Here is a 57671-nt window from a genome sequence, read left to right on the forward strand (position 1 = left end):
CCAGTTTGGTTGGCCAATGGGCCCAGCTTATTTACTGGACGTGGTAGGTATTGATACCGCTCATCATGCTCAAGATGTTATGGCGGAAGGGTTTCCTCAACGCATGGCCAAACAAAGCAAAGATGCTATAAGTGCATTGTTCGAGGCAAATAAATATGGTCAAAAAAATGGTAGCGGTTTTTATTCCTACTCTATAGATAACAAAGGCAAGCCTAGAAAATCATTCTCAGCAGATGTACTCACTCTTCTACAACCCGTTTGTGCGAAAACACACTCGTTTGATGATGACGTTATTATTCAAAGAATGATGATTCCTATGATTAACGAGGTAGTACTTTGCTTACAAGAAGGCATCATTGCCTCACCACAAGAAGCCGATATGGCATTAGTTTACGGGCTCGGTTTTCCTCCGTTCCGTGGAGGGGTATTTCGTTATTTAGATAATTTTGGAATAAAAAATTATGTTGCAGTAGCGGCTCAATATAGCGCATTAGGCCCTCTTTACCAGGTACCTCAAATGCTACTAGATATGGCTGAAAACAATGACACCTTCTATCAAGCACAGCAAGTCAGTTCACTCTAATCACTTTTGGAAAAGGAATCTAATAATGAATAATGTTGTTATTGTTGATTGTCTTCGTACACCAATGGGCCGTTCCAAAGGTGGCGCTTTTCGTCATGTGAGAGCCGAAGATATGTCTGCTCACCTAATGAAAGGAATTCTTGCTCGTAACCCTTCTGTTGAGCCGAATCAAATAGAAGATATTTATTGGGGCTGTGTTCAACAAACCTTAGAACAAGGTTTTAATATTGCTCGCAATGCGGCTTTGCTTGCCAATCTTCCGAAACAAATTGGTGCTGTGACGGTAAATCGTTTATGTGGTTCATCCATGCAAGCACTTCATGATGCCTCGCGAGCCATTATGGTGGGCGATGCACAAATATGCTTAATTGGTGGTGTAGAACATATGGGACATGTACCGATGAGCCACGGTGTCGATTTTCATCCTGGTTTAGCAAAAAATGTAGCAAAAGCAGCAGGTATGATGGGTCTGACTGCCGAGATGCTAGCTAAATTACACGGTATAACTCGTCAACAACAGGATGAGTTTGCCGCTCGCTCACATGCTAGGGCGCACGCTGCTACTATCGAGGGGCGCTTTAAAAATGAAATTCTTGCAACAGAAGGTCACACCGATGACGGTTCATTGATTAAATTAGATTACGACGAAGTTATTCGTCCAGAAACAACCGAACAAGGTCTGTCTCAACTGCGACCAGTTTTTGACCCGGTTAACGGCACAGTAACCGCAGGTACATCATCAGCTTTATCTGATGGCGCATCAGCAATGTTAATTATGAGTGAAAATAAAGCCAAACAGCTCGGCTTACCGATTCGTGCTCGTATACGTTCGATGGCCGTTTCTGGCTGTGATCCTTCTATAATGGGTTATGGGCCCGTTCCTGCCACGCAAAAAGCGCTACAACGAGCTGGCCTCTCAGTACAAGATATGGATGTAATTGAACTCAATGAAGCTTTTGCCGCACAGTCACTCCCTTGCGTAAAAGATTTAGGTTTAGTAGAAGTGATGGATGAAAAAATCAACCTCAATGGTGGAGCTATCGCTCTTGGTCATCCATTAGGTTGTTCTGGTTCTCGAATTTCCACCACACTAATAAACCTTATGGAAGCGAAAGACGCTCAATTTGGCTTAGCCACAATGTGCATAGGGCTAGGGCAAGGAATAGCAACGATATTTGAAAGAGTTGATTAACCTATTATTAATAAACACGATTTATCATAATGGCTAAACCTTAGTTTATTAATATCGTGTTTATTAAATATTAGTTTAAAAAGACTTCTACAAAACAGAGCGATCTTCATTACTCTGTTTTATCACTGCCTTAACCTATTCATTTTCGTCTTACTACAAGAGTTGTAAAGCCATGCGATAGAACAAAGTACTAATTTGAGTAATCCTTTACCTTATAACATGCAAATTATGCATAATAAAAATGACAAACTTTCATTTTTTTCATTAGTTGGATAACGATACAATTCGTGCCATGATTTAATCGTTAAAATTTATGACTTTCTGCTAATTCCTTACGGAGATGACCATGTTCAATGCTTTAGTTCTAAACCAAGAAGAAAAACGCACGCTCGCAGCAATTGAGCAAATTGATGAAACGCAACTTCCAGAAGGAGAAGTGTTAGTTGCCGTTAATTATTCGTCACTCAACTACAAAGATGGTTTAGCCATTACAGGTAAAGGCAAGATCATCCGCAACTTCCCAATGGTTCCTGGCATTGATATGGCTGGTAAGGTGATCAGTTCCGACGATGCTCGCTATAAAGAAGGCGATGACGTTGTCCTTACTGGTTGGGGTGTTGGTGAGAACCATTGGGGTGGTATGGCAGAGAAAGCTAAATTGAAAGCAGATTGGCTAGTTCCTCTACCAAAAGGACTGGATAGCAAGCAAGCTATGATGGTTGGCACCGCCGGTTTTACTGCAATGCTTTGTGTTCAAGCTCTTCTTGATGCAGATGTAAAACCTACAGACGGTGAAGTACTAGTCACGGGTGCTAGTGGCGGCGTTGGTTCCTTAGCTGTTACGCTACTTGCTCAGTTAGGTTATAAAGTAGCAGCAGTAACGGGTCGAGTCGAAAAAAATGGCCCATTACTTGAACAATTAGGCGCTAGTCGAATTATTGATCGATCAGAATTTGAACAACCAGCTCGCCCACTAGAAAAACAGATTTGGGCAGGGGCAGTTGACACAGTAGGAAGTAAAATACTCGCCAAAGTACTCGCACAAATGGATTATAATAGTGCTGTCGCTGCATGTGGCTTAGCAGGAGGCTTTGACCTACCAACAACAGTAATGCCATTTATACTACGTAATGTGCGTCTGCAAGGTGTAGATTCTGTTTCATGTCCATTAGAAAAACGCATTGCAGCTTGGGAGAAACTATCTGAATTACTGCCAACCAGCTACTTTGAGCAAGCGTGTACTGAAATAGATTTAAATGAGGCTATCCAATACGCAGAAGATATTACTAATGGGCAAGTTACCGGACGTGTAGTCATTAAGTTATAAATACCAGTTAGTTGTGGATAAAATGTAACTCACGAATAACCATTGTCTACAAGAAATCGCCCTTCAATGAAGTGGACGCAGTTAATAAATTGCGTTCACTTAATCTAGCACTACCCTTCCAAGCCTAAATCTTCTACTCGCTTAGCAATTAACTTACCACACTCTTCTTTTAACAAGTTTCGCAACCATTCTTGCGCCGGTGAGTGTTCACATCGAGGATGCCAAATCATCGAATAATCAAATGGCGTAAATTCGAAAGGCATTGGCTTAATGACTAATTCATGCCTTTCTGCCACTAAATACGCTAAATCTGCAGGCACAGTGATTATAAGAGGAATTGTGTCTATAACGGCTAAAGCCGCTTCTAAATGATAAGCGCGTATAATCGTCTTTCTTTCTGGCTGGTCTTGCAGGGCTTGATCTATTAAGGCTTTGACACCGTCGCTGATAGCAATCATTGCATGTGGATAAGAAAGATAATCTTGTAACGTAAGTTCTTTATTCGCTAACGGATGTATCTTGGATAACATACAAAATACCCCTACTCTGCCAAGAACTTCACTATGTAAAGGTTCGATTGCGCTAGTTGGCCGACAAATAGCTAAATCTGACCCTTGAGTGGTTAACTGATACATCAGTTGTTCGTGCTGTAAAGGTAAAAACTTTAACGAAACATTAGGCGCTTCTTGATAAAGGCGAGGCAACGCAAAAGGTAAAATGGTTTGCATAGCATAGTCGGTGGTTGCAATAGAAAAAGATTGCACGCAACTCTTGGGGTTAAATTCTTTGTCGGAAAGAAGGGAACGAAGAGACTCTAACGGTTCTCCTAACGCCTTATCAATTTCTAACGCTTTTTCTGTTGGGAGAAGTTGCTGTCCTTGACGAGTAAATAACGGATCGTTTAACAATGATCTCAATCGACCTAAGACTCGGCTCATTGCAGATTGACTTAAATTTAACCTAAGCGCGGCTTTGCTAACACTTCGTTCCTCTATTAAAACACGCAGTGCAACGAGCAAATTTAAATCACGGCGATAAATATCTTCCAGTTCCAATTTGCGCAGCCTCAGATAAAAAACGATGCTTTATATTACTACTCAAATAATAAATAACTTAGACAAAATTTTTCTACAGACAAAAAAATCCCGCCTTTCAGCGGGGAAGCCCAAGAAAAATTGGAATAGTACAAACATTACCGGAATAATGTTGCGTATTTGTTAATTAAATGTAACCAACTTTGTTGAGTTTGCCAAGCTTTTATTGAAATTATTTTTCCTCACAGTATGATCAACATTCAAAAATAAACTGAGATAGCGTCAATGATAATCAATACAGCCATAGCTAACCAAACTCTTGAGGCAGAAGGATTAAGGTGTCCAGAACCTGTAATGATGGTCAGAAAAACAATGCGAGCTATGTTAGATGGTGAAGTGCTACTAATAAAAGCAGACGATCCATCCACCACCCGAGATATCCCCAGTTTTTGTCGCTTTATGGATCACCAACTACTCGCTGCTCAAACAGAACAAGTGCCTTATGAGTATTTAATTAAGAAAGGCCTCGAATAAGCCACATTATCTCGTCCTTACTCCGAGTAAAAGTGTAATAAAAATCAATAAAAGTAAGATTTATTATCTAGGTTGGATAAATAAACAAGATTAGCCCTACTCCCGTCGGTAATATGTCGTTATACTTTGACGTTATTTTTCCCTTAAACAGACAGAAGAATCGCGCGAACCTGACTATGCAAAAATACGATATCAAAACCTTTCAAGGTATGATCCTCGCGCTGCAGGATTATTGGGCTACACAAGGTTGTACTATTGTTCAACCTCTAGACATGGAAGTGGGTGCAGGTACTTCTCACCCTATGACGTGCTTAAGAGCACTTGGCCCAGAGCCAATTGCCACTGCTTACGTTCAACCTTCACGCCGTCCAACAGATGGCCGTTATGGTGAAAACCCAAATCGCCTTCAGCATTATTATCAATTCCAAGTAATCATCAAACCATCTCCAGATAATATCCAAGAGCTCTATCTTGGTTCTTTACAAGTATTAGGAATTGACCCATTGGTTCATGATATCCGCTTTGTTGAGGATAACTGGGAGAACCCAACTCTTGGTGCATGGGGTCTTGGCTGGGAAGTATGGCTAAATGGAATGGAAGTAACGCAATTTACTTACTTCCAACAAGTTGGTGGTTTAGAATGTAAACCGGTTACCGGTGAAATCACTTACGGTATTGAACGTCTTGCCATGTATATCCAAGGTGTTGATTCTGTTTATGATCTAGTTTGGGCTGATGGTCCATTGGGTAGAACCACCTACGGTGATATTTTCCATCAAAATGAAGTAGAACAATCGACTTACAACTTTGAACACGCTGACATTGATTTCCTATTCACTTTCTTTGATCAGTGCGAAAAAGAATGTAAAGAACTGCTCGCCTTAGAAACACCACTTTCACTTCCTGCTTACGAGCGCATTTTAAAAGCAGGCCATGCATTTAACTTACTTGACGCACGTAAAGCTATTTCTGTGACAGAACGCCAACGCTATATCCTTCGTATTCGCGACCTAACAAAATCGGTTGCCGAAGCATACTACGCATCTCGTGAAGCGCTAGGCTTCCCAATGTGTAAAAATAAGGATGAGGAGAAATAGTCATGGCTAAGAATTTTCTAATTGAGCTTGGAACAGAAGAACTACCACCAACGCAACTTAAAACATTGGCTGAAGCGTTTGCTTCCAACTTTGAATCAGAGCTTAAAGAGGCATCACTTACCCACCAAGGTATTAAGTGGTATGCAGCTCCTCGCCGGCTCGCTCTAAAAGTAACGGATTTAATCGAAAGTCAACAAGATAAGATTGTTGAAAAACGCGGTCCAGCTATTTCTGTCGCATTTGATGCCGATGGTAACCCAACTAAAGCAGCACAAGGTTGGGCGCGTGGTAATGGTATTACCGTTGAACAAGCCGATCGACTAAAAACAGATAAAGGTGAATGGCTTCTCTTCAAACAAGAAGTTAAAGGGCAAGCTGTACAAGAGTTAGTAGTTGATCTTGCAGCCAAAGCATTAGCTAACCTTCCTATTGCTAAACCAATGCGTTGGGGCGATAAAGAAACACAATTTATTCGCCCAGTTAAAACATTAACCATGCTGTTCGGTGATGAACTTATTCAAGGAGAAATTCTTGGTGTTGCTTCTGCACGAACTATTCGTGGCCATCGTTTTATGGGTGAAGCCGAATTTACCATAGAGAACGCTAACCAGTACCCAGAAATCCTGGAACAACGTGGTAAAGTAATGGCGGATTATGATGCTCGTAAAGCAATAATTCTTGCTGATGCACAAAAAGCAGCCCTTGCTGTCGGTGGGATCGCTGACATAGAAGAAGATCTACTTGAAGAAGTAACTTCATTAGTAGAATGGCCTGTGGTGCTCACGGCATCTTTTGAAGAAGAGTTTCTCAATGTTCCTTCAGAAGCTTTAGTTTATACGATGAAAGGCGACCAAAAATACTTTCCTGTGTATGACAAAGATAACAACCTCCTTCCTAAGTTTATTTTTGTTTCTAACATCGAATCTAAAGATCCGACTCAGGTTATTGAAGGTAATGAAAAAGTAGTTCGTCCTCGTCTTGCTGATGCCGAGTTTTTCTTCAACACTGACCGTAAACGCCCATTGATAGATCGTCTGCCTGAACTTGAAACGGCCATTTTCCAAAAACAACTTGGAACGATAAAAGATAAAACTGATCGTATTACCACCTTGGCTGGTTACATTGCACAAAAGATTGGCGCTGATGTAGATAAATCAACTCGAGCAGCACTATTAGCAAAATGTGACTTAATGACATCAATGGTATTTGAATTTACTGAAACTCAAGGTGTGATGGGTATGCATTATGCTCGCCACGACGGTGAAGCAGAAGAAGTCGCTATCGCATTAAATGAACAATATATGCCTCGTTTTGCTGGTGATACACTACCTAGTTCAGGCATATCATCTGCGGTTGCTATGGCAGATAAGCTAGATACCATCGTCGGTATTTTCGGTATAGGTAAAGCACCAAAAGGTAGTGACCCATTTGCGTTACGCAGAGCATCTTTAGGTGTACTACGTATTATTGTTGAAAATGGTTACAATCTAGATTTAGTCGATCTCATTGCACAATCAAAAGCATCATTTGGCGATAAGTTAACCAATGAAAATGTTGAACAAGATGTGATTGAATTTATGCTTGGCCGTTTTCGTGCTTGGTATCAAGATCAGGGCTTCAGCATAGATATCATTCAAGCGGTACTTGCTCGTCGTCCGACTAAACCAAATGATTTCGATCAACGAGTTAAAGCGGTTTCACACTTCCGTCAATTGGATGCAGCAGAATCATTAGCTGCGGCTAATAAGCGTGTTGGTAATATTCTGGCTAAATTTGATGGCGTGCTGTCAGACGATATCGATCTCTCATTATTAAAAGAAGAGGCTGAAATAGCGCTTGCTCAAACCGTAGAAGTGATGACTGAAGCATTAGAGCCAGCTTATGCGACTGGAGATTACCAAGCAGTATTAAGTAAGCTTGCTGATCTACGCGAACCAGTAGATACCTTCTTTGATTCTGTTATGGTTATGGCTGATGATGAAGCATTAAAGAAAAATCGCTTAACGCTACTCCATAAGCTACGTAACCTATTTTTACAAATCGCAGATATCTCGCTTTTACAAAAATAACGGGGCAATCCCTTTGAACTTAAAGCCCCGTTCATCTGAACGGGGCTTTTTTATAACATACGACTGGCAGGAAAAAATCATGCAGTTTTCTAATTTTGGTGAAAAGTTTAATCGACATTCTGGTATCACTCAACTAATGGCAGATCTTAACCAAGGTCTTCGCACTCCTGGTGCTATTATGCTTGGTGGTGGTAATCCGGCGGCCATTCCAAGTATGCTCGATTATTTTCATCAAGCCAGTAGTGATATGCTCAACAATGGTAAGCTTATTGAAGCCATGTCTAACTACGATGGTCCTAAAGGGCAAGACGCATTTGTTAAAGCTTTAGCCAACCTACTTAGTGATACCTACGGCTGGCCTGTAAGCGAGAAAAATATCTGTTTAACCAATGGTAGCCAAAGCGCGTTTTTTTATCTGTTCAATCTTTTAGCTGGCGTGCAACCTGATGGCTCTAAAAAGAAAATTTTATTACCATTAGCACCTGAGTATATCGGCTATAGCGATTCAGGATTAAGTGATGATCTGTTTGTATCTTATCGACCAGAAATAACCGAGCTCGACAATGGTATGTTTAAATACAATGTTGATTTTGAACAGCTTACCGTTGATGATTCCATCGCAGCAATATGTGCGTCAAGACCAACCAATCCAACAGGAAATGTACTAACTGATGAAGAAGTTGAGAAACTAGACCAATTAGCTCAAGCGAATAACATTCCTTTAATTATTGATAATGCTTACGGAACACCTTTCCCAAATATTATTTTTGAACAAGTAAAACCATTTTGGAATCAAAATACTATTTTATGCATGAGCTTATCTAAACTGGGCTTACCTGGCGTTCGTTGCGGTATCGTGATTGCGAAAGAAGAAGTCGTTCAGGCGATGACAAATATAAATGGTATTATTAGTTTAGCGCCAAGCGGTATAGGTCCTGCCTTAGGTACTCACATGATTGAGTCTGGAGATTTATTACAGCTCAGCCAGATGATCATTAAACCTTTTTATCAACAAAAAGCTCAGCATGCTGTTGAATTGTTGCAACAAGCCATCACTGATCCACGTTTTAAAATACATAAGCCAGAAGGCGCTATATTTTTATGGCTTTGGTTTGATGAATTACCCATTACTTCAAAAGAGCTTTATGAGCGACTTAAAGCCCGAGGCGTATTAATTATCCCTGGTGAATATTTTTTCTTTGGTCAAGATTGTACGGACTGGCCACACACTCGTCAGTGCATACGCATGAATTATGTACAAGATGAAAAAAGTGTACGTGATGGTATTAAAATAATTGCAGAAGAAGTAATGAAAGCTTACCAAGAATAAATTCAACTTAGTTAATGAAAGTATATTTGTAACTTATCTAAAAAGAGCGCCAATAGGCGCTCTAAGTAAGGATACAGTCAATATAAACCTTATTAATTAGTTATTTTCAATAAGGTGATTGCCGTTAATCGCTATTTTACGCGGTTTCATCGCTTCAGGAATTTCGCGTTCTAAGTCCACATGAAGCAAGCCATTTTCCATTGCAGCCCCGATAACTTTGACATAATCCGCCAATTGGAATTTACGCTCAAAGTCTCTCTCGGCGATACCTTGATAAACATATTTTTTATCTTCTTCTGGTTTACGCTCTCCATGAACAATTAACATATTCTCTTTTTGAGTAATATCAATTTGTTGTTCGGTAAAACCAGCGACCGCCATAGTAATTCGATATTTGTTTTCGTCTTGTTGTTCAATATTATAAGGAGGGTAACCGTTTGAAGTATTTTTAGTGGTACCAGCTTCCATTAAATCAAATAGACGATCGAAGCCAATAGCGTTGCGATATAGTGGAGTGAAATCTACAGTTCTCATAATTCTATCCTCTTAATTAAGCAATAGCCTTAAATATCCTAATTTTATAAGGTATTTAAGGTGTTAGATTATGTATTCCTAATGGACATACTTAATCTCATCTTTCTGTTAACTTATTTGCTCTCCAAATTGGACGAGCGATACAAAGACCCTTACGGCATCTTTTCATAACTAGATATATGTCCTATCAAGAGAGTTTCAAGGGAAAAAGCAAAATTTTTTTAATTTCAGCAAAAAAAAACACTGCCAAAGCAGTGTTTTTTATCACTCAAATAAAATTACACATCTAAGTTAGCAACTTTCAATGCATTATCTTCGATAAAGTTACGGCGAGGCTCAACTTGATCACCCATTAAGGTAGTAAATAGTTGATCGGCTCCAACTGCATCATCGATTTTAACTTGCATCATACGACGGGTTTCAGGATCCATGGTTGTTTCCCAAAGTTGATCTGGGTTCATCTCACCTAGACCTTTATAACGTTGTAAGCTCAAACCTCTACGCGATTCTTTTTTCAACCACTCTAAAGCTTGTGCAAAGCTGGTTACTTCTAAAGTACGTTCACCACGCTTAATATAAGCACCGACTTCAATTAACCCTTCTAACGCTTCAGATAAAGACGCCAATTTAGCGTATTCTTTGGTTTCTAATAGATCTAAACCAATCACATATTCATGTGTCACGCCATGTGTACGAATGACTATTTTAGCCAAAGAAACATTCAGTTCTTCGTGTCTTTCTACTTCAAGACTATATTGACTCGCGCCAGTTTCTTTTTCTTTTAGTTGTTCAACTAAACGTTTACCCCACGCTTCAACTTGGCTTGCATCTTGACTCATTTCCACTGTTAGGCGAGGAACATAAACCAATTCATGTACAAGAGCACGAGGATAACGACGAGTCATACGATCAACAAGCTTCATACCAGCATTGTACTGCTGTACTAATTGCTCTAACGATTCACCAACAATGGCGGGGGCGTCTTTGTTAACGTGTAATTCTGCATTATCCAGAGCCAATGAGACTTGGTACTGATCCATCGCATCTTCATCTTTAATGTACTGCTCTTGCTTACCTTTCTTAACTTTATAAAGAGGTGGTTGGGCGATATAAATATAACCGCGCTCAATAAGCTCAGGCATTTGACGGTAGAAGAATGTAAGCAGCAACGTACGAATATGGGAACCATCAACATCGGCATCGGTCATGATAATGATGTTGTGATAACGCAATTTATCTGGATTATATTCGTCACGACCAATACCACAACCAAGAGCCGTAATCAGTGTAGCGACTTCTTGAGAAGAAAGCATTTTATCAAAACGTGCTTTTTCTACGTTAAGGATTTTACCTTTAAGTGGTAATATTGCTTGGTTTTTACGGTTACGCCCCTGCTTGGCTGAACCGCCAGCAGAGTCCCCTTCCACAATATAAAGTTCAGAAAGAGCCGGATCTTTTTCCTGACAATCAGCAAGTTTACCCGGTAGACCTGCGAGATCTAATGCACCTTTACGACGTGTCATTTCTCTTGCTTTACGAGCCGCATCACGAGCACGAGCCGCATCAATGATCTTACCACAAACAATTTTGGCTTCACCTGGGTTCTCAATTAAGAACTCAGACAGTTTTTCACCCATAGCCGATTCCACTGCTGATTTAACTTCAGAAGACACCAACTTATCTTTTGTTTGACTCGAGAACTTAGGATCAGGAACTTTAACCGATACTACCGCAGTCAAACCTTCTCGAGCATCATCACCAGATGTCGCCGTTTTGGCTTTTTTAGAGAAGCCTTCCTTATCCATGAAGCTATTCAGCGTACGAGTTAATGCAGAACGGAAACCAGCTAAATGGGTACCACCATCCTTTTGCGGAATATTGTTGGTATAACAGAAAATATTTTCTTGGTAACCATCATTCCATTGCATTGCTACTTCAACGGTAATGCCGTCTTCACGTTCAAAATCGAAATGAAATACTTTTTGAATAATTGGGGTTTTATTGGTATTTAGATAATCAACAAACGCTTTAGTACCACCTTCATACATGAAGTGGTCCATTTTATTTTCTTCACGCTCATCAATCAGTTTAATTGAAACACCTGAGTTAAGGAACGATAACTCTCGCAAGCGTTTAGCTAAAATTTCGTAGTGAAATTTAACGTTAGTAAATGTTTCTTCACTCGGCCAAAAACGAATCACCGTACCCGTTTTATCTGTATCGCCAGTAACGGCAAGCGGCGATTGAGGCACGCCATGACAATAAGTTTGTTTGTGTTGTTTACCTTGGCGGTAGATAGTTAAATCCACTTGCTTAGATAAGGCGTTAACCACAGAAACACCTACACCATGCAAACCACCTGAAACTTTATAGGAGTTATCATCAAATTTACCACCAGCATGCAATACTGTCATGATAACTTCAGCGGCAGAAACCCCTTCTTCTTCGTGAATTTCTGTCGGAATACCACGACCGTCATCACTAACAGAAACAGAGTTATCCTCATGGATAGTAATGATTATGTCATTACAATGCCCTGCCAACGCTTCATCGATGGAGTTATCAACAACTTCGAAAACCATATGGTGGAGACCGGTACCGTCATCCGTGTCGCCAATGTACATTCCAGGACGCTTACGTACAGCATCCAATCCTTTCAGTACTTTAATACTCGATGAATCGTAATTTTCTGCCATGAGTTACTCTCTATTAGGGCTATCAGCCCGCTTATCAATACACTCTATTTTGCCATGTTCCACATGAAACATCCTGCCATTTTCGTCGTACATTTCTTCGAGTTGGCTGGCGGTAATAGAACTTACAAAAACTTGTGCCCCCGTCTGTTTTAAACACGTTGCTAAACGTGCTCGACGTTGGCTATCTAATTCAGAAGCAAAATCATCTATCAAATAGAGACATTGCTTTCCTGTTACTTGGGTTAAATGTTGACCTTGTGCAACACGTAATGCACATACCATCAATTTTAACTGACCACGTGATAACACATCTTCAACTGGAGTGTTATTCACTTTAATTTTTAAATCTGCTTTATTTGGACCACTAAACGTATATCCAAGCAGCTGATCTCTTTCGAAATTTTTTTCGAGAATGTCAGCGTAAGAAGTATTTTTTTCCCAACCACGATAATACGTCAATTTGATATCAAATTCTGGTAAAAAACCTCGACAAATCGCTTCTGCGGCACATTTTAACTCATCGATATAGGCATTTCGCCATCTATCAATATTTTCAGCAAGTTGAGCTAGTTCTTGATCCCAATAACTCAACTCTTTATAGCTTTTTGCCGATTTCAACAGGGCATTTCTTTGTTTGGCTAAACGCTTTAATCTTCCCCACGCATCATAAAAACTTGATTCAGTGTGGAACACACCCCAATCAATAAACGCTCTACGATGTTTAGGGCCTTCCGTTAATAAGTCAAACCCTTCAGGATGAATCAGTTGCAATGGCAATACTTTTGCCAGTTGTGCAAGCTTTTGTCCTGTTTGACCGCCTATTTTAACTTCTGTTGTACCATCCCGCTGCTTGTTTAAACCAACAGGAAGTTCAAAATTATCTGCATTCCGTAGCTTTCCATGAATAAATAATTCTGACCTATCATTTTGAATCACACGGCCGGTTAACGAGCTCTTAAAAGAACGACCGTGGCCAAGCATGTATATCGCTTCAAGAACGCTAGTTTTCCCGCTACCATTGGGACCAATAATAAAATTGAAGCCTGCCGATAGGTCAATATCACAGGCTTCGATATTCCTAAATTGTCGAACCATTAAACGGGTTAAAGACATCTATTTATCGTTTCAACTATAACCGAATTGGCATAACAACATACATAGCGCTGTCATCGTCGACATTCTCAATTAACGCACTTGCATTTGCATCAGACATAGAAACCCTTACCTTTTCACAACGTAATGTTCCTAACACATCCAAAACATAACTCACGTTAAAACCTATCTCTAAATCTTCGCCTTCGAAGTTAACATCCAATAATTCTTCGGCTTCTTCTTGTTCTGGATTATTAGCCGTAATACGCATTTCACTGCTATATAAATTAACTCTTACTCCACGAAATTTTTCATTGGATAAAATGGCCGCACGAGAAAAAGCTTGTCGAAGTTCATCACAACCTGCTTCTAATGTCTTAGTGGTACTTTGCGGCATAACTCGTCGATAATCAGGAAAGCGACCATCGACCAATTTTGAGGTAAAAATAAAGTTATTTACTTCTGCACGTATATTCGATTTGCCAATTTGCAACGTTACTTCATTTTCTGGTGCATCCAATAAGCGGACTAACTCTTGAACCCCTTTACGTGGAACAATAACCTGTTGTGAATTGAAATCGGCACCAAGAGCAGTTTGAGAGACTGCCATTCTGTGTCCATCGGTGGCAACAGAGCGTAATGTAGAACTGTCAATTTCAAATAACATGCCATTGAGATAATATCTAACATCTTGGTTAGCCATTGAAAATTGAGTTTTTTCTATAAGCTTACGAAGTTCATTTTGTGAAAGTGTAATTTCAACATCACTCTGCCAATCTTCAATATTTGGGAAATCAGCAGCAGGTAAGGTTGCTAATGAAAAACGACTTCGCCCAGAACGAATTTGTAACCGATCGCCATCTAAAACAACAGTAATAATGGCATTATCAGGCAGCCCACGCCAAATATCTAAAAACTTACGCGACGGAACCGTAATACTCCCAGCTTCAAACTCACCTTCAAGTTCAATTCGGGCGACCAGTTCGACTTCTAAATCAGTCGCCGTCATAGATAAGGTATTATTTTCTACTTTTAAAAGTATGTTACCTAAAATTGGTAATGTAGGACGCCCACCTAAAGCTCCTGATACTTGCTGTAATGGCTTTATAAGGTGGTTGCGATCAATAGTAAATTTCATAATGTTCTCTTTTCGACCTACCGTACTATTAAGAAGAAAGCGTTCGAATTAAATTCGAATAATCTTCTTTTATATCATGGCTCTCTTCACGCAATTGTTCTATTTTTCTACAAGCGTGCAATACTGTCGTATGATCACGACCACCAAAAGCATCACCTATTTCTGGCAAGCTATGGTTCGTTAATTCTTTTGCTAGTGCCATTGCTAGCTGACGTGGTCTCGCCACTGAACGTGACCGTCGTTTAGACAATAAATCGGCAACTTTAATTTTATAATATTCTGCTACTGTTTTTTGAATATTATCAATAGTGACGAGCTTCTCTTGTAACGCAAGTAGATCTCTTAACGCTTCACGAACAAAATCAATGGTAATTGGGCGACCGGTAAAATTAGCATTAGCAATAACGCGGTTAAGGGCCCCTTCTAATTCACGCACATTTGAACGTAAACGTTTAGCGATGAAGAATGCCACTTCATCGGCTAAATGAATTTTATGGTCTTCCGCTTTTTTCATTAGTATGGCGACACGAGTTTCTAATTCTGGAGGTTCGATAGCAACGGTTAACCCCCAACCAAAACGTGATTTTAAACGATCTTCTACCCCATGAATCTCTTTAGGGTAACGATCGGATGTCAAAATAATTTGCTGGTTACCTTCTAAAAGCGCATTAAAGGTATGAAAAAACTCTTCTTGGGAACGCTCTTTATTAGCAAAGAACTGAATATCATCAATAAGCAAAGCATCCACGCTACGGTAGTAACGTTTAAATTCTTCAATCGCGTTGTTTTGCAAAGCTTTAACCATATCTTGCACAAAACGCTCAGAATGCATATACACTACTTTTGCATTGGGCTTATTTTCTACAATGGCATTACCAACTGCATGCAATAGGTGTGTTTTACCTAAGCCTGTTCCACCATATAAAAATAATGGATTATAAGCAGCACCTGGATTGCCAGCCACTTGACGAGCCGCGGCTAAACCTAATTGGTTAGATTTACCTTCAACAAAATTATTAAAATTATGCTTATGGTTAACATTAGAACGATGATTAATTTCAACTAATTCAGATTCATCATCCCAAGTTTTATGCACCGATCGGCGAGCTTGAAGCTGTGCTGGTGCAGAAGATTCAGCTGCAACATCGGCTTTTGTTTTTGTAGGAACAGGCGTTGAAGAAGTTGAAGAAATAGACACACGTTTACTACCCACTTCAAATCGAAGGTTGGGTATATCGTTACCACAAAATTCTTTTAGTAGACGATTGATGCTATTTAGATACCTATCGCGTACCCAATCTAAAACAAATCGGTTTGGTGCAAATAGAGTCAGCGTATTATCATCCAATTCAGCTTCGAGCGGCCTTAACCACATACTAAATTCTGTCGCTGATAACTCTTCTTGTAATTGTTGCAGACACTGTAACCATAGCGAAGATGACACTGTTACCCCACGATTATTTTTATGACTTGGAAAAGGACGGCAATTTTACTCCTTGTAGAACAAGATCGCCAGTAAATGATCACTGATCCAGTGAATAAGATCTAAGTTATTCACATTTTTATTTTTTATATACCTAAAAACCACAGGATCTTATAAATAATTGTCTATCTAACTATATATTAAATAAAATATTTTTTAGTTATCCCCACTATTCACAGAGATCAAAATAAAAAACCTAATAATCTTAGTTATTTCTAATAACATCTGGTTATTATGTACATAAGCCTATTTGCCAGTACTATGCATTCTATCAAACATAGAGGATTTAACAGAATGAAACACTGGTTTAGAAACTTATTCACACTTTTAGCACTAGCTACATCTTTCGCTCAAGTATCTTATGCTACGACCGACGTCAAAGTGGGTATGTCAGGGCGCTATTTTCCATTCACTTTTGTAAAACAAGATAAGTTGCAAGGATTTGAAGTGGATTTATGGGATGAAATTGGTCGTAGAAATGACTACAAAGTTGAGTATGTTACTTCAAACTTTTCTGGTCTATTTGGTCTTTTAGAAACCAATAGAATTGATACTATCTCAAACCAAATCACCATTACTGATGTTCGCAAAGCAAAATATCAATTTGCCGACCCTTATGTAATTGATGGTGCACAACTAGCAGTGCGTAAAGGAAGAGATGATATTCAAAGCGTGGACGATTTAGAGGGGAAAACAGTTGCAGTAAACCTTGGCTCTAACTTCGAGCAAATTTTACGTGATTACGATAAAGAAAACAAAATTAACATTAAAACCTACGATACTGGTATCGAGCATGATGTCGCCCTAGGACGTGCTGATGCATTTGTAATGGATAGACTTTCTATCTTAGAAGTAATCAAAAAAACTGGATTACCTTTACAACTTGCAGGTCAACCGTTTGAAACAATAGAAAATGCGTGGCCTTTTGTTAAAAACGAAAAAGGCAACACCCTGAAAGCAGAAGTAAACCAAACATTAAGTGCGATGAGAACAGACGGCACACTTGAAAAAATATCTGTGAAATGGTTCGGTTCAGATATAACTAAAAAATAACAACTAGATAACTAATACTTCCGCGTAGGAAAAGCTAATGCCTTTTGATTTCAATTATATGCTCGAACTTCTACCTATACTGCTTAAGTACTTAGGTACCACAATGGAGATGGCAATATGGGGATTATTTTTCTCTTTAATCCTTTCTATTATTATTGCTAATATTCGGGTTTTTTCCATTCCTGTACTGGATCAATTAAGTCAGCTATACATTAGCTTCTTTCGTGGAACACCTCTGCTTGTGCAGCTGTTTCTACTCTATTATGGATTACCGCAAATATTCCCTATCTTAATAGGTATTGATGCGTTTTCTGCTTCTATTATAGGCTTAACACTGCACTTTTCCGCTTACATGGCAGAAAGCATTCGAGCCGCCATTATTGGTATAGATAGAAGTCAAATGGAAGCAAGTTTATCCGTCGGCATGACAACCAACCAAGCGATGAGAAGAATCATTCTGCCTCAAGCCGCTCGGGTCGCTTTGCCTTCTTTAATGAACTACTTTATCGATATGATCAAATCGACTTCACTTGCTTTTACTTTAGGCGTTGCAGAGATAATGGCCAAAGCACAAATGGAAGCGGCTTCAAGTTTTAAATTTTTTGAAGCGTTTCTTGCTGTCGCTCTTATCTATTGGGTAGTTGTTATTGTCTTAACACGCGTACAAATTTGGGCAGAGTTTAAACTCAATAAGGCGTACCAACGATGATAAAATTAGATAATATTCATAAAAGCTTTGCTGAAACATCCGTACTTTCTGGAATTAGTTTAGAAATTAAGCAAGGCGAAATCATTGTTATTATTGGCGCAAGTGGTACCGGAAAATCCACACTACTTAGATGCATAAATTTTTTAGAAACCGCTGATGTCGGACAAATCACCATTGATAATATTTCTGTTAATGTAGAAAAACAGACTAAAGCAGAAGTATTAGCGCTGCGTAAAAAAACAGCCTTTGTTTTTCAAAACTATGCGCTTTTTGCCCATTTAACGGCAAAACAAAATATAGCAGAAGGATTAATTACGGTTCGAGGATGGAAAAAAGAACAAGCTTATATACGTTCACTACAAATTCTTGACAGCATAGGTTTAGCAGACAAAGCAGAAAGCTACCCTGCGGCTTTATCTGGTGGACAGCAACAAAGAGTCGGTATAGGTAGAGCAATGGCTTTGCAACCTGAACTATTGTTATTCGACGAACCCACTTCCGCCCTCGATCCTGAATGGGTAGGTGAAGTACTCAGTGTAATGAAACAACTCGCCGCTCAACAGCAGACCATGTTAGTTGTGACTCATGAGATGCAGTTTGCTAGAGAAGTAGCAGATAGAGTCATATTCATGGCCGAAGGTAATATCGTTGAACAAGGTTCTCCACAAGATATATTTACTAATCCACAAGATAGTAGATTACAAAAGTTTTTAAAAAATGTCGGGATCCAATAAAGATCCTTGAGCTTTGCTCCACACTACGTATAATCCGTCGACCGGAATAAAATGGTTTTTAAAACCGAACAGTTATTGACTCTTTGATAGTCAGTGATTACAATTCCGCCTCTTTGTTGAGAGGCGTCGGATATATATTCCCACGCCGGGTTTAACAAGAACCTATAAACTACTGATCAGTAAAGGTATAAACATGAAACGCACTTTTCAACCTTCAGTTCTTAAGCGTAAGCGCTCTCACGGTTTCCGTGCTCGCATGGCAACTAAGAACGGTCGTAAAACAATAAATGCACGTCGTGCTAAAGGCCGTGCGCGCCTTTCAAAATAATTCGCGATTATTTTGAATTCGTACGCGTTCTATCGGGAGTTACGTCTGCTAACTCCCGAACATTATAAAAATGTATTCCAGCAAGCACACAGTGCAGGCTCCCCTCATTTCACTATTATTGCTCGTAAAAATACTCTTCCACACCCTCGTCTAGGTTTAGCTGTTCCGAAAAAACAAATTAAAACCGCTGTTGGTCGTAATCGCTTTAAACGTCTAACTAGAGAGAGTTTTCGCCATAAACAACATCAGCTACCCAATAAAGATTTTGTTGTAATAGCAAAAAAGAGTGCTCAAAACCTGAGTAATGAAGAAATGTTTAAATTATTAGATAAGTTATGGCATCGGCTTTCTCGCCCTTCACGTGGGTAGCTATTGGCTTAATTTATATATATAAGTGGGTTATCAGCCCACTTATAGGCCCGCGTTGCCGTTTTACACCAACGTGCTCTACTTATGCGATAGAAGCATTAAAAATGCACGGATTTGTAAAAGGTTGTTGGTTATCTGGCAAACGTCTATTAAAATGCCACCCTTTGAATGAAGGGGGTTTCGACCCCGTTCCACCGAACCAAGATAAAGACAGAGACAAATAACGATGGATTCTCAACGTAATATTCTGCTTATCGCTTTGGCACTGGTTTCTTTTTTGTTGTTTCAACAATGGCAAGTTGAAAAGAACCCACAAGCTCCACAGCAAGTAGAACAAGAACAAAATAACGGTACTCTACCAGCACCATCAATTGCTAATGAGCTTGATCCTACCCCGGGCCAAGGACAATCAGCAAAACTAATTACAGTAACAACTGACGTCTTAACTCTGTCAATTGATACCTTTGGTGGTGATGTTGTTTCTGCGCAATTAAATCAATATGCGAAAGAAGAAGATTCAGAAGAACGATTCGTACTTCTTAAAAATGATGTTGATCATACTTACATTGCACAAAGTGGTTTAGTTGGTCCGCAAGGAATTGATTTAAGTAGTTCCAGTCGTCCAAGCTACTCTACTACAGCTGATTCATTCACTCTGGTGGATGGCCAAGACGAAATTCGTGTACCACTATCATACTCTGCTAATGGTATCGACTACGTTAAGACATTCGTATTGAAACGTGGACATTACGATATCGATGTAACTTACGATATTGATAACCAATCAGGTAATAATGCGACCGTTGGTATGTATGCTCACTTACGTCAAAATGTAATGGATGATGGTGGCAGTTTAACTATGCCAACATATCGTGGTGGCGCATACTCTAGCCAAGATACTCGCTACAAAAAATACAGTTTTGATGATATGCAAGATCGTAATCTTTCTATCAACTTAACAGATGGGCAAGGTTACGCCGCCATGCTTCAGCACTATTTTGCAAGTGCATGGGTACCACGTGAAGCGCCTGGTTCAAACTTGTATACTCGCGTGATTGGTAACTTAGGTGATATTGGTGTTCGTATGCCAAACAAAACCGTAGCGAGTGGTGATAATGTTCAGCTAGAAGCTACCCTTTGGATTGGACCTAAACTACAAAAAGAAATGGCAGCGGTTGCACCAAGTCTTGATCTTGTTGTTGACTATGGCTGGTTGTGGTTTATTGCTAAACCGCTTCATTGGTTACTGTCAATGATTCAAAGTGTTGTGGTTAACTGGGGTCTATCTATTATGATTCTAACTTTCGTTGTTCGTGGTGCCATGTACCCATTAACGAAAGCACAATATACCTCTATGGCTAAAATGCGCATGCTCCAACCTAAGCTTGCAGCTATGCGTGAACGTATTGGTGACGATCGCCAACGTATGAGCCAAGAAATGATGGAATTGTATAAGAAAGAAAAAGTAAACCCACTTGGTGGTTGTTTACCTATTTTCCTACAAATGCCAATATTTATTGCATTGTACTGGTCATTAATGGAATCGGTTGAGCTTCGTCATTCGCCATTTTTCTTATGGATAACGGACCTATCAGCTCAAGACCCATACTACATCCTGCCTATTTTGATGGGTGCAAGTATGTTCATGATCCAAAAAATGAGCCCAACAACCGTTACGGATCCAATGCAGCAGAAGATCATGACATTTATGCCGATTATGTTTACAGGTTTCTTCCTGTTCTTCCCATCAGGCCTTGTTCTTTACTGGTTGGTTTCCAATGTCGTTACGCTTATCCAGCAAACTATTATTTATAAGAATCTGGAAAAGAAAGGCTTACATTCTAAGTGACAGTAAATAAATACTAAGAAAGGCGGCCTAAAGGTCGCCTTTTTAGTTTTAGCTGATTACAATCCATTCGATTACGTCAGTGACAAAATACATTGCTTTCACTGACCTGTTATTTAATGGGGTTGGTATAATCAATTGGGTAATAATAAGATGATTAAAGATACAATTGTCGCTCAAGCGACTGCACCTGGACGTGGTGGTGTTGGTATTATTAGAGTATCAGGGCCTAAAGCATCGGTAGTTGCTGAAGCAATAACAGGTAAACAACTTAAACCCCGATATGCAGAATATATCGCCTTTAAATCAGAGGATGGTACAGAATTAGACCAAGGTATTGCTCTGTATTTCCCTAATCCACACTCATTTACTGGTGAAGATGTATTAGAGCTACAAGGTCATGGTGGCCCTGTGGTTATGGATATGCTAATTAAGCGTATTTTACAAATTGACGATCTTCGTCCTGCACGTCCTGGTGAATTCTCTGAACGTGCATTTATGAACGATAAAATGGATCTTACGCAAGCAGAAGCGATAGCTGATCTTATTGATGCAAGTTCAGAAGAGGCAGCACGTTCCGCTTTACAATCATTACAAGGCCAATTTTCTAACAAAATAAAAACGTTGGTGGATTCATTAATCTATCTGCGAATTTATGTTGAAGCAGCCATAGACTTTCCTGAAGAAGAAATCGATTTTCTTGCAGATGGTAAAGTAAGTACTGACTTACAAAATATTATAGATAACTTAGAAGCGGTAAGAGTAGAAGCGAACCAAGGTTCAATAATGCGTGAAGGCATGAAAGTGGTTATAGCTGGCCGACCAAATGCGGGGAAATCAAGTCTTCTCAATGCACTGTCAGGAAAAGAATCTGCCATAGTTACCGATATTGCAGGCACAACACGCGATGTATTACGAGAGCATATTCATATCGATGGAATGCCAATCCACATCATTGATACAGCAGGCCTTAGAGAGGCTTCTGATGAAGTAGAAAGAATTGGTATTAATCGAGCGTGGGAAGAAATATCTCAAGCCGATCGAGTTTTATTTATGGTCGATGGCACAACCACAGATGCCACCGATCCAAAAGAAATTTGGCCTGACTTTATAGATCGATTACCCAGTAATATAGGAATGACCGTGATCCGCAATAAGGCCGATAAAACAAGTGAAAGTCTTGGTATTTGCCATGTGAACGATCCTACACTTATTCGCTTATCAGCCAAGACTGGTGAAGGGGTCGAGGCTTTAAAAAGCCATTTGAAAGAGTGTATGGGGTTTACCGGAAGTAACGAAGGTGGATTTATGGCCAGAAGACGCCATTTAGAAGCATTAAACAAAGCAGCAGAACACCTTTACATTGGTCAGCAGCAACTAGAAGGTTTCATGGCAGGCGAACTCCTCGCTGAAGAATTAAGGATATCTCAACAATATCTTAATGAAATTACCGGAGAATTTAGTTCTGATGACCTACTAGGAAGAATTTTTTCCTCATTCTGTATCGGTAAATAACCTGAACTCTACTAATTTACAATAATAAACGGTAAGTACTCACTATCATTTTTAACGGTCATAAGCCCTATCTGGGTTAATGACCGTTTTTTTTAAAGCTAGGGGTAAGCAACTCCAATATTAACAGCAGAAATCATTTGTCATTCCTAACTTTGATTTAATCCTGTATTTGAGAGCATATACTTAAAAATAGCATTGAATCATTATTATCTTCATTGAATACTAGCGGATAGAAATATAATAAAAGGAAAATAAGCTAATGATCCACATTATAACCGGCAGCACATTAGGTGGCGCTGAATACGTTGGTGATCACCTGAGTGATATCTTACAAAAAAACGGTATGGGTACAACGATCCACAATAGCCCTACTTTAGAAAGTATTCCAAACAAAGGAACATGGTTAATCGTCACATCGACACATGGATCAGGTGACTATCCTGATAATATCCAACCTTTTATCAACAGCCTATTATCCACGCCCCCTAAAATGAGTGAGGTTAAATACGCAGTTATCGCAATAGGAGATTCTAGCTATGATACCTTTTGTGCGGCGGGTAAACATGCTTTCAATCTATTGGAAGATATAGGCGCGGCCCCAATTACCGACTGTTTTATGATTGATATTTTACAGCAACAGATCCCTGAAGATTCAGCAGAAGAATGGTTAAAAGAACACATGGATCACCTAAAGAATTAATCGGTGCTACAGCATATTATTAGGTTATCCATTATCATTTATTCATTCTTGTGGATAAGTTATCCTCATGTTTAATCAAAATTATTCTTTCACGAAAAAGTTATTTTGTGGATAACTATAGTTAAATCCAGTGATTAAGCTATAGTTATCCAAATAATAACTTTTTTACTCGTGTTCATTTGTTGATAAGTAGCAATTTAGATCCCAGCTAATCCTCGCTTAGATCCAAGCAAGATCACAAGAAGTGATCATACAAAACACCATGATCTTATTGATCATTTTACGCTTACCCACAAGATCATGCTTACTTAATAATAGATCCAATAAAAAGATCTCTATATAGATCCTTATATATATTCATATAAATAACTCAGCTTAAAATAGTGTTAAATAGATTTTCTACTTACAACAAAAAAGGTAGAATAGCGCTCCTTTTTTCATTCATGTTCTAATTAGAAATACCTTAAGGTCATTCCATGCTTTATCACGAAAAATTTGATGTCATTGTAATTGGTGGAGGACACGCTGGAACGGAAGCCGCATTAGCCTCAGCAAGAACAGGTATAAAAACATTATTATTGACCCATAACATTGACACTTTAGGCCAAATGTCTTGTAACCCTGCAATTGGTGGTATAGGTAAGGGACACTTAGTGAAAGAAGTGGACGCCTTAGGTGGAGCAATGGCTCAAGCCATTGATCAAGCTGGAATTCAATTTAGAACACTTAATGCTTCTAAAGGACCTGCTGTAAGAGCAACTAGAGCGCAAGCCGATAGAGCTCTTTATAAAACAGCAATCAAAAATAAATTAGAAAACACTCCCAATTTAACTTTATTTCAACAAGCAGCTGATGATCTAATTGTTGAAAATGATCAAGTGGTGGGAGTGGTTACCCAGATGGGGCTTAAAATCCACGCTAAAGCGGTTGTATTGACCGTTGGTACATTTCTTGGTGGAAAGATCCATATAGGAATGGAAAGCTCTTCAGGAGGTCGTGCAGGCGATCCTCCTTCAATCGCGCTTGCCGATCGATTACGTGAATTACCATTGCGAGTTGATCGTTTAAAAACAGGTACTCCACCTCGTATTGATGTTAATAGTGTCGATCTATCGATATTAGAAGTTCAACATGGTGATAATCCTACTCCTGTATTCTCATTTTTAGGAAATCGAGCCCAACACCCTAGGCAAATACCTTGCTATATCACTCACACCAATGAAAGTACTCACGATGTCATTCGAGCTAATTTAGATCGAAGCCCTATGTATGCAGGTGTTATTGAAGGAATAGGTCCACGTTACTGTCCATCTATTGAAGATAAAGTTATGCGTTTTGCTGATAAAAATAGCCATCAGATTTTTATCGAGCCTGAAGGACTTAACTCAACAGAACTCTACCCTAACGGAATTTCAACCAGTTTACCTTTTGATGTTCAAGTCAAAATAGTTCGATCAATGAAAGGTTTTGAAAACGCTCATATTGTTCGACCAGGTTACGCAATAGAGTATGATTTTTTCGATCCAAGAGATCTTAAACAAACCTATGAAAATAAATTTATCAAAGGTCTTTTCTTTGCTGGTCAAATTAACGGTACAACCGGTTATGAAGAAGCTGCAGCTCAAGGGTTAATGGCTGGATTAAACGCAAGTCTATTTACTCAAGACAAAGAAGGGTGGAATCCACGTCGTGATGAAGCCTATATGGGTGTACTTATTGATGATTTATCAACCATGGGTACAAAAGAACCGTATCGGATGTTTACTTCGCGTGCGGAATACCGCCTATTACTTCGAGAAGATAATGCCGACCTACGTCTTACAGAAAAAGGACGAGAATTAGGCTTAGTTGATGACGAGCGTTGGGCACACTTCAATCAAAAAGTCGACAATTTGGAAAAAGAGCGCCAGCGTTTAAAAGATATATGGGTTAATCCGAATACAGATGGGATAGAGCAACTTAATACCATATTGAAAACACCTTTAGTACGAGAAGCAAGTGGTGAGGATCTACTACGTCGACCGGAAGTTACCTATAAACAACTGACTGAACTTGCACTGTTTGAACCCCCTTTACAAGATGTTCAAGCTGCTGAACAAGTGGAAATCCAAGTTAAATATGAAGGGTATATCCAACGTCAAAAAGACGAAATAGAAAAGTCATCGCGCCATGAAAATACCAAGTTACCTGTTGATCTTGATTATCAACAAGTACAAGGACTTTCTAATGAAGTTGTAGCAAAACTCAATGAAGCGAAGCCTGAATCGATCGGTATTGCATCTCGTATTTCTGGTATTACCCCTGCCGCTGTTTCTATTTTGCTTGTTTATTTAAAAAAGCAAGGTTTGCTCAAAAAAGGGGATGAATAATTGGATTTATTGAAAGAAAGACTAAACGATCTTATTAACAAAACCGATCTTGTTGTTAATACTCAGCAACAAGATCAGCTTGTAGGTTACGTTAAAATGTTAGATAAATGGAATAAGTCTTATAATTTAACCTCTGTTCGTAACCCAAAGGATATGCTAGTTAAACACATTCTTGATAGTATAGTTGTCAGCCCATATTTACATGGTGACCGACTGATTGACGTGGGTACGGGTCCTGGCTTACCTGGAATACCTTTGGCTATTATGAATCCAGATAAAACATTTTTTCTTCTGGATAGTTTAGGCAAGCGTATTCGCTTTATAAAGCAAGTGGTACACGAATTGGGGATAAAAAATGTCATCACAGTTCAAAGTCGAGTTGAAGAATTTCAGCCTGAAGATAAATTTGATACGGTTTTAAGTCGAGCATTTGCGTCTTTGAGTGATATGGTGGAATGGTGTCATCATTTGCCTAAATCAGATACAGGACAATTTCTTGCGTTAAAAGGCATACTTTCTGAAGCTGAGATTGAACAGTTACCAAAGTGGTGTAATGTGATCAACGTCACAACGTTGAATGTTCCTGAGCTAGAAGGTGAGAGACATCTTGTAACCTTAGCCAAGGTGGAAAAGTAGAGAGGTTACAGTGGGAAGAATTATAGCAATTGCTAACCAAAAAGGTGGAGTCGGTAAAACGACGACTTGCGTAAACCTTGCCGCCTCTATGGCCGCAACAAAAAGAAAAGTTTTGGTTATCGATCTCGATCCACAAGGAAATGCCACAATGTCGAGTGGTGTGGACAAATATCAAGTGGATTCGACAGCTTACGATCTTTTAGTCGAAAACGTGCCATTTGAAGATGTGGTTTGTAAATCCACCAGCGGAGGGTTTCATCTTATTGCCGCGAATGGTGATGTTACGGCTGCTGAAATAAAACTTATGGAAGTTTTTGCACGCGAAGTTCGGCTAAAAAATTCATTAGCTTTGGTTCGTGATAACTATGATTTCATCTTTATCGATTGTCCCCCAGCCTTAAATCTACTTACAATCAATGCGATGGCCGCCGCAGATTCGGTATTAGTTCCTATGCAATGTGAGTATTTTGCATTAGAGGGCTTAACTGCTTTAATGGATACCATTAGTAAGTTAGCGGCAGTTGTAAATGAGAATTTGAAAATTGAAGGGTTATTACGGACCATGTTTGATCCACGTAACCGTTTATCAAATGAAGTATCAGATCAACTTAAAAAGCACTTTGGTGACAAGGTCTACAGAACCGTTATTCCTAGAAACGTACGTTTGGCAGAAGCACCAAGTCATGGTCGCCCTGCTATGTACTACGATAAGCACTCTGCTGGCGCAAAAGCTTATTTGGCTCTAGCAGGTGAAATTCTTCGTCGTGAAGAAGTACCCGCATGACAGAAAAACAAAAGGAATAACAATAATGTCTAAACGTGGTTTAGGAATCGGATTAGATGCTTTATTAGCAACCAGTTCTCTTGCAAGAGAAAAAGAGAAAACAGCATCTAGTAGTCAATCAATTTCAGTTGATGGTGATTTAGCTGAACTTCCGATTACAAATTTAAAACCTGGTGTATATCAACCTCGTAAAGATATGTCTCTAGAGGCTCTTGAAGAACTATCTGCATCGATAGAATCTCAAGGAATAATTCAACCAATTGTTGTACGACAAGTTGATAATCAATTTTATGAGATAATCGCTGGTGAAAGACGCTGGCGTGCAGCTAAGCGTGTTGGATTAAAACAAGTTCCGTGTATTATCAAAAACGTAGCTGATAACGCAGCTATTGCTATGTCTCTTATTGAAAATATTCAGCGAGAAGATCTTAACGTAATAGAAGAAGCTCAAGCTTTAGAAAGGCTACAAGACGAATTTGAGCTAACACATCAGCAAGTTGCCGATGTAATAGGAAAATCTAGAACAACGGTAACCAATTTACTTAGACTCAATCAATTAGATGACTCGGTTAAAAAATACGTTGAAAAAAAGCAGCTTGATATGGGGCATGCTCGGGCTCTATTAGTTCTAGATGCAGATAAACAAAGTGATGCCGCAAAAACTATTGCTGATAAAAATTTAACGGTACGTCAGGCTGAGCAGTATGTGAAAAATTTACTGTCGCCGAAAACGGACCAGAACAAAGTAAAAGATGAAGAAGCCTGTGCTATATCAAACAGGCTAAGTCAGAAAATTGGCTCAACAGTGAATTTGACTCGTGGAGCGAATGGAAAATCTAAAATGACCATTACATTTGACGAACCTGAAAAATTAGAACAATTGATCAAATTATTGGAAACCCATTAGTCATTAATTATTTGTTACTAAATATTAAAAACCTAAAGAGTTTGCTAATTTAATCATTTGTTACAAGGTTTATTGTTAAAGTTGTAGGTTTGTAAACAGTTTTGTTATTTAATGACGCGTTTTTATTGCAAATGTAGTTATCGAACGTATAATTTTTTTCGGTTTTTCCAAGCTCATTTATAATGGTTTATTTGGAGTTGGTATAAAGGTATGAATACATGGTAGCTAGGCTAGTTCAACCAGGACGAAGGCTTGCAAAGCGTTTGTTATTGATTCAATCTAGCGTGGTTACATTTGTGGCAGCAGGGATGGCTATGGCCGTAAGTGTTGATTGGGGAGTTTCTGCGTTTATAGGTGGCGGCATTTGTGTGCTTGCTAACGCTGTTTTCGCGCTATTTGCCTTTATGTTTAGTGGAGCTAGAGCTGCGAAAGCAGTAGCGGCTTCATTTTATACAGGCGAAGTACTGAAAGTTCTTATAACGGTTGTTCTTTTCTCTGTAGCTTACATGTATATGCAGGTGGAACTTGTTCCCCTGAAACTAACCTATTTGTTGGCATTAATTATTAATATATTTTTGCCAGCGCTATTCATTAACAAAAAAAAAATAGGATGAGTTATGGCTGCGCCAGGTGAAGCGCTAACAACGGCCGGATATATTGATCACCATTTGACTAACCTATCACTTGCTAATATTTCAGAGCATTTTGATTTGGGTTGGCAAATAACGGAGACCAGTTTCTGGAACGTTAATATCGATAGCCTGTTTTTTTCTGTGTTTACTGGGTTGATATTCCTTGGAATATTCCGTTCGGTAGCAAAGAAAGCAACAGTAGGTGTACCGGGTAAGCTGCAATGTGCTGTAGAAATGGTAATGGAATTTGTCGCCGATAACGTCAAAGAAACATTCCATGGACGCAACCCATTGATAGCGCCTTTAGCACTGACTATCTTTTGTTGGGTATTACTAATGAATATCATGGATTTAATTCCAATTGATTTCTTACCGTATCCAGCAGAACATTGGTTAGGTATCCCTTATTTAAAAGTGGTTCCCTCAGCTGATGTCAATATCACGATGGCTATGGCTCTAGGTGTTTTCTTCTTGATGATTTACTACAGCATCAAGGTGAAAGGTCTAGGCGGGTTTGCTAAAGAATTAGCTTTACATCCATTTAATCATCCAGTGATGATACCGTTTAACTTACTACTTGAAGTTGTTTCGCTACTAGCAAAACCTCTTTCACTTGGTATGCGTTTATTCGGTAACATGTTTGCTGGTGAGGTTGTATTTATTCTTATAGCAGCAATGTTACCGTGGTGGTTACAGTGGTTAGGTGCTCTTCCATGGGCAATTTTCCATATTTTGATTATTTTGATTCAAGCATTTGTATTCATGATGTTGACTATCGTTTATTTGTCGATGGCACATGAAGACTCGGATCATTAAATTAATTTTAATAAAGCTTTTTTTAGGCACATATAAGCCAACAACTATAAATTGGAGATAGTAATGGAAACTTTACTGAGCTTTTCAGCAATCGCCGTAGGTCTGATCGTCGGTCTTGCTTCTCTTGGTACAGCGATTGGTTTCGCAATTCTAGGTGGTAAATTCCTTGAAGGTGCTGCGCGCCAACCAGAGATGGCTCCTATGCTACAAGTTAAGATGTTTATCATCGCGGGTCTACTTGATGCGGTTCCAATGATTGGTATCGTAATTGCACTACTATTCACATTCGCTAACCCATTTGTTGGTCAACTAGGTTAATCAATATAACAAAGTAAGCACTTTGTTGTTGAATAGCATTTTTTCGTTGGTGAACAAAATAGAGGGGTAGCTGTTGTGAATATGAACGCAACTCTGCTAGGTCAAGCAATAGCATTTGCACTGTTTGTGTGGTTCTGCATGAAATATGTATGGCCACCAATTATTGAAGCTATTGAAGAGCGTCAAAATAAAATAGCTGACGGTCTCTCTGCTGCAGAAAGAGCAGCAAAGGACTTGAATCTAGCTCAAGCCAACGCTTCTGAGCAACTAAAAGAAGCGAAGCGCACAGCAACTGAGGTCATTGATTCGGCGAATAAACGTAAAGCTCAAATTATTGATGAAGCTCGTGAGGATGCTCAGGCAGAACGCCAGAAAATCCTTATGCAAGCAGAAGCAGAAATTGAAGCAGAACGTAATCGTGCAAAAGATGATCTGCGCAAACAAGTTGCTACTCTGGCTTTAGCTGGTGCAGAGAAAATCCTAGAGCGCTCTATTGATAAAGATGCGCACAAAGATATTCTTGACAACATTACTGCGAAACTTTAAAGCGAGGGGTGCACATGTCTGAATTGACAACAATAGCACGCCCTTACGCTAAAGCAGCGTTTGACTTTGCGGTTGAAAAAGGGGCACTAGACCAATGGGGTCAAATGCTTACCTTTGCGTCTGAAGTTACAAGGAATGAAGATATAAAAGAGCTACTTAGTGGTTCTGTTTCTGCGGATAAACTCTCAGAGATCTTTATTGCCGTTTGTGGCGAACAGTTTGATGAATTTGGTCAAAACCTAATTAAGGTTATGGCTGAAAATGGCCGATTAATGGCTTTTCCTGATATATGCGATGAGTTTTTAGCTCTTAAACAAGAGTATGAAAAAGAAATGGATGTTGAAATTATTTCAGCGACCGAACTTTCTGAAAAACAACTTGCAGCAATCAGCAGCAAACTTGAGACGCGTTTTGAACGTAAAGTTAACCTGAATTGCAGTGTAGATGAGACCCTACTTGGTGGGGTTGTTATTCGAGCCGGAGACTTAGTCATCGATAACTCAACTCGCGGTCAGTTAGGCCGTTTGAGCGATGCATTGCAGTCTTGATGGGGATTGGAGCATGCAACTTAATTCCACAGAAATAAGCGACTTAATTAAACAACGTATCGAATCTTTCGAAGTTGTAAGTGAAGCTCGTAATGAAGGTACTATCGTATCGGTAAGCGATGGTATTATTCGCATTCATGGTCTAGCTGACGTGATGCAAGGTGAAATGATTGAACTACCGAATGGTCGATATGCACTAGCACTTAACCTTGAGCGAGACTCGGTTGGTGCGGTTGTTATGGGACCATATGCTGACCTTAAGGAAGGCATGAAAGTTACTGGTACTGGTCGTATTCTTGAAGTACCTGTTGGCCCTGAAATGCTTGGTCGTGTTGTAAATACGCTAGGTGAACCTATTGATGGTAAAGGACCAATTGAAGCAAAATTATCTTCTCCTATTGAAGTAATTGCGCCAGGTGTAATTGATCGTAAATCGGTTGATCAACCTGTACAAACTGGTTATAAGTCCGTCGACTCGATGATTCCTATCGGTCGTGGTCAGCGTGAACTTATCATTGGTGACCGCCAGACGGGTAAAACAGCGATGGCAATTGATGCCATTATTAACCAAAGAGATTCTGGTATTTACTCTATCTACGTAGCAATTGGTCAGAAAGCATCGACTATTGCCAACGTAGTACGCAAATTAGAAGAGCATGGCGCACTGGCTAACACTATTGTTGTTGTTGCATCTGCTTCTGAGTCTGCAGCGCTTCAATATTTAGCGCCATATGCAGGTTGTGCGATGGGTGAATACTTCCGTGATCGCGGTGAAGATGCTCTGATTGTTTATGATGATTTATCTAAGCAAGCGGTAGCTTATCGTCAGATCTCTCTACTACTTAAACGTCCACCAGGTCGAGAAGCTTATCCAGGTGATGTTTTCTATCTCCACTCACGTTTACTTGAGCGTGCTGCTCGAGTGAGTGAAGTGTATGTAGAACGTTTCACTAATGGTGAAGTAAAAGGTAAAACAGGTTCTCTAACTGCATTACCTATTATTGAAACTCAAGCCGGTGACGTATCAGCATTCGTACCAACTAACGTAATCTCGATTACAGATGGTCAGATTTTCCTACAGACTGAACTGTTCAGTGCAGGTGTTCGTCCTGCGGTTGACCCAGGTATTTCAGTTTCTCGTGTAGGTGGTTCTGCTCAAACGAAAATTATTAAGAAGCTATCTGGTGGTATTCGTACCGCACTAGCACAGTATCGTGAACTAGCAGCATTTGCTCAGTTCTCATCTGATCTTGATGATGCAACAAAACGACAACTAGACCACGGTCAGAAAGTAACAGAACTAATGAAGCAGAAACAATATGCTCCTATGTCTGTTTTTGATCAGGCTTTAGTTATCTTTGCTGCGGAGCGTGGATATCTACAAGACATCGAGCTGAATAAGCTTGCTGATTTTGAAGATGCGCTACTTTCGTTTGCTCGTAGCCAGTTTAGCGATTTTGTAAAAGAGATCGATACGACGGGTGCATACAATGATGATATCGAAGCACAGCTTAAAAAGCTGGTGGATGACTTCGTCGCAACCCAGACCTGGTAATTGATAATGAGTAGGTGGCCTTAGGGTCACCAATACTAAAGTTATCTAAAGAGAGAGTAATACGATGGCCGGCGCAAAAGAAATTCGTACTAAGATCGGGAGTGTAAAAAGCACTCAAAAGATCACGAAAGCGATGGAAATGGTAGCAGCTTCTAAAATGCGTCGTTCGCAAGACGCAATGGGAGCTTCTCGTCCATATGCTGAAACAATGCGTAAAGTGATCGGTCATTTGGCGAACGGTAACCTAGAGTATAAACATCCATACCTAGAAGAGCGTGAAGCCAAACGTGTTGGTTACATCATTATTTCAACTGACCGCGGCTTGTGTGGCGGCTTAAACATTAACTTGTTTAAGCAAGCTATGATAGATATGCAAGCGTGGAAAGAAAAAAATGCTGATATTGACTTAGCCGTTATCGGTTCAAAAGCAACGGCATTTTTTAACAACAGTGGCGCTAAAGTTGCTGCTCAAGTCTCTGGTCTTGGTGATACTCCAAGTTTGGAAGATTTGATTGGTTCTGTTGGCGTGATGTTGAAGAAGTATGATGAAGGCGAGTTGGATCGCTTATACGTAGTATTTAACAAGTTTGTTAATACTATGGTTCAGGAACCAACGATCGATCAATTATTACCTTTGCCGAAATCAGATAGCGAAGATATGAATCGCACTCATTCATGGGATTATATCTATGAACCTGAGCCTAAACCATTACTAGATGCACTATTGCTTCGCTATGTCGAATCTCAAGTGTATCAAGGCGTGGTAGAGAACCTTGCTTGTGAGCAAGCGGCTCGAATGATTGCGATGAAAGCAGCTACAGATAATGCAAGCGACCTGATTGAAGACTTAGAACTTGTGTATAACAAAGCCCGTCAATCGGCGATAACACAAGAACTGTCTGAAATTGTATCAGGTGCAGCAGCGGTTTAAGCTTAGGTAAAACTAATTAGTTAGAGGATTAACGATGGCTACAGGTAAGATCGTACAGATCATCGGTGCGGTAGTCGACGTAGAGTTCCCACAGGGTGAAGTACCTCGTGTATATGATGCTCTGAATGTTATTGAAGCGAAAGAACGTCTTGTTCTTGAAGTTCAGCAACAGCTTGGCGGTGGCGTTATTCGCGCAATCGTTATGGGCAGCTCTGATGGTTTACGTCGTGGATTAGTAGTAGAGAACACTGGCGCTCCAATCACTGTACCAGTAGGTACAAAAACTCTTGGTCGTATCATGAACGTTTTAGGTGATGCGATTGATGAGTGTGGTGAAATTGGTGCAGAAGAACACTATGCTATTCACCGTGCAGCACCAAGTTATGAAGAACAGTCCAATGTGTCTGAACTTCTTGAGACTGGCGTAAAAGTAATCGACTTAATTTGTCCATTCGCTAAGGGTGGTAAAATTGGTTTGTTTGGTGGTGCTGGTGTAGGTAAGACCGTTAACATGATGGAACTTATCAACAACATCGCACTACAACACTCAGGTCTTTCAGTATTTGCGGGTGTAGGTGAACGTACTCGTGAAGGTAACGATTTCTACTTTGAAATGCAGGAAGCAGGCGTTGTTAACGTTGAAAACCCTGAAGAGTCTAAAGTAGCAATGGTTTATGGCCAAATGAACGAGCCACCAGGAAACCGTCTACGCGTAGCGTTAACTGGTCTAACGATGGCAGAGCGTTTCCGTGATGAAGGCCGTGACGTTCTATTGTTTATTGATAACATTTACCGTTATACCCTAGCGGGAACAGAAGTATCGGCTCTATTAGGTCGTATGCCATCTGCGGTAGGTTATCAGCCAACACTTGCTGAAGAAATGGGTGTTCTACAAGAACGTATTACATCAACTAAAGCGGGTTCAATCACTTCTGTACAGGCTGTATATGTACCAGCGGATGACTTGACTGACCCCTCTCCAGCAACAACGTTTGCCCACTTAGATGCGACGGTAGTACTTAGCCGTAATATCGCAGCTATGGGTCTATACCCAGCTATTGATCCATTGGATTCGTCGTCAAGACAACTTGATCCATTGGTTGTAGGCCAAGAACATTACGACGTAGCTCGTGGTGTTCAGTCTACTCTTCAGCGTTATAAAGAGCTGAAAGATATCATTGCTATTTTGGGTATGGATGAGCTATCTGAAGATGATAAGCTTGTGGTATCTCGTGCACGTAAGATTGAACGTTTCCTAACTCAGCCTTATCACGTAGCAGAAGTATTTACAGGTGACCCAGGTATCTATGTATCTCTTAAAGAGACATTACGTGGATTCAAAGGTCTTCTTGCTGGTGAATACGATGACATTCCAGAGCAAGCGTTTATGTACTGCGGTACTATTGACGATGCTATTGAGAATGCTAAAAAGCTATAAGGCTAAATAGGAGGCTATATGGCAGCAATGACCTTGCACCTTGACGTTGTTAGTGCAGAGAAAGAGATTTTTTCTGGGCTAGTTGAAACGTTTCAGGTGACCGGGAGCGAAGGTGAACTTGGTATTTTCCATGGACACACTCCGCTGCTGACCGCTATTAAGCCTGGTATGGTGCGTATAGTTAAGCAACACGGCCACGAAGAAATAATTTATGTTTCTGGTGGTATTGTTGAAGTTCAGCCTGGTACAGCGACTGTATTGGCTGATACAGCAATTCGTGGTGAAGAACTAGATGCAGCGAAGGCTGAAGAAGCTAAACGTCAAGCTGAAGAGAAAATTAAAAATCAGCATGGTGATATGAACTTCGCGCAAGCGGCTAGTGAACTGGCTAAAGCTATTGCTCAACTTCGAGTAATCGAGTTGACAAAAAATAGACGTTAATCTCTCCTTTTTTATCTAAAAAATGAGAGTATTGCTACTAAAGGCGACCAATTGGTCGCCTTTTTGCTTTTTTAAGCTCGAATATATTTAACACGATTAGATGAAACAGTTAGAATTAACTCTTAAATAATAACAACAAGGCTAATTTTATGAGTTTCAGTGCAGTGATCCTAGCGGCGGGTAAAGGTACTCGTATGTATTCAAACCTACCCAAGGTACTACATACCTTGGCTGGTAAACCCATGGTTAAGCATGTTATTGATACCTGTAACGATTTAGGTGCAAAAAATATCCACCTTGTCTATGGTCACGGTGGTGATCTTATGCAGCAACAATTAAAAACAGAATCAGTAAATTGGGTATTACAAGCAGAGCAGTTGGGCACTGGGCATGCCGTTGATCAAGCCTCAAATAAGTTTGATGACGATGAAAAAGTATTAGTCTTGTACGGAGACGTGCCGCTTATTTCTTCTGAAACACTTGAAAATCTTCTTGATGCTCAACCTAGTAAGGGAATAGGTTTACTTACCGTGCTATTAGATAACCCAATTGGGTATGGTCGGATAGTGCGTGAAAATGGTTCTGTTGTTGCTATTGTGGAACAAAAAGATGCCTCAGAAGAACAACTGCTAATCAAAGAGATTAATACTGGAGTGATGGTAGCGACAGGTAGAGATTTAAAACGTTGGTTATCAGGGTTAAATAATAATAACGCACAAGGTGAATATTATCTTACCGATATTATTGCTGCCGCTCATGCAGAAGGTTGTGCTATTGAAGCGGTTCATCCAGCAAAAGAAGTGGAAGTTGAAGGGGTGAATAATCGGGTACAATTAGCTCGTTTAGAGAGAGCTTATCAACAAATACAAGCCGAAAAATTGTTAGAGCAAGGTGTTATGCTTCGAGATCCTTCTCGTTTCGATTTGCGTGGTCAGCTTCAATGTGGGATGGATGTAGAGATAGACGCCAATGTTATTATCGAAGGCAGTGTAAGTTTAGGTGACAATGTTATTATTGGTGCCGGTTGTGTCCTTAAAGATTGTGAAATCGATGACAACACGCTTGTACGCCCTTATAGTGTGATTGATGGTGCAACAGTAGGAGAAGATTGCACTGTTGGTCCATTTACCCGCTTACGTCCCGGTGCAGAGCTTAGAAATGATGCTCATGTAGGTAATTTTGTTGAAGTGAAAAATGGGCTTATCGGTGAAGGCTCAAAGGCTAACCATCTTACTTATATTGGTGACACGGTTATAGGTAAACGCTCTAATATTGGAGCTGGAACAATCACTTGTAACTATGATGGCGCTAATAAATTCAAGACTATTATTGGTGATGATGTGTTTGTTGGCTCTGATACTCAACTTGTTGCACCTGTTACGGTTGGCAATGGTGCGACTATTGGAGCTGGCACGACAGTAACAAAAAATATTGATGAAGGTGAGTTAGTTATTACTCGTGCGAAAGAGCGCAGAATAGAAAGTTGGCAGCGTCCAGTTAAGATCAAATAACTATTATTTAGCTAATTAATTAGACAAACAGTGGCTAGGTAAAAACGTCCATTGTTTGTCTACAATTAGAGTCATTTTATATTAAGACAAAAAGAACTTATAAGCTGGATTATCCGATTCATCTTTATAAGGATAATCTAACTCATGTAAATGAGCAGTAAAGCGTGCTAAATCTGATTCTTCAAGTTCAAAACCGCACAATACACGACCATAATCAGCACCTTGATTGCGATAGTTAAACAAGCTGATATTCCAATGAGTGCCAAGTGTACTTAAAAATTTAAGTAATGCGCCTGGGTATTCAGGAAATTCAAAACTGTATAATCTCTCTTCAAGGTTTTTGGCTGGTTTTCCGCCAATCATATAACGGATATGCAGTTTAGCCATTTCATCATCCGATAGGTCGATAACAGCGTACCCACCTTGTTTAAGATCGGCAATAATACTGTCTAGCTCTTCTTGACCACTTTGCAAACGAACACCAACAAAAATATTGGCTAGGCTTGCATCATTGTAGCGATAGTTAAACTCGGTAACCGCTCTGCCTCCAATGATTTGACAGAATTTAAAGAATGCGCCAGCTTCTTCCGGAATAGTTACCGCCAGTAATCCTTCACGTTTTTCACCTAATTCACATCTTTCTGATACATAACGTAAACCATGGAAATTCGTGTTGGCGCCGGAAAGAATTGTTCCCAGCTTGTTATTCTTGAGAGCATTCTGTTCAGCGAATTTTTTCAGTCCTGCTAAAGCTAGTGCACCAGATGGTTCGGCTATTGCTCTAGTGTCTTCAAAAATATCTTTAACTGCTGCACAAATTTCATCGCTTGATACCGTTATATGCCCATCAAGATACTGATTGCAAAGCCTAAAGGTTTCATCGCCAATACGTTTAACAGCAACGCCGTCGGCAAACATATTGATCTGGTCAAGTACAACCGGCTCGCCAGCATCTAGTGCGGCTTTCAAGCATGCTGATTCTTCTGGCTCTACGGCTATAACCTTAATATCTGGCATCAACTGTTTCACTAACACAGCTACGCCAGCGGCTAAACCACCACCACCAACAGGGACAAAAATATAATCTAAGTGGCCATTTTGCTGTAGCATTTCCATACCAATGGTACCTTGCCCTGCAATCACCAAAGGGTGATCGAAAGGAGGCACAAAAGTATAGTTATTTACCTCTGCCAGTCTTTCAGCTTCGGCTTTAGCTTCATCAAAGTTACTGCCATGTAATACCACTTGACCACCAAAGCTTTTTACCGCTTCAACTTTGATATCAGGGGTGGTTTTAGGCATAACAATAACGGCTTTAACCGATAATTTTTGGCCAGAAAGTGCAATTCCTTGGGCGTGATTTCCTGCTGAAGCAGCAATGACACCAGCTTGTTTCTGTTCTTCTGTTAGGCTAGAAACCATGTTATACGCACCGCGCAGTTTAAAAGAGTGAACAGGTTGTCTATCCTCTCTTTTTATCTGTACTTGGTTGTTAATTCGTTCCGATAGCCTAGGCATGTCTTGCAGTAAAGTAACGGTCGCCACATCGTATACTGGGGCTCTAAGGATATGGCGCAGATATTCTGCGCCACTCCTTGGAAGAGTCTCTGACGGGTATTCAGTCATTAAAATTAGTCTTCCAACATTGATTTATCTCGTACAGCACCTTTATCTGCGCTGGTTGCCATGCTTGCGTAAGCTTTAAGTGCAAAAGAAACTTCACGAACACGACTTTCTGGTTTCCAACCCAATTTATTTCGTTCAGTTCGTCGAGCTGTTAACTCATCTTCAGATACATCTAAAGTGATTGAACGAGCAGGGATATCGATAGTGATAATATCACCTTGGTTTACAAGACCAATTGTCCCTCCATTGGCTGCTTCTGGAGAAGCATGACCAATCGATAGGCCTGAAGTACCTCCAGAGAATCGACCATCAGTTAATAGAGCACATTCTTTACCTAACCCCATTGATTTAAGGTAAGTGGTTGGATAAAGCATTTCTTGCATTCCTGGTCCACCTTTAGGGCCTTCGTAACGAATAACAACCACATCACCTGCTTGTACTTTTCCACCTAGAATGCCTTCTACTGCATCTTCTTGGCTTTCGAATACGACAGCGGGTCCTTGGAATTTATGATTTTCTTCATCTACACCCGCAGTTTTAACGATACAACCGTCAAGGGCTATATTGCCTCTAAGAACGGCTAATCCCCCTTCTTGGCTGAACGCATTTTCTTTAGTACGAATGCAGCCATCTTTACGATCGTCATCTAGCGTATCCCAGCGACAATTTTGCGAGAACGCTTCTGTCGTGCGTATACCAGCTGGCCCCGCACGGAAAAAGGATTTAATCGCTTCTGATTGGCTTTGCATAATGTCGTATTGAGCTAATTGTTCTTGCATTGTTAAGCCTAATACCGTGTGCGTTTGGTTATTGATCAAGCCCGCTCGGTCGAGTTCACCAAGAATCGCCATTACACCACCGGCTCTATGCACATCTTCCATATGATATTTAGGAGTAGAAGGTGCCACTTTACATAGGTGAGGGACGCGACGTGACATGCGATCTATATCTTGCATATCAAATTCAATTTCACCTTCTTGAGCGGCCGCTAATAGGTGAAGAACGGTATTGGTTGAACCACCCATAGCAATATCAAGTGCCATCGCATTTTCAAAGGCTTTTTTGTTGGCTATGTTACGTGGAAGGGCCGACTCATCGCCTTGCTCATAATAACGTTTAGTCAATTCAACTACACGACGGCCTGCGTTAAGGAATAATTCTTTGCGGTCCGCGTGAGTCGCTAACATCGACCCATTACCTGGTTGACTCAAGCCCAATGCTTCGGTTAAACAGTTCATTGAGTTAGCAGTAAACATACCAGAACATGATCCACACGTAGGGCAGGCACTGCGCTCTATTTGTTCACTCTGTTCATCAGATACTGACGGATCGGCGCCTTGAATCATGGCGTCGACAAGGTCGAGCTTGATTATTTGATCTGAAAGCTTGGTTTTTCCTGCTTCCATTGGGCCACCAGAAACAAAAATAACCGGGATATTTAGACGTAATGCCGCCATCATCATTCCTGGAGTTATTTTGTCACAGTTTGAAATACACACCATTGCATCAGCACAGTGAGCATTAACCATATATTCAACGGAATCAGCGATGAGTTCTCTAGAAGGTAAAGAGTAAAGCATGCCACCATGACCCATTGCGATACCATCATCAACAGCAATGGTATTGAATTCTTTGGCTATACCGCCAGAGGCTTCTATTTCTCTTGCAACAAGTTGGCCCATATCTTTTAAATGTACGTGACCAGGAACAAACTGAGTGAATGAGTTAACAACGGCAATAATTGGCTTGCCAAAATCTTGCTCTTTTACGCCAGTGGCACGCCATAATGCACGAGCTCCAGCCATGTTGCGTCCATGAGTGGTTGTGGCGCTACGATATTTTTTAGGTGTAGACATTGTACTTAAATTCCTTCTATCTATTTCTCTGAGCCAACAGCATTTTGTGGGTAGATATAATCTAACCAGCCCCATTTATCTTCTGTTGTTCCGTTGAATAATCCAAAGAATGTCGATTGAATTACTTCGGTTATAGGTCCGCGTTTTCCTTCGCCAATCGTGATTTGGTCAACGCTTCTTACTGGGACGATTTCGGCAGCAGTACCAGTCATAAATATTTCATCAGCAAGATACAGCGCTTCACGCGCAATGTTTTCTTCTTTTACTTCATAACCCAGTTCTTTGGCTAAGATCATAATAGAATCGCGAGTTATACCTGGCAAAATTGCGCTGGTTGCTGGTGGTGTATGAAGAACTCCATTTTTGATAATAAAAATATTCTCTCCAGCACCTTCAGAAAGATAGCCATCAACACTTAATGCGATACCTTCTGCGTAGCCGTGACGACGAGCTTCACCACCAACTAATAAAGATGAAAGGTAATTACCACCAGCTTTTGCTGCGGTAGGAATGGTATTTGGTGCTGCTCTATTCCAGCTTGATATCATTGCATCAACACCACTAGCTAACGCTTCTTCACCTAAGTAAGATCCCCATGGAAAAGCCGCAATAATAAGATCCATTTCAGTGTCAGTTGGAGGACATACACCTAAGCCAACATTACCGATAAACCCTAGTGGTCTAATATAGGCTGATTTTAGTTTGTTTTCTCTTAGTGTTTCGCGACAAGCTTCCATAAGTTCATCAAGGCTATATGGAATAGGAAAACGGTAAATTTTTGCAGAATTTTTTAGACGTTGCATATGTTCTTTATGTCGAAAAACAATAGGACCATTTGGTGTATCGTAACAACGGATACCTTCAAAAACCGATGTGCCGTAATGCATTGCGTGGGTTAATACATGAACATTAGCGTCAGCCCATGGAACCATCTCACCATTAAACCAAATGTAATCCGCTGTATTTGTTGCCATTTTAGAGTCCTTCCTTAAATTTTATATGCACTGAGCATTTCATCTTTTTTCAGTCGCGTAGTATGAACGTTTGTCACATCCCAAAGCTTTTCAACTTGATTGGTAATTAGTGTAATGGGACGATCGCTGTCAACGACAAGTTCTATTTGTGCAACTTTACTCTCATGATTCTGTGTAGCAAGTATTTGCTTAATGGTAAAACCACGGTGTCTCACCACTCGAAGAATACGCTCAACCAAAACAGGTTTATCGTTGGCTTCAATTTTCAATAGGTATCTATCCATTAGGTATTCTCCAACATATCTTGGTTTGCTGCGCCCGGTGGAACAAGTGGCCAGACATTTTCTTCTTCATCAATAAGAACATGCAGTAGATAAGCCGTTTCACTGGCTAACATCTCTTCGAGTGCCGGACCGACTTCTTGTTTGGTAGTTATAGTTTTGCCAGGAATATTAAAGGCTGCGGCCAATGCTTGGAAATCAGGGTTATCATCTAAAATAGTTTCACTATGTCTGCCATCGAAAAATAGAGACTGCCATTGGCGAACCATACCTAAGCGTTGGTTGTTAAGCAGAATAATTTTAACCGGTACCTGTTTTCTTTTTATTGTACCAAGCTCTTGAATATTCATCATAAATGAGCCATCTCCAGTGATCAGTATGGATTGATCATCTGGGCGAGCTATTTTGGCACCTATTGCGGCAGGAAGACCGAAACCCATGGTACCTAACCCTGCAGAGGTAATGTAATTTTGTGGTTCCCTTGGCTGAATATGTTGAGCCGCCCACATTTGATGCTGGCCTACATCTGTAGAAATGATAGCACTATCAGGCATAGAGTCAGAAAGTTGCTTTAATAACAACGGCGCGTAGATCAGATCTCCTGGATGATCATAGCGCCATGTAAATTCTTTTCTGAGAGTAGAAGTATGGTTTAGCCAAGAAGAAATATCATGTTTTAACGAGAGTTGAGGCAGGATCACGTTAATATCGCATTGTAATGATGCATTGGCACGACGCAGTTTATTAAATTCAGCGGCATCGATATCGATATGGATAACTCTTGCATCTGGTGCAAATGAATCTAATCGTCCGGTGACTCTATCATCAAAACGAGCACCAACAACGATTAATAAATCAGATTCTTGTACAGTTAAATTAGCTGCTTTTGTACCATGCATCCCAACCATACCCAAGTAATACGGGTCATGCCGTTCTACACTACCTAACCCTTTTAATGTACTGACAGAAGGCATTGGATTATTTTGCAAAAATTCTCGTAGTGCACTTGTTGCTTTAGCTATCTGAACGCCACCACCAACATAAAGAACGGGTTTATCTGATTTATTGAGTAAGTTTTGTGCCTTTTCAATAGCTTCAGAAGAGGCGACAGGAATAGACGGTGGCTCAATAAATGGAAGAAGATGGGTAGGTGCTTCTGCTAACTGAACGTCTTTAGCAATGTCGACAACAACTGGGCCTGGTCTGCCTGATTTAGCCACTTCAAAGGCTTCGGCAAGAGTTGGTGCTAAATCTTCAATATCGGTAACTAAATAACTGTGTTTAGAGCAAGCTAAAGACATACCAATAACATCCATTTCTTGGAATGCATCGGTACCTATAAGCGGGGTAGCAACTTGGCCAGTAATAGCGACTAAAGGAACAGAATCAAGTAAAGCGTCAGCTAATCCTGTTACTAGATTGGTTGCACCGGGACCTGATGTAGCAAGGCAAACTGCCACATCTTGAGTTGAACGTGCCATACCAATAGCAGCCATTGCGGCACCTTGTTCATGTCGACACAGAATGTGCTCTACACCTCCGTCATAAAGGGCATCATAAATTGGCATGATTGCGCCACCAGGATAGCCAAATACTGTCGTTATCCCTTCTTGCTTAAGGGCTGCGACGACTAAATCTGAACCGTTCATAAAGCCCCCTTGATTCTTTGCTGTTTAATTCCTGCAAAATTAGCTCTGCACATATTGTGTTCCTATACTTCTCGTCTTGCTTTTAATAGCAAAAATTATGGTATTTAATTGTAAAAAGCCCCCGAACTTTTCAGTGCGGGGGCTTTTTAAATGCTGTTGTTATTTTCTTCCGCTTGCCCGCCCCCGCGTGGTGTCAATAATGACCACGATAATCAGGATAATGAGCGTATTTAGGCGAGCGATTAATTTCATTTACTGTCTATTTTTTTAGCGAATAGGTTTGCATTCCTAGTGGTAACATAAATAGTTGTTAACTGACAAGGAAAAACTCAGTCTTTTTCCATATTTATTCCATTTCTATACAGGTTATACAAAGGGAGTTACGTAACATGTATTTGAATTTTAATTAATTATAAGGAAAAGTATGGTTTTAGCTGTCATTCATAGTCGTGCAAGCGTTGGAGTTGAAGCGCCGTCGGTTACGGTTGAGGTTCATATCAGTAATGGTATGCCGGGCTTTACCTTGGTTGGTTTACCTGAGACTACGGTGAAAGAATCGAGAGATAGAGTAAGAAGTGCCATTATTAACTCAAATTTTGAATACCCCAGCAAAAAAATAACAGTAAATCTTGCGCCAGCTGATTTACCTAAAGAGGGAGGACGGTTTGATTTACCCATTGCGTTAGGTGTTTTAGCTGCGGCAGAACTAATAGAGGTGGATAAGCTTGAAAATTATGAATTTATTGGTGAATTAGCACTCTCTGGTGACTTGAGAGCGGTAAAAGGTGTACTGCCTGCGGCCTTAGCCGCCCTAAAAGCACGTCGTTGTTTGGTTGTTCCTGATGAAAATGGAGATCAGGCGGCACTGGTAGGAGAAAACGTACATAAATCGGCTTCAAGTTTGTTAGAAGTCTGCTCTGCTCTATGTGGTCAAAAAAGTTTACTATTAAATCAACTAGAAACCCCTAATCCTAGTAAGAAATCCCAGCAAGATTTACAAGATATTATAGGACAGAAGCAAGGAAAGCGTGCATTAGAAATCGCGGCTGCTGGAGGGCATAATCTGTTATTTCTTGGGCCTCCTGGAACTGGAAAAACTATGCTAGCTTCAAGATTGTGTGATTTACTGCCAGAAATGAGTGATGATGAGGCACTTCAAACCGCTTCTGTCGCTTCATTGACTGAACAAGAAATTAATAAATTCAATTGGAAGAAAAGACCTTTTCGTGCGCCTCATCATTCTGCTTCTATGGCGGCTTTGGTTGGTGGTGGGTCTACTCCTCGTCCGGGAGAAATATCGCTTGCTCATAATGGATTACTCTTTCTTGATGAAATGCCAGAATTTGAGAGAAAAGTACTCGATTCAATGAGAGAGCCACTTGAATCCGGAGAGATTATTATTTCAAGAGCAGCAGGAAAAACAAAATTCCCCGCCAGGTTTCAATTGATAGGAGCATTAAATCCAAGTCCCTCTGGTTACTACGATAGCGATACATCCAGAGTGAACCCACAAGTGGTTTTACGGTATTTAAGTCGGCTATCAGGGCCGCTTTTAGATCGGTTTGATATGTCTTTAGAGATCCCATTGTTACCTAAAGGAACGCTTGCAGAAGGTGGTGATAGAGGTGAAAGTACTGAGGTGGTTAAAGGTCGTGTTCAACAAGCCAGACAGAGAATGTTAATGCGTTCGGGAAAAATAAATGCGCTTTTAAGTAATAGAGATATTGAGAAATACTGTGTATTGACCAAACAAGATGCAGAATTTTTGGAGAATGCGTTACACCGATTAGGTTTATCTATTCGTGCATATCACCGAATCATAAAAGTGGCTCGTACTATTGCAGATTTAGATGAGCAGGAACTAATAGAGCGGAAAAATTTAGCAGAAGCATTAGGCTATCGTTATATGGATAGGTTACTCAAACAGTTAAACCATCAAGTGGTTTAACTTCTTATATTGACCATTTAGCGGAGTGGGTACTCCGCTGTTATGGGATTACCATTGGGGTGATAATGATAACGGCGGTTCCTGTAATACTGAAATTTGCTCTTTGAAGCCTAATACTTGATTTTCCCAATATTTAGGGTCGCCAAACCAAGGAAATGCTAATGGAAATGCGGGATCTTGCCATCGTTTGGCTAACCAAGCCATATAGTGCACCATTCGCAACCCTCGTAAAGGTTCAATGAGCTTTAACTCTGATGGGTTAAAATCGCAAAACTCTTCATAACCTTCTAATAAGATGTCTAGTTGCACCAGTTTTTCTTGTCGATCACCATTTAATAGCATCCATAAATCTTGAATGGCTGGGCCATTTCTCGCATCGTCTAAATCGACAAACATTGGGCCATCTCGCCATAAAATATTACCTGGATGGCAATCTCCATGTAGACGAATTGGATTGAAATCGTTGTTCCAATTGTCTTCGATCCGATTGATCAGCATGTCGAGATCGCTAAAAAAGCTGCGTTCTAAATGTGATGGTATAAAGCTTGACGATTGTAATAACTTACGTGGTTGGTAAAGGTATTCATCGAGGCTAAGAGTAGGTCGATGTTGGAAAGTGTTTTTTCGACCAATATTATGTATTCGCCCCATAAAGCGTCCCACCCATTCTAGATGATTTTCGTTATCAACTTCGAATTGTCTACCGCCAACACTTTCAAATAACGTAAAGAAATAACCTTGGTATTCATGAAGAGTACGACCATTGATAATACAAGGTGGAGCAACAGGAATCTCTTGTTCGAGTAACTCAAGGGTAAAATCATGTTCTTCTTGGATCTGTTCGGTTGTCCATCGTTGTGGGCGATAAAACTTAACCACATAACGTTGTTTTTCTTCATCTACAAATTGGTAAACACGATTTTCGTAGCTATTGAGCGCAAGTAACCCTGACTCAGCTTTGATGCCAATACTTTCTATTGCGTACCACATAAAATCGGGTGTTAAAGCATCAAAATTAAAGGCAGTATTATTTAATGTGTCTATTTTAATCATAAATGGATCCGTAAATAAAAAGGGCTCTTAGAGCCCTTTTTTTATTTTGTTGCTAGGTGAAGTATGACTAAGTTAAGTATTGCTAGATTAAAGTTTCTTTATAAACCGGCTCTCAACTTCGACAGTAAATTGGTTACTATCGGTGAGTATAAACTGAATTGTGGAAACAGGAGAGTTTAAATTCTCATCTGCTACTCCTAAGCTTATTGGTAAATTGACCACTTCACCAGGTTCTGCTTGGATAGTGTGGCTTCCATACCAAGTCACCTCATTTAACCCAGATACATCGAGAGTATAGGTTTGTGTTTGTTGAGTTTTATTAATTACTTTTAAGTTATAGGTATTTTCGACATACCCTGCCGAGTTGACTTTATAGAGTTGGTTTCTATCCCGTAATACGCTCATTCCTACTGGCTCTACATTGACTACTTGAACAACAAATAGTATGACCATTAGTAGCATAATTCCGCCGTACCCAATCAGCTTTGGTCGCATAACTTTAGTCTGTTTTCCGGATAGTTTGTGCTCAGTGGTATAACTTATTAAGTTTTTTTCATAGCCCATACGATCCATGGTTTTATTACAAGCATCAATACAAGCACCACAGTTTATACATTCGTATTGAAGTCCATCACGTATATCAATACCAGTAGGACAAACCTGAACACATAAGTCGCAATCAATACAATCGCCTAGGCCTAATTTTTTATGGTCTGCTTTACGAGAGCGTGGGCCTCTCGCTTCGCCTCGCTGTTGGTTATAACCAACAATAAATGTGTCGCTATCAAACATAGCAGACTGAAAGCGGGCATAAGGGCACATATGAAGGCAAACAATAGAGCGCATCCAAGCTGCATTTGCATAGGTACATACGGCAAAAAATATAACCCAAAAGCTGGCCCAAAAGGTCGCTTCAAAAGTTAAAAAATCGGTCACTAGGTCTTTTATTGGCGAGAAATATCCGACAAAAGTAAAGCCCGTAACCAATGCAATGACTAACCAAGCAATATGCTTGATGGTTTTCCTTAATAGAAGATTTGGCGTCATTTTACCACTATCTTGTTTACGCCTTTTGTTTGCTGACCCTTCAAGTTTTTCTTCGAACCAGATATACATGAAAGTCCAAACTGTTTGTGGACATAAATAACCACACCAGACTCGACCTAAAAAGGTTGTAATAAAAAAAAGTCCGAAAGCAGCAATCATAAATAAAAGCGCTAACAAGGTTAAGTCTTGGGGGTATAAGGTAGTACCGAAAAAATTAAATTGCTGGTGGCCAATATCCAGTAATATGGCTTGTCTTTCTCCATAAGGGATCCAAGGTATTAAGCCAAATAAAAGTAACAAAAACCATGCACCATATCGCCTGAGTTTCTGGAAGGCTCCTTTACTTTCTCTAACATAAATTCCATCGCTAGGGTTAAACCTATCTTTTTTTCCTTTGTGTGTTTTAGGGTTAAATGTTTTGGGAGTCACATCTTTTATATCTATTTTATCTTGACTCATGAATGGTCCTTTTAGGCTTTATTAAAGCGCTATTTAGCTTATTTGACATTACTTTTTATACTTAGAAGATTTATTAGATTATGATTATATACTTGTTAACAGTCTTGTTTCTTTATTGATGTCTATTTTTAACAAAAATTTCCGGCGTAGTATAAAAGCAACACTAGCGAGTGTCGCTTTTTATTGGATATTATGGTCTTATTTAATGATACCGCGTGCTTTTAATATGGCGGTTTTGAAATCATCTTCTTGGTCTTTTGCTAGTCCTGGGATCATTTCATCCTTGGTACTATTTCTCATTTTTAGATGGTAGATAAGAACATCGTCTGTCAAATCTTCAAGGTTTCCCTCGTATCCAGCTTCTTTACATAATTTAAGTATGAAAGGAATCAAGTTGGTTTCAGGGTCTTTTTGCCATTCAGGGTGAAGTAATTCAATTACTTCATTAACTCGGTGACACTTCATTATTTCTCCACAATTTTTAGGCGGTTTATTGCCTACGTTACCAAATAGCGCGCAAAGAAAAAAGCGCAGAGTTTTAGGCTACGCTTTTTTAATTATGCTGCTTTAATAACAAATTATTTACTTTGCTTAGTGGTTACGTTTTTTTCTACCAATGTCTTTGCAGGCTTTGGTGATTTTGCAACGGGAGCAGAAACAATTCCGCAGCGACGTAAAGACACGCTTCTAGTGGTGCGTGAAAACCTGACAGATGTTGGTCGCATCAAAATACCTACCAGTCAGGCAACTCCTTTGCCAATTTAATGGCCTGATTATTTATGAGATAAATCTCTTTGGTATAAGCCGTTCCGAAAAATAATCAGGAAAATTGATATGCGTACATATCAATATAAATAATACCACTTAGGTAGCTTGTTATCGAGATATGGCTCAAGAATGTATATTTTTACAATAAATAATCATACGTAGTGAAGTTAAGTTACTTTTTACTATTTAGTGGTTCGTTTTTTTGTTTTACAGTAGATATTATCAATGCGTCATACCCTTAAGGAGCAAGTTATGTCATTTCTGAAAAAAACTTTAGCGAGTTTTGGTATCGGTTCAGCGAGGGTTGATTCAACTTTGCAGCAAGAATTTATACTACCAGGTGAAAAGGTTAGCATTTTAATTGAGGTGTATGGAGGCGCTACAGCGCAGGATATTGATAATATAGATTTGAAAATATTTTGTCGCTATGTGGAGGAAGTTCCAATAGATAATGATAAAAATAGTCATAACTCTCATGCAAGGAGAACCAGACGCGCTCCCCGTAATTATGTCCTCGCTCGTTGGCAATTGCCTTATGCTTTTACTATTGAAGCGGGTCAACATCGAACATTTGATGCTCAGCTAGACGTTCCAATGAATACGCCTGTTACTATAGGTGACACCAAAGTTTGGCTCGAGACTGGATTAGATATTTCGACTGCCAAAGATCCAACTGATAAGGATATGTTGACTGTAAGGCCAACGCCTATTTTGGATGGGATTTTTTCTGCTTTAGAAGAAGAAGGTTTACGGATAAGACAAGTTGAGTGCGAAGCAACCAAGGGTTTTACCTTGCCTTTTGTGCAAGAATTCGAATTTGTGCCAACTACAGGGCCATTTCATGGGCGTTGGAGAGAGCTAGAGATCGTTGCGTATCAGCATGAAGCAGAACTAGAGCTTTGGTTTGAAATAGATAGGCAGAAAAAGGGAGTAGGAGGAATGTTGTCAAACTTACTTGGTACAGGGAAATTGAAAAGAAATTTGCGCATTCCGCAAAATACCAAAGCTGAGGATGCCGGTAAAATGGTTGTGGATTATTTACAAGAAACCACTTGATCAAGGCTTTTATGTTGCTCTTATTTCAGCTTACACTTGTAAGCTAAACCTGTCATACTGAGTATATAGTTTCGTTTCAGGTTTGTTCTTTTCAGGAAAATCGAATGTCTAGCAATAGTGAGTGTGAATACAGCCGTAATGAAGAAATAGCCAACAGCCTTTCGCATTTATTAGGTGTTATGTTTGGTTTGGTGGCTTTTGTACTGTTGCTTGATAAGGCGTTTGAAAACAATGCAGATGCGCTAACAATAGCGAGTATGGTTGTTTATAGCTTTAGCATTATAGTGTTGTTTCTGGCGTCAACACTTTATCACTCAATACCTAACCCGAAGATAAAACGTACTTTAAAATTAATTGATCATTGTGCTATTTATCTATTGATTGCAGGTAGCTATACCCCTTTTTTGTTGGTTGGCTTAAGAACACCATTATCTGTTGGCTTAATGGCGGTTATTTGGTTACTTGCGGTGTGTGGGGTACTGTTCAAAATCGTTTTTATCTCTAGGTTTGAAAAGTTATCACTGGCGACTTATCTTACAATGGGTTGGTTGTCTTTAGTTGTCATTTATCAATTGGTTGTCACGATACCATTAGGTGGAGTGGTTCTTTTAGTTGTTGGAGGAGTGATTTACTCTCTGGGTGTTATTTTTTATATGCTAGATAGGATGCCATTCAATCATGCAATTTGGCATGGATTTGTTCTTGCTGGATGCATGAGTCATTTTTTAGCAATTTACTATTATGTCGAACCTATTTAGCCGAAGTTAACCTAATTTAGTCAAATGCTGATACTAATTTTAGTTCTTTTTGTTCAATAGGTTGAAATTTATGTGCGCCAAAAAGCAGGAAAAAATAGTACAAGAATAGTGAGTATTTCCAAACGACCCATCAACATCCCCAAGCTTAATATCCATTTGGCCACGTCAGGTAATGTTGAAAAGTTACCTGTTGGTCCAATAACCGTACCCATTCCAGGCCCAACATTCGCAACAGCAGTAATGGAGCCTGAAATACTAGTGGTTGGGTCTAAGCCAATCGCTGATAGACAGCCGGCTATTATTATTATCGTCGCAAAAAAGGTAATGCCAAACGCAACCATTGAACGAACAATGTCATCATTTACCGGGCGTTTGTTGTAGCGTTGTACAAAAACACCAGAAGGGTGGATCAATTTCATCATTTGCTTATTAAACAAACTCATGGCTATTTGAAAACGGAATATTTTGATTCCGCCAGATGTTGAACCAGAGCATGCTCCTACCAACATAAGAAAGGCAAAAAGTACGGTTGGTAATGCGCCCCATGCGGTGAAATCTTCTAATCCGAAACCAGTGGTGGTGACTATCGATACAATATTGAACATTGAGACTCTAATCGCATCTGAAAAATGATAGTTGTTATGAATGATCAACCAACTCGCAACAATCATACTTGTAACAATAAATAGTAACGTAAAACCTCTTACTTGTGCATCGAGGTAAATAGATGTCAGAGTTTTATTTCTTACAGCGCTTACAAAAAGCAAAAATGGTAAACCACCTAAAAACATAAATAATGTTCCAACCCAGTGAGCGCCATTTGAAAAATGATTCATCGAGCTGTCAGACGTCGAGTAACCGCCGGTTGATAGCGTAGTAAAGCTATGGTTTATTGCATCAAAAACCCCCATTCCAGTTATCAAGTAGCCAATAACACAGGCAGAGGTTAACGCTAAGTAAACGGAAACAATATTTTTTGCGACAGTTTTCGCTCGCGGATCGCTTTTATCTGACCAGTCTGAGGATTCGGTTTGGAATAGCCGCATTCCACCTACATTTAACATTGGTAGAATAGCTACTGCCATGACAATGAAACCAATACCACCTAGCCATTGTAGAGTTGAACGCCACAGTAATATACTGGGAGCCATAGTATCTAAATGGCTTAGAACGGTGGAGCCTGTCGTGGTGATACCTGACATGGTTTCAAAATAAGCGTCAGTAAAGCTGATATGATTTATAAATACAAAAGGCAGAGCGGCGAAAACACTGGATATCATCCAAACCAACGAGGTAATAAGGAACATATCTCTTACCCCGAGTCTAAATTGTTTTGTTTTACCGACAGATAAGCAAAGAAAAGCAGCAAGATGGGTAATAATCACTGCTTTGGCAAATTCAAGAAAACCATCCGTACCGGAAAAAAAAGCCACTAAAGTGGGAATATACATAAATAAAGCGAGTTTAGATAAGACTAACCCTATAACAAATGTAATCGGCCGAAAGTTAACCATGACTGATACTGTCCTACAAAAAGAAAGGACTTGGTTGGAATAGTAATTCTACGTCAGGTACGTACTTTTTATCTACAAGGAACATCACCACGTGATCATCTTGCTCTATAACGGTTTTATCGTGAGCTATCATGACCTGTTCTCCGCGAACGATTGCACCTATTGTTGTTCCTGGTGGTAATTTTAATTCACCAATTGGTCTTCCGACAACTTTAGAGGTGGTTTCATCCCCATGAGCTATAGCTTCAATTGCTTCTGCTGCGCCACGTCGTAACGATGATACATTTACAATATCAGCACGTCTAACATGTGTTAATAGAGCCGATATTGTTGCTTGTTGCGGCGATATAGCAACATCAATGACGCCACCTTGCACCAAATCTACGTAAGCACCTCGTTGTATTAGCACCATCACTTTTTTGGCCCCCATACGTTTTGCAAGCATGGCCGACATTATGTTGGTTTCGTCTTCATTGGTAAGGGCGATAAAGGCATCAACTTGATCGATACTCTCTTCTATAAGTAGCTCTTGGTCCGCTGCATCGCCACAAAATACAATGGTTTTTTCTAGTTCTTCAGAGAGTTTTTCTGCACGAGTAAAGCTGCGCTCGATAAGTTTTACACTGTAGTCTTGTTCTAGGCGTTTGGCTAATGATGATCCTATATTACCACCACCGACTATCATGATTCGACGGTAAGGTTTTTCAAGTCTCTGTAATTCACTCATGATTGAGCGAATATGGAAGCTATCTGCAACAAAAAACACTTCATCATCGGCTTCAATAATGGTTGTTCCTTGAGGACGTATTGCTCTTCCTTGCCTAAAAATTGCAGCCACGCGAGTATCTATATGTGGCATATGATCACGTAATGTCGAAAGAGCATTGCCGACTAACGGGCCACCATAATAGGCTTTTACTGCTACTAAGCTGACTCTTTTATCAGCAAAACTAACAACTTGAAGCGCTCCGGGGTATTGAATTAGTCGCTCTATATAACTGGTCACTAACTCTTCAGGAGCAATGAGGTGATCTACTGGAACTGCCCCAGAATGAAACAATGCTTCTTTTTCTTGTAAATATTCATGAGAACGGATTCGAGCGATACGATTTGGTGTATTGAAGATAGTAAAAGCTATTTGGCAAGCGGCCATGTTGGTTTCGTCTGAGTTGGTTACCGCGACTAGCATATCCGCATCTTGTGCACCTGCTTGACGTAAGGTTCCAGGGTGACTTGCATGGCCGTTAACTACTCGTAAATCATACTTATCTTGAAGCTCTCGTAGACGGTCGCTATTTTTGTCTACAATGGTAATATCGTTGTTTTCACCAACCAAGTTTTCAGCAAGTGTGCCTCCAACTTGACCAGCTCCAAGTATAATGATTTTCATAACGTTATGATCTCTTTTAAACCAATGTTTAGTTGTTTAAGCTGATATACGGTCTTGCTCCACCAGAACATCACTAAGCTAGTTTTTTGATGACAGCATAATAAAAACCGTCCATATCTTCTTCACCTGGTAGAATCTGTCTACCAGGATTTACTCGGTCCGAATCAATCAAGTCTGCATCTTTTGTTCTACTTAGAAAGTCGATAACTTGTTGAACATTTTCTTGTGGGGTAATAGAGCAAGTAGCATAGACCATGGTGCCACCAACTTTTAATTGTGACCACATTGCATCAACTATCTCTTTTTGCAGTTCAGCTAGTGCTTCTATGTCGTTGGCTCTGCGTAGCCATTTTATATCGGGGTGACGACGAATAACGCCAGTGGCAGAACAAGGAGCATCAAGCAGTATTCGATCAAATTTTTCGCCCTGCCACCACTGTTCTGGTTTTCTTGCATCGGCACAAATAACTTTTGCTTCGAGTTTAAGACGCTCTAAATTGTCATAAACTCGTTTGAGTCGAAATTCGTCACAATCAATGGCAACAACTTGACTGTTTTTTGTTCTTTCTAATATATGAGCAGTTTTTCCACCAGGAGCTGCACAACAATCTAGAATCAGCTCATTGTCTTGTGGTTTTAAAAAATCCACCGACAATTGTGCTGCCGCATCTTGCACTGAAACCCAACCTTGATCAAATCCGGGCAAGTTGGTTACATCACAAGGCTTATCTAGTTTCAGCGCATTTCTTGCTTCTGAATGTACCGTAGCAGAGATATCTTGTTGTTGTAAAAGAGCTAAATATTCATCACGGCTATAATGTTGTTCGTTTACTCTAAGCCACATTGGCGCTTTATTATTGTTTGCAGAAACAATGGTTTCCCAATTATTTGGATAAGCTTGTTTGAGTAATTTTAGTAGCCAGCTAGGGTGGCCGTATTTACCTGCATCATGACTAATGGCCAGTTGATCTAACTCTTCTTGCTTACGCTGATAATTGCGTAAAACAGCATTAATAAGACCTCTTAAGCTTTGGCCTTTTAGGTTCTTAGCTGCTTCAACCGTTTCACCCACTGCGGCATGGGCTGGAATTCGCATAAAACTTAATTGGTAAATACCCACAAGAATTAAATGATGGAAAACTCGCTTTTTACCTTTTAAAGGGCTATCCATGAGTTTGTTAGCTGTGCTTTCAAGCCTAGGCAAATAACGAAGGCAGCCATAACATATCTCTTGAAGTAAGGCGTGATCTCGCGGCTTGATAGTTTGTTGAGCAGCAGGAAGCGCGGTAGATAAAGATTGCCCTTTGTCTATAACTTGGAAAAGCACTGTGGCTGCGGCAGCACGAACATTCATTAATAAAAACCTAATTTAAGTATGCCGATGTTCATTATAAACTCACATCGATAATGTCTAAAAATAACTAACCCAATTCCTTAGTTAGCATTGTCCATTTCTAATTTAATTGACTGCCAACTTCAAACCAGTTACTGCGAGAATTAAGAACATCTTGCACAGACAACGCTTTTTTACCTGGAATTTGAATCTGTTCTAATACCAAAACAGATTTTCCTGTGGTTACGTATATGCCGGTTTTATCTGCTTTTAGTATCGTCCCTGCTGTTTGGTTGCTTGTTATATTTTCTACTCGGCTGCGCCAAACTTTGATGTTGTTATCAGCAATCGAAAAATAACTCATTGGCCAAGGATTAAAGGCACGAATACAACGTTCGATGAATTCAGCGTCTTGAGACCAATCAATTTTAGCCTCTTCTTTGGATAATTTTTTTGCATAGTTGGCTAAGGCATCATCTTGTTTTTCAGGTGACACCTGAGAGTTTGCTATGTCAGATAAGCATTCAATTAATGCTGTTGGACCAAGTTGCGCTAACTTATCGTACATAGAAGCACTTGTGTCATCTGCCACTATAGGTAGCTTAGCTATTTTGAGCATGTCACCAGTATCTAGTCCAAGGTCCATTTGCATGATGGTTACGCCAGTTTCGGCATCGCCCGCCCATATGGAACGTTGAATAGGAGCCGCTCCGCGCCAACGAGGAAGTATTGAACCATGAACATTGATGCAACCAAGTTTTGGTGTGTCTAATACTACTTGGGGAAGCAGTAGTCCATAGGCGACAACGACCATAATATCCGCGTTCAGCTCTGAAAGTTGTTGCTTTGCTTCGTCTGATTTGAAATTTTCTGGTTGAAAAACGGCGATATTATTTTCTAAAGCAATATTTTTAACTGGGCTTGCTGTTAGTTTTTTACCTCGACCCGCAGGTCGATCTGGTTGTGTGTATACGGCTATAACCTTGTGCTCTGAAGACAACAACGCCGCCAAATGGCGGGCGGCGAAATCGGGTGTGCCAGCAAAGACAATACGTAATGATTGACTCAAAGAAACCTCGTTATTCGTTGTTTTTTTCGTTGAAACGCTTAATTTTTTGCAACTTATCTTTAATTCGCTTGCGCTTTAAAGGTGATAAGTAATCAACAAAAAGCTTACCTTCTAAATGGTCGAGTTCATGCTGGACGCAGATCGCTAGTAGGTCATCCGCGTCAAAGGTAAATTCTTCACCATCACGATTTAAGGCTTTGACGGATACTTCAGATGCTCTTGGTATCAAAGCTCTTGAACCTGGAACGGATAAGCAACCTTCTTCTATACCATCTTCCCCTCGTTTTTCTACTATTTCAGGGTTGATCAACACTAGCGGTTCATCTCTTGTATCTGAAACATCGATTACTACAACTCTTTGGTGAAAATCTACTTGAGTTGCGGCTAGCCCTATACCTTCTTCTTCGTACATGGTTTCAATCATGTCGTCGATGAATTTATTAAGCTCTGGTGTTATTTCTTTTACCGGCTTTGCTACTGTTCGTAGGCGATCATCCGGGAATGTTAAAACTTGTAGTACAGACATATATAACTCGAAAAATTGAACTGTATCGAAACAGCTAAACGTTTAATGGCACAATTCTAGACATTTTATGCTTGGAATGACAGCATCCTTAATTCTAATAATAAAGATGACAAGACATTATCTTATTATTTTACCCTTTTTTGCCTCTTTTAGTATTTTTTTTGCTCTTTTCTACTTTCTATAATGATTTTTTATATGCAAACTTAGCCGAAAGGTGCAGTGTAAATGAATGAAAATAAGCTTTCAGCATGGTTAACATTAAGTTTTACACCTGCCATTGGGAGTAAAAGTTTTAGCAAATTAGTCGCTATAGATTCAGTCGAAAATATTGTTAATTATCCTACCAAAAATTTAGAAATGCTTGGTTTTAATAATTCGCAAATAGATTACATAAAACATAAAGCGAAGAAAGAGATTGAAGCTTGTTTATTTTGGCAACAACAATCCCCTAGCCATAGAATCATTACTTTATTAGACAGCGAATACCCTAGACTTCTTAAACAGATAAATCTTCCGCCACCAGTTTTGTTTGTTAAAGGAAAAATCGATGTTTTATCTGAACCTCAAATAGCCATTGTAGGTAGCAGAAACGCCAGTGTTGATGGACTCAATAATGCTAAATTGTTTGCAGGCGATTTGGCTCGCAAAGGAATAACCGTTACCAGTGGCATGGCTTTAGGTGTAGATGGTCATGCACATGATGGTGCGTTAAAGTCTGGTGGCGAGACGATAGCGGTTTTAGGTTCAGGTTTAAATAATATTTACCCTGCTAAGCATAGGGTGTTATCAGAAAGAATTGTTGAAAGTGGTGTGCTAGTTTCAGAGTTTAGGCCGAATGGTGTGGCGAGGCCGGAAAATTTCCCACGTAGAAATAGGATTATTAGTGGTTTATCGATGGGGGTGTTAGTGGTTGAAGCAACCAAAAAAAGTGGTTCATTAATTACAGCTCGGTATGCAATGGAGCAAGGGCGAGAAGTCTTCGCTTTACCTGGATCGATCCATAATCCATTGGCTAAAGGTGGAAACGCATTAATCAAAGATGGGGCAAATCTTGTCCAGTCCTCTAATGAGATGCTTAAAGAAATAGACGTCTTACTTAATTGGTCGTTAAATAGCCAGAAAGAGCTTTTTGCTGATGAAGTTAGTAATGAGCAATTGCCATTTTCTCTCGTCTTGGCTAACGTAGGAGAGGATGAAGCAATATCAGTTGATATTTTGGCACAGAGAACCCATATTTCTGTACATGAAATTATGATTCAACTTTTGGAGCTTGAACTTCAGGGGCAAGTCGCTGCTGTATCTGGCGGGTATATTCGAACGAGGAGGACCTAACAATGATGGACATTTTGATGTATTTGTTCGAGACCTATATCCATAGTGATGTAGAGTTAATGGTCGACCAAGACGAACTTGAAGATGAACTGTTACGAGCAGGATTTCATCAGGAAGAAATATATAAAGCGTTAGATTGGCTAGAAGATTTAGCCGCACTTCAGCAAACGGATCAGCGCTCAGCTATCGCAAAAGGAGCATCTACTTCAACAAGAATTTATACTACAGAAGAGATGC

Annotated in this window: 55 protein-coding genes (2 of these 55 only partly in view); 35 read left to right on the plus strand and 20 right to left on the minus strand. The window is 39.9% G+C overall.

Features of this window, described 5'->3' with window-relative positions:
• From fadB to ACLKML_RS11865, 3 genes are all read left to right on the plus strand, one after another.
• Positions 1-583 carry the end of a fatty acid oxidation complex subunit alpha FadB gene (gene fadB, locus ACLKML_RS11855; RefSeq protein WP_413285491.1) on the plus strand. It extends 1589 nt beyond the left edge of the window, so the window shows 583 of its 2172 coding nt (coding positions 1590-2172); its start codon lies off the left edge, out of view; it ends in the stop codon at positions 581-583.
• A 25-nt stretch (positions 584-608) separates the two neighbouring features.
• On the plus strand, positions 609-1775 hold the full coding sequence (gene fadA / locus ACLKML_RS11860; RefSeq protein WP_317718763.1) for an acetyl-CoA C-acyltransferase FadA: 1167 nt from the start codon (positions 609-611) through the stop codon (positions 1773-1775).
• A gap of 346 nt (positions 1776-2121) precedes the next feature.
• The gene (locus tag ACLKML_RS11865; RefSeq protein ID WP_413285492.1) at positions 2122-3102 is read left to right on the plus strand and encodes an MDR family oxidoreductase; all 981 of its coding nucleotides are present in this window, start codon (positions 2122-2124) and stop codon (positions 3100-3102) included.
• 110 nt (positions 3103-3212) lie between these two features.
• Here ACLKML_RS11865 and ACLKML_RS11870 read toward each other — a convergent pair whose 3' ends face one another.
• Entirely contained in the window at positions 3213-4157 is a 945-nt protein-coding gene (locus ACLKML_RS11870) for a LysR family transcriptional regulator (RefSeq protein WP_317718765.1), read from the minus strand.
• A 264-nt stretch (positions 4158-4421) separates the two neighbouring features.
• Between ACLKML_RS11870 and tusA the strand changes: the two genes are divergently transcribed.
• The 4 genes from tusA (at position 4422) to ACLKML_RS11890 (ending at position 9166) form a co-directional block, all read left to right on the plus strand.
• Positions 4422-4670, plus strand: a complete 249-nt coding sequence (gene tusA / locus ACLKML_RS11875) for a sulfurtransferase TusA (RefSeq protein WP_413285493.1) — start codon at positions 4422-4424, stop codon at positions 4668-4670.
• Between the two features lie 176 nt (positions 4671-4846).
• Positions 4847-5767 (plus strand): glycine--tRNA ligase subunit alpha, encoded by a 921-nt coding sequence (gene glyQ / locus ACLKML_RS11880; RefSeq protein WP_413285494.1) that lies wholly within the window; start codon positions 4847-4849, stop codon positions 5765-5767.
• 2 nt (positions 5768-5769) lie between these two features.
• The gene (gene glyS / locus ACLKML_RS11885) at positions 5770-7836 is read left to right on the plus strand and encodes a glycine--tRNA ligase subunit beta (protein ID WP_413285495.1); all 2067 of its coding nucleotides are present in this window, start codon (positions 5770-5772) and stop codon (positions 7834-7836) included.
• A 79-nt stretch (positions 7837-7915) separates the two neighbouring features.
• Positions 7916-9166: a valine--pyruvate transaminase gene (locus tag ACLKML_RS11890; protein WP_413285496.1), complete on the plus strand. Its 1251-nt coding sequence runs from the start codon at positions 7916-7918 to the stop codon at positions 9164-9166.
• Positions 9167-9262: 96 nt separating this feature from the next.
• On the opposite strand, the gene ACLKML_RS11895 is transcribed toward ACLKML_RS11890, so the two are convergent.
• The 5 genes from ACLKML_RS11895 to dnaA form a co-directional block, all read right to left on the minus strand.
• Positions 9263-9700, minus strand: coding sequence for an Hsp20 family protein (locus ACLKML_RS11895; protein ID WP_317718770.1), 438 nt, complete (start codon positions 9698-9700; stop codon positions 9263-9265).
• Between the two features lie 278 nt (positions 9701-9978).
• Positions 9979-12396, minus strand: coding sequence for a DNA topoisomerase (ATP-hydrolyzing) subunit B (gyrB, locus tag ACLKML_RS11900; RefSeq protein ID WP_413285497.1), 2418 nt, complete (start codon positions 12394-12396; stop codon positions 9979-9981).
• Positions 12397-12399: 3 nt separating this feature from the next.
• Positions 12400-13509, minus strand: a complete 1110-nt coding sequence (gene recF / locus ACLKML_RS11905; protein WP_413285498.1) for a DNA replication/repair protein RecF — start codon at positions 13507-13509, stop codon at positions 12400-12402.
• Positions 13510-13525: 16 nt separating this feature from the next.
• The gene (gene dnaN / locus ACLKML_RS11910; RefSeq protein ID WP_413285499.1) at positions 13526-14626 is read right to left on the minus strand and encodes a DNA polymerase III subunit beta; all 1101 of its coding nucleotides are present in this window, start codon (positions 14624-14626) and stop codon (positions 13526-13528) included.
• 28 nt (positions 14627-14654) lie between these two features.
• Positions 14655-16070 carry a chromosomal replication initiator protein DnaA gene (gene dnaA / locus ACLKML_RS11915; RefSeq protein WP_413285500.1) on the minus strand — a complete coding sequence of 472 codons (1416 nt, stop codon included), beginning with the start codon at positions 16068-16070 and terminating at the stop codon, positions 14655-14657.
• Positions 16071-16403: 333 nt separating this feature from the next.
• Between dnaA and ACLKML_RS11920 the strand changes: the two genes are divergently transcribed.
• The 23 genes from ACLKML_RS11920 to glmU all read left to right on the plus strand — a co-directional run bounded on the left by ACLKML_RS11920 (position 16404) and on the right by glmU (position 36795).
• The gene (locus tag ACLKML_RS11920; protein WP_413285501.1) at positions 16404-17162 is read left to right on the plus strand and encodes an amino acid ABC transporter substrate-binding protein; all 759 of its coding nucleotides are present in this window, start codon (positions 16404-16406) and stop codon (positions 17160-17162) included.
• Positions 17163-17199: 37 nt separating this feature from the next.
• Complete coding sequence (locus tag ACLKML_RS11925; protein ID WP_413285502.1) at positions 17200-17871, plus strand: amino acid ABC transporter permease; 672 nt, start codon at positions 17200-17202, stop codon at positions 17869-17871.
• Complete coding sequence (locus ACLKML_RS11930; RefSeq protein WP_413285503.1) at positions 17868-18605, plus strand: amino acid ABC transporter ATP-binding protein; 738 nt, start codon at positions 17868-17870, stop codon at positions 18603-18605. Before ACLKML_RS11925 ends, ACLKML_RS11930 begins: the two co-directional genes overlap by 4 nt.
• A 193-nt stretch (positions 18606-18798) precedes the next feature.
• Entirely contained in the window at positions 18799-18933 is a 135-nt protein-coding gene (gene rpmH, locus ACLKML_RS11935; RefSeq protein ID WP_272132512.1) for a 50S ribosomal protein L34, read from the plus strand.
• A 12-nt stretch (positions 18934-18945) separates the two neighbouring features.
• Positions 18946-19302, plus strand: a complete 357-nt coding sequence (gene rnpA, locus ACLKML_RS11940; protein ID WP_317718125.1) for a ribonuclease P protein component — start codon at positions 18946-18948, stop codon at positions 19300-19302.
• On the plus strand, positions 19269-19526 hold the full coding sequence (yidD, locus tag ACLKML_RS11945) for a membrane protein insertion efficiency factor YidD (protein WP_413285504.1): 258 nt from the start codon (positions 19269-19271) through the stop codon (positions 19524-19526). Before rnpA ends, yidD begins: the two co-directional genes overlap by 34 nt.
• A 2-nt stretch (positions 19527-19528) precedes the next feature.
• A complete protein-coding gene (yidC, locus tag ACLKML_RS11950; protein ID WP_413285505.1) occupies positions 19529-21151 on the plus strand; it encodes a membrane protein insertase YidC in 1623 nt (540 codons plus the stop codon).
• A 150-nt stretch (positions 21152-21301) separates the two neighbouring features.
• On the plus strand, positions 21302-22663 hold the full coding sequence (gene mnmE, locus ACLKML_RS11955; RefSeq protein WP_413285506.1) for a tRNA uridine-5-carboxymethylaminomethyl(34) synthesis GTPase MnmE: 1362 nt from the start codon (positions 21302-21304) through the stop codon (positions 22661-22663).
• Positions 22664-22922: 259 nt separating this feature from the next.
• Positions 22923-23363, plus strand: coding sequence for an FMN-binding protein MioC (gene mioC / locus ACLKML_RS11960; RefSeq protein WP_413285507.1), 441 nt, complete (start codon positions 22923-22925; stop codon positions 23361-23363).
• Positions 23364-23839: 476 nt separating this feature from the next.
• Positions 23840-25732, plus strand: a complete 1893-nt coding sequence (mnmG, locus tag ACLKML_RS11965) for a tRNA uridine-5-carboxymethylaminomethyl(34) synthesis enzyme MnmG (RefSeq protein WP_413285508.1) — start codon at positions 23840-23842, stop codon at positions 25730-25732.
• Positions 25733-26368 (plus strand): 16S rRNA (guanine(527)-N(7))-methyltransferase RsmG, encoded by a 636-nt coding sequence (gene rsmG / locus ACLKML_RS11970; RefSeq protein ID WP_413285509.1) that lies wholly within the window; start codon positions 25733-25735, stop codon positions 26366-26368.
• A gap of 10 nt (positions 26369-26378) precedes the next feature.
• Positions 26379-27152, plus strand: a complete 774-nt coding sequence (locus tag ACLKML_RS11975) for a ParA family protein (protein WP_317718132.1) — start codon at positions 26379-26381, stop codon at positions 27150-27152.
• A 25-nt stretch (positions 27153-27177) separates the two neighbouring features.
• Entirely contained in the window at positions 27178-28059 is an 882-nt protein-coding gene (locus ACLKML_RS11980) for a ParB/RepB/Spo0J family partition protein (RefSeq protein ID WP_413285510.1), read from the plus strand.
• A gap of 218 nt (positions 28060-28277) precedes the next feature.
• A complete protein-coding gene (locus ACLKML_RS11985) occupies positions 28278-28673 on the plus strand; it encodes a F0F1 ATP synthase subunit I (protein WP_317718134.1) in 396 nt (131 codons plus the stop codon).
• A gap of 3 nt (positions 28674-28676) precedes the next feature.
• Positions 28677-29507, plus strand: coding sequence for a F0F1 ATP synthase subunit A (gene atpB, locus ACLKML_RS11990; protein WP_413285511.1), 831 nt, complete (start codon positions 28677-28679; stop codon positions 29505-29507).
• Between the two features lie 63 nt (positions 29508-29570).
• Positions 29571-29825: a F0F1 ATP synthase subunit C gene (gene atpE, locus ACLKML_RS11995; RefSeq protein ID WP_244358802.1), complete on the plus strand. Its 255-nt coding sequence runs from the start codon at positions 29571-29573 to the stop codon at positions 29823-29825.
• A gap of 75 nt (positions 29826-29900) precedes the next feature.
• On the plus strand, positions 29901-30371 hold the full coding sequence (gene atpF / locus ACLKML_RS12000; protein WP_413285512.1) for a F0F1 ATP synthase subunit B: 471 nt from the start codon (positions 29901-29903) through the stop codon (positions 30369-30371).
• Positions 30372-30385: 14 nt separating this feature from the next.
• Positions 30386-30919 (plus strand): F0F1 ATP synthase subunit delta, encoded by a 534-nt coding sequence (gene atpH, locus ACLKML_RS12005; protein ID WP_413285513.1) that lies wholly within the window; start codon positions 30386-30388, stop codon positions 30917-30919.
• Between the two features lie 13 nt (positions 30920-30932).
• Entirely contained in the window at positions 30933-32474 is a 1542-nt protein-coding gene (atpA, locus tag ACLKML_RS12010; protein WP_413285514.1) for a F0F1 ATP synthase subunit alpha, read from the plus strand.
• 64 nt (positions 32475-32538) lie between these two features.
• A complete protein-coding gene (gene atpG / locus ACLKML_RS12015; RefSeq protein WP_413285515.1) occupies positions 32539-33405 on the plus strand; it encodes a F0F1 ATP synthase subunit gamma in 867 nt (288 codons plus the stop codon).
• Positions 33406-33439: 34 nt separating this feature from the next.
• Positions 33440-34843 carry a F0F1 ATP synthase subunit beta gene (atpD, locus tag ACLKML_RS12020; RefSeq protein ID WP_317718140.1) on the plus strand — a complete coding sequence of 468 codons (1404 nt, stop codon included), beginning with the start codon at positions 33440-33442 and terminating at the stop codon, positions 34841-34843.
• A gap of 18 nt (positions 34844-34861) precedes the next feature.
• Positions 34862-35284, plus strand: a complete 423-nt coding sequence (locus ACLKML_RS12025) for a F0F1 ATP synthase subunit epsilon (protein WP_413285516.1) — start codon at positions 34862-34864, stop codon at positions 35282-35284.
• Between the two features lie 149 nt (positions 35285-35433).
• The gene (gene glmU, locus ACLKML_RS12030; RefSeq protein WP_413285517.1) at positions 35434-36795 is read left to right on the plus strand and encodes a bifunctional UDP-N-acetylglucosamine diphosphorylase/glucosamine-1-phosphate N-acetyltransferase GlmU; all 1362 of its coding nucleotides are present in this window, start codon (positions 35434-35436) and stop codon (positions 36793-36795) included.
• Positions 36796-36876: 81 nt separating this feature from the next.
• On the opposite strand, the gene ilvA is transcribed toward glmU, so the two are convergent.
• The 5 genes from ilvA to ilvG are packed head-to-tail and all read right to left on the minus strand — an operon-like array spanning position 36877 to position 43181.
• Positions 36877-38421 carry a threonine ammonia-lyase, biosynthetic gene (gene ilvA / locus ACLKML_RS12035; protein ID WP_413285518.1) on the minus strand — a complete coding sequence of 515 codons (1545 nt, stop codon included), beginning with the start codon at positions 38419-38421 and terminating at the stop codon, positions 36877-36879.
• Positions 38422-38426: 5 nt separating this feature from the next.
• Positions 38427-40277, minus strand: a complete 1851-nt coding sequence (gene ilvD / locus ACLKML_RS12040; RefSeq protein ID WP_413285519.1) for a dihydroxy-acid dehydratase — start codon at positions 40275-40277, stop codon at positions 38427-38429.
• A gap of 20 nt (positions 40278-40297) precedes the next feature.
• The gene (locus tag ACLKML_RS12045; RefSeq protein WP_413285520.1) at positions 40298-41251 is read right to left on the minus strand and encodes a branched-chain amino acid transaminase; all 954 of its coding nucleotides are present in this window, start codon (positions 41249-41251) and stop codon (positions 40298-40300) included.
• Positions 41252-41265: 14 nt separating this feature from the next.
• The gene (ilvM, locus tag ACLKML_RS12050) at positions 41266-41535 is read right to left on the minus strand and encodes an acetolactate synthase 2 small subunit (protein WP_317718146.1); all 270 of its coding nucleotides are present in this window, start codon (positions 41533-41535) and stop codon (positions 41266-41268) included.
• Complete coding sequence (gene ilvG, locus ACLKML_RS12055; protein ID WP_413285521.1) at positions 41535-43181, minus strand: acetolactate synthase 2 catalytic subunit; 1647 nt, start codon at positions 43179-43181, stop codon at positions 41535-41537. The genes ilvM and ilvG overlap by 1 nt, the downstream gene beginning before the upstream one ends.
• 424 nt (positions 43182-43605) lie before the next feature.
• Between ilvG and ACLKML_RS12060 the strand changes: the two genes are divergently transcribed.
• Positions 43606-45129 carry a YifB family Mg chelatase-like AAA ATPase gene (locus ACLKML_RS12060; protein WP_413285522.1) on the plus strand — a complete coding sequence of 508 codons (1524 nt, stop codon included), beginning with the start codon at positions 43606-43608 and terminating at the stop codon, positions 45127-45129.
• A gap of 48 nt (positions 45130-45177) precedes the next feature.
• On the opposite strand, the gene ACLKML_RS12065 is transcribed toward ACLKML_RS12060, so the two are convergent.
• From ACLKML_RS12065 to ACLKML_RS12080, 4 genes are all read right to left on the minus strand, one after another.
• A complete protein-coding gene (locus tag ACLKML_RS12065; RefSeq protein WP_413285523.1) occupies positions 45178-46182 on the minus strand; it encodes a serine/threonine protein kinase in 1005 nt (334 codons plus the stop codon).
• Positions 46183-46269: 87 nt separating this feature from the next.
• Positions 46270-47688: a cytochrome c oxidase accessory protein CcoG gene (gene ccoG / locus ACLKML_RS12070; RefSeq protein ID WP_317718150.1), complete on the minus strand. Its 1419-nt coding sequence runs from the start codon at positions 47686-47688 to the stop codon at positions 46270-46272.
• 198 nt (positions 47689-47886) lie between these two features.
• Positions 47887-48153 carry a YihD family protein gene (locus ACLKML_RS12075; RefSeq protein WP_413285524.1) on the minus strand — a complete coding sequence of 89 codons (267 nt, stop codon included), beginning with the start codon at positions 48151-48153 and terminating at the stop codon, positions 47887-47889.
• A 113-nt stretch (positions 48154-48266) separates the two neighbouring features.
• Positions 48267-48413 (minus strand): hypothetical protein, encoded by a 147-nt coding sequence (locus ACLKML_RS12080; protein ID WP_413285525.1) that lies wholly within the window; start codon positions 48411-48413, stop codon positions 48267-48269.
• 295 nt (positions 48414-48708) lie between these two features.
• Between ACLKML_RS12080 and ACLKML_RS12085 the strand changes: the two genes are divergently transcribed.
• Entirely contained in the window at positions 48709-49512 is an 804-nt protein-coding gene (locus ACLKML_RS12085) for a sporulation protein (RefSeq protein WP_413285526.1), read from the plus strand.
• Between the two features lie 104 nt (positions 49513-49616).
• Entirely contained in the window at positions 49617-50270 is a 654-nt protein-coding gene (gene trhA / locus ACLKML_RS12090; RefSeq protein WP_413285527.1) for a PAQR family membrane homeostasis protein TrhA, read from the plus strand.
• A 68-nt stretch (positions 50271-50338) separates the two neighbouring features.
• Here the strand turns inward: trhA and ACLKML_RS12095 are convergent, their stop codons facing one another.
• From ACLKML_RS12095 to def, 5 genes are all read right to left on the minus strand, one after another.
• A complete protein-coding gene (locus tag ACLKML_RS12095) occupies positions 50339-51784 on the minus strand; it encodes a TrkH family potassium uptake protein (RefSeq protein WP_413285528.1) in 1446 nt (481 codons plus the stop codon).
• Positions 51785-51797: 13 nt separating this feature from the next.
• The gene (gene trkA / locus ACLKML_RS12100) at positions 51798-53174 is read right to left on the minus strand and encodes a Trk system potassium transporter TrkA (protein ID WP_413285529.1); all 1377 of its coding nucleotides are present in this window, start codon (positions 53172-53174) and stop codon (positions 51798-51800) included.
• Positions 53175-53247: 73 nt separating this feature from the next.
• Positions 53248-54528: a 16S rRNA (cytosine(967)-C(5))-methyltransferase RsmB gene (gene rsmB, locus ACLKML_RS12105; RefSeq protein ID WP_413285530.1), complete on the minus strand. Its 1281-nt coding sequence runs from the start codon at positions 54526-54528 to the stop codon at positions 53248-53250.
• A gap of 100 nt (positions 54529-54628) precedes the next feature.
• Entirely contained in the window at positions 54629-55576 is a 948-nt protein-coding gene (gene fmt, locus ACLKML_RS12110) for a methionyl-tRNA formyltransferase (protein ID WP_413285531.1), read from the minus strand.
• A 10-nt stretch (positions 55577-55586) separates the two neighbouring features.
• Positions 55587-56102 (minus strand): peptide deformylase, encoded by a 516-nt coding sequence (gene def / locus ACLKML_RS12115; RefSeq protein ID WP_317718159.1) that lies wholly within the window; start codon positions 56100-56102, stop codon positions 55587-55589.
• Between the two features lie 225 nt (positions 56103-56327).
• Between def and dprA the strand changes: the two genes are divergently transcribed.
• Together dprA and ACLKML_RS12125 are read left to right on the plus strand one after the other, a co-directional pair.
• On the plus strand, positions 56328-57434 hold the full coding sequence (dprA, locus tag ACLKML_RS12120; RefSeq protein ID WP_413285532.1) for a DNA-processing protein DprA: 1107 nt from the start codon (positions 56328-56330) through the stop codon (positions 57432-57434).
• Positions 57435-57436: 2 nt separating this feature from the next.
• Positions 57437-57671, plus strand: partial view of a DUF494 family protein gene (locus tag ACLKML_RS12125; protein WP_317718161.1) — the 5' end (the start) only. The gene runs 239 nt beyond the window's last position; the window shows 235 of its 474 coding nt (coding positions 1-235); it begins with the start codon at positions 57437-57439; the stop codon falls past the right edge of the window.

It is taken from the genome of Vibrio sp. MA40-2 (assembly GCF_047302445.1).
In the GTDB taxonomy this organism is placed as follows: Bacteria; Pseudomonadota; Gammaproteobacteria; order Enterobacterales; family Vibrionaceae; genus Vibrio.

Excerpts from the sequence above, each read along its gene's own strand:
- yidD (WP_413285504.1), top strand. The coding sequence starts at position 19,269 with ATGGCATCGGCTTTCTCGCCCTTCACGTGGGTAGCTATTGGCTTAATT.
- ACLKML_RS12085 (WP_413285526.1), top strand. The coding sequence starts at position 48,709 with ATGTCATTTCTGAAAAAAACTTTAGCGAGTTTTGGTATCGGTTCAGCG.
- ACLKML_RS11925 (WP_413285502.1), top strand. The coding sequence starts at position 17,200 with ATGCCTTTTGATTTCAATTATATGCTCGAACTTCTACCTATACTGCTT.
- fadA (WP_317718763.1), top strand. The coding sequence starts at position 609 with ATGAATAATGTTGTTATTGTTGATTGTCTTCGTACACCAATGGGCCGT.
- ACLKML_RS11920 (WP_413285501.1), top strand. The coding sequence starts at position 16,404 with ATGAAACACTGGTTTAGAAACTTATTCACACTTTTAGCACTAGCTACA.
- ilvG (WP_413285521.1), bottom strand. The coding sequence starts at position 43,181 with ATGAACGGTTCAGATTTAGTCGTCGCAGCCCTTAAGCAAGAAGGGATA.
- ACLKML_RS11890 (WP_413285496.1), top strand. The coding sequence starts at position 7,916 with ATGCAGTTTTCTAATTTTGGTGAAAAGTTTAATCGACATTCTGGTATC.
- ilvM (WP_317718146.1), bottom strand. The coding sequence starts at position 41,535 with ATGGATAGATACCTATTGAAAATTGAAGCCAACGATAAACCTGTTTTG.
- ACLKML_RS12045 (WP_413285520.1), bottom strand. The coding sequence starts at position 41,251 with ATGGCAACAAATACAGCGGATTACATTTGGTTTAATGGTGAGATGGTT.
- glyQ (WP_413285494.1), top strand. The coding sequence starts at position 4,847 with ATGCAAAAATACGATATCAAAACCTTTCAAGGTATGATCCTCGCGCTG.
- ACLKML_RS12095 (WP_413285528.1), bottom strand. The coding sequence starts at position 51,784 with ATGGTTAACTTTCGGCCGATTACATTTGTTATAGGGTTAGTCTTATCT.
- ACLKML_RS12025 (WP_413285516.1), top strand. The coding sequence starts at position 34,862 with ATGGCAGCAATGACCTTGCACCTTGACGTTGTTAGTGCAGAGAAAGAG.
- ccoG (WP_317718150.1), bottom strand. The coding sequence starts at position 47,688 with ATGAGTCAAGATAAAATAGATATAAAAGATGTGACTCCCAAAACATTT.
- ACLKML_RS12060 (WP_413285522.1), top strand. The coding sequence starts at position 43,606 with ATGGTTTTAGCTGTCATTCATAGTCGTGCAAGCGTTGGAGTTGAAGCG.
- def (WP_317718159.1), bottom strand. The coding sequence starts at position 56,102 with ATGTCTGTACTACAAGTTTTAACATTCCCGGATGATCGCCTACGAACA.
- dprA (WP_413285532.1), top strand. The coding sequence starts at position 56,328 with ATGAATGAAAATAAGCTTTCAGCATGGTTAACATTAAGTTTTACACCT.
- ilvD (WP_413285519.1), bottom strand. The coding sequence starts at position 40,277 with ATGTCTACACCTAAAAAATATCGTAGCGCCACAACCACTCATGGACGC.
- atpD (WP_317718140.1), top strand. The coding sequence starts at position 33,440 with ATGGCTACAGGTAAGATCGTACAGATCATCGGTGCGGTAGTCGACGTA.
- ACLKML_RS11985 (WP_317718134.1), top strand. The coding sequence starts at position 28,278 with ATGGTAGCTAGGCTAGTTCAACCAGGACGAAGGCTTGCAAAGCGTTTG.
- mioC (WP_413285507.1), top strand. The coding sequence starts at position 22,923 with ATGATCCACATTATAACCGGCAGCACATTAGGTGGCGCTGAATACGTT.
- atpA (WP_413285514.1), top strand. The coding sequence starts at position 30,933 with ATGCAACTTAATTCCACAGAAATAAGCGACTTAATTAAACAACGTATC.
- ACLKML_RS12080 (WP_413285525.1), bottom strand. The coding sequence starts at position 48,413 with ATGCGACCAACATCTGTCAGGTTTTCACGCACCACTAGAAGCGTGTCT.
- ACLKML_RS11895 (WP_317718770.1), bottom strand. The coding sequence starts at position 9,700 with ATGAGAACTGTAGATTTCACTCCACTATATCGCAACGCTATTGGCTTC.
- atpG (WP_413285515.1), top strand. The coding sequence starts at position 32,539 with ATGGCCGGCGCAAAAGAAATTCGTACTAAGATCGGGAGTGTAAAAAGC.
- trhA (WP_413285527.1), top strand. The coding sequence starts at position 49,617 with ATGTCTAGCAATAGTGAGTGTGAATACAGCCGTAATGAAGAAATAGCC.
- gyrB (WP_413285497.1), bottom strand. The coding sequence starts at position 12,396 with ATGGCAGAAAATTACGATTCATCGAGTATTAAAGTACTGAAAGGATTG.
- rpmH (WP_272132512.1), top strand. The coding sequence starts at position 18,799 with ATGAAACGCACTTTTCAACCTTCAGTTCTTAAGCGTAAGCGCTCTCAC.
- yidC (WP_413285505.1), top strand. The coding sequence starts at position 19,529 with ATGGATTCTCAACGTAATATTCTGCTTATCGCTTTGGCACTGGTTTCT.
- ACLKML_RS12065 (WP_413285523.1), bottom strand. The coding sequence starts at position 46,182 with ATGATTAAAATAGACACATTAAATAATACTGCCTTTAATTTTGATGCT.
- dnaN (WP_413285499.1), bottom strand. The coding sequence starts at position 14,626 with ATGAAATTTACTATTGATCGCAACCACCTTATAAAGCCATTACAGCAA.
- ACLKML_RS11980 (WP_413285510.1), top strand. The coding sequence starts at position 27,178 with ATGTCTAAACGTGGTTTAGGAATCGGATTAGATGCTTTATTAGCAACC.
- mnmE (WP_413285506.1), top strand. The coding sequence starts at position 21,302 with ATGATTAAAGATACAATTGTCGCTCAAGCGACTGCACCTGGACGTGGT.
- ilvA (WP_413285518.1), bottom strand. The coding sequence starts at position 38,421 with ATGACTGAATACCCGTCAGAGACTCTTCCAAGGAGTGGCGCAGAATAT.
- rsmB (WP_413285530.1), bottom strand. The coding sequence starts at position 54,528 with ATGAATGTTCGTGCTGCCGCAGCCACAGTGCTTTTCCAAGTTATAGAC.
- mnmG (WP_413285508.1), top strand. The coding sequence starts at position 23,840 with ATGCTTTATCACGAAAAATTTGATGTCATTGTAATTGGTGGAGGACAC.
- atpE (WP_244358802.1), top strand. The coding sequence starts at position 29,571 with ATGGAAACTTTACTGAGCTTTTCAGCAATCGCCGTAGGTCTGATCGTC.
- glyS (WP_413285495.1), top strand. The coding sequence starts at position 5,770 with ATGGCTAAGAATTTTCTAATTGAGCTTGGAACAGAAGAACTACCACCA.
- ACLKML_RS11930 (WP_413285503.1), top strand. The coding sequence starts at position 17,868 with ATGATAAAATTAGATAATATTCATAAAAGCTTTGCTGAAACATCCGTA.
- glmU (WP_413285517.1), top strand. The coding sequence starts at position 35,434 with ATGAGTTTCAGTGCAGTGATCCTAGCGGCGGGTAAAGGTACTCGTATG.
- atpB (WP_413285511.1), top strand. The coding sequence starts at position 28,677 with ATGGCTGCGCCAGGTGAAGCGCTAACAACGGCCGGATATATTGATCAC.
- recF (WP_413285498.1), bottom strand. The coding sequence starts at position 13,509 with ATGTCTTTAACCCGTTTAATGGTTCGACAATTTAGGAATATCGAAGCC.
- tusA (WP_413285493.1), top strand. The coding sequence starts at position 4,422 with ATGATAATCAATACAGCCATAGCTAACCAAACTCTTGAGGCAGAAGGA.
- ACLKML_RS12075 (WP_413285524.1), bottom strand. The coding sequence starts at position 48,153 with ATGAAGTGTCACCGAGTTAATGAAGTAATTGAATTACTTCACCCTGAA.
- trkA (WP_413285529.1), bottom strand. The coding sequence starts at position 53,174 with ATGAAAATCATTATACTTGGAGCTGGTCAAGTTGGAGGCACACTTGCT.
- atpH (WP_413285513.1), top strand. The coding sequence starts at position 30,386 with ATGTCTGAATTGACAACAATAGCACGCCCTTACGCTAAAGCAGCGTTT.
- ACLKML_RS11865 (WP_413285492.1), top strand. The coding sequence starts at position 2,122 with ATGTTCAATGCTTTAGTTCTAAACCAAGAAGAAAAACGCACGCTCGCA.